The sequence below is a fragment of the Streptomyces cavernae genome, assembly GCF_004023625.1.
GTDB lineage: Bacteria > Actinomycetota > Actinomycetes > Streptomycetales > Streptomycetaceae > Streptomyces > Streptomyces cavernae.
Genome location: NZ_RPDJ01000033.1, coordinates 1 through 57671 on the forward strand (window position 1 = coordinate 1; position 57671 = coordinate 57671).

Annotated in this window: 25 protein-coding genes and 3 pseudogenes (1 of these 28 running past the window's edge); 12 read left to right on the forward strand and 16 right to left on the reverse strand. The window is 71.2% G+C overall.

Annotated features, from left to right (window positions below; genetic code table 11):
- Window positions 1-60 precede the first annotated feature (60 nt).
- On the forward strand, window positions 61-1293 hold the full coding sequence (locus EF387_RS35125; protein WP_128380650.1) for an MFS transporter: 1233 nt from the start codon (window positions 61-63) through the stop codon (window positions 1291-1293).
- Window positions 1294-1312: 19 nt separating this feature from the next.
- Here EF387_RS35125 and EF387_RS35130 read toward each other — a convergent pair whose 3' ends face one another.
- The 5 genes from EF387_RS35130 to EF387_RS35150 all read right to left on the reverse strand — a co-directional run bounded on the left by EF387_RS35130 (window position 1313) and on the right by EF387_RS35150 (window position 6466).
- Window positions 1313-2710 (reverse strand): aldehyde dehydrogenase family protein, encoded by a 1398-nt coding sequence (locus EF387_RS35130; protein ID WP_238431872.1) that lies wholly within the window; start codon window positions 2708-2710, stop codon window positions 1313-1315.
- A 186-nt stretch (window positions 2711-2896) separates the two neighbouring features.
- Window positions 2897-3838, reverse strand: coding sequence for a carbohydrate kinase family protein (locus tag EF387_RS35135; protein WP_128380652.1), 942 nt, complete (start codon window positions 3836-3838; stop codon window positions 2897-2899).
- Entirely contained in the window at window positions 3838-4515 is a 678-nt protein-coding gene (locus tag EF387_RS35140; protein ID WP_128380653.1) for a class II aldolase/adducin family protein, read from the reverse strand. The genes EF387_RS35135 and EF387_RS35140 overlap by 1 nt, the downstream gene beginning before the upstream one ends.
- Window position 4516: 1 nt before the next feature.
- The gene (locus EF387_RS35145; protein WP_238431873.1) at window positions 4517-5053 is read right to left on the reverse strand and encodes an SRPBCC family protein; all 537 of its coding nucleotides are present in this window, start codon (window positions 5051-5053) and stop codon (window positions 4517-4519) included.
- Window positions 5054-5059: 6 nt separating this feature from the next.
- Window positions 5060-6466: a flavin monoamine oxidase family protein gene (locus EF387_RS35150; protein ID WP_128380654.1), complete on the reverse strand. Its 1407-nt coding sequence runs from the start codon at window positions 6464-6466 to the stop codon at window positions 5060-5062.
- Between the two features lie 681 nt (window positions 6467-7147).
- On the opposite strand from EF387_RS35150, the gene EF387_RS35160 reads away from it, so the two are divergent.
- Entirely contained in the window at window positions 7148-7417 is a 270-nt protein-coding gene (locus EF387_RS35160) for an HAD hydrolase-like protein (RefSeq protein ID WP_128380655.1), read from the forward strand.
- Between the two features lie 272 nt (window positions 7418-7689).
- On the opposite strand, the gene EF387_RS35165 is transcribed toward EF387_RS35160, so the two are convergent.
- Window positions 7690-8625 carry a quinone oxidoreductase family protein gene (locus tag EF387_RS35165; RefSeq protein WP_128380656.1) on the reverse strand — a complete coding sequence of 312 codons (936 nt, stop codon included), beginning with the start codon at window positions 8623-8625 and terminating at the stop codon, window positions 7690-7692.
- A gap of 591 nt (window positions 8626-9216) precedes the next feature.
- Between EF387_RS35165 and EF387_RS35170 the strand changes: the two genes are divergently transcribed.
- Window positions 9217-9930 (forward strand): thioesterase II family protein, encoded by a 714-nt coding sequence (locus EF387_RS35170; protein ID WP_238431874.1) that lies wholly within the window; start codon window positions 9217-9219, stop codon window positions 9928-9930.
- A gap of 978 nt (window positions 9931-10908) precedes the next feature.
- Window positions 10909-13140, forward strand: coding sequence for an ATP-binding protein (locus tag EF387_RS35175; RefSeq protein WP_128380657.1), 2232 nt, complete (start codon window positions 10909-10911; stop codon window positions 13138-13140).
- Window positions 13141-13938: 798 nt separating this feature from the next.
- Here EF387_RS35175 and EF387_RS35180 read toward each other — a convergent pair.
- Together EF387_RS35180 and EF387_RS35185 are read right to left on the reverse strand one after the other, a co-directional pair.
- A pseudogene (locus tag EF387_RS35180) lies at window positions 13939-30771 on the reverse strand (SDR family NAD(P)-dependent oxidoreductase); the annotation flags it as partial.
- A gap of 98 nt (window positions 30772-30869) precedes the next feature.
- Window positions 30870-32480, reverse strand: coding sequence for an aspartate aminotransferase family protein (locus EF387_RS35185; protein WP_128380659.1), 1611 nt, complete (start codon window positions 32478-32480; stop codon window positions 30870-30872).
- A 291-nt stretch (window positions 32481-32771) separates the two neighbouring features.
- On the opposite strand from EF387_RS35185, the pseudogene EF387_RS48745 reads away from it, so the two are divergent.
- The 3 genes and pseudogenes from EF387_RS48745 to EF387_RS35205 all read left to right on the forward strand — a co-directional run.
- Window positions 32772-37490, forward strand: a pseudogene (locus EF387_RS48745) (type I polyketide synthase); the annotation flags it as partial.
- A 36-nt stretch (window positions 37491-37526) separates the two neighbouring features.
- Window positions 37527-43163, forward strand: a complete 5637-nt coding sequence (locus EF387_RS35195; protein WP_420802657.1) for a thioester reductase domain-containing protein — start codon at window positions 37527-37529, stop codon at window positions 43161-43163.
- A gap of 625 nt (window positions 43164-43788) precedes the next feature.
- Window positions 43789-44145, forward strand: a complete 357-nt coding sequence (locus EF387_RS35205) for a nuclear transport factor 2 family protein (protein WP_128380663.1) — start codon at window positions 43789-43791, stop codon at window positions 44143-44145.
- Window positions 44146-44474: 329 nt separating this feature from the next.
- On the opposite strand, the gene EF387_RS35210 is transcribed toward EF387_RS35205, so the two are convergent.
- The 5 genes from EF387_RS35210 to EF387_RS35230 form a co-directional block, all read right to left on the reverse strand.
- Window positions 44475-45395, reverse strand: coding sequence for a hypothetical protein (locus EF387_RS35210; RefSeq protein ID WP_238431882.1), 921 nt, complete (start codon window positions 45393-45395; stop codon window positions 44475-44477).
- 225 nt (window positions 45396-45620) lie between these two features.
- Window positions 45621-46787 carry a cytochrome P450 gene (locus tag EF387_RS35215; RefSeq protein ID WP_238431875.1) on the reverse strand — a complete coding sequence of 389 codons (1167 nt, stop codon included), beginning with the start codon at window positions 46785-46787 and terminating at the stop codon, window positions 45621-45623.
- A 56-nt stretch (window positions 46788-46843) separates the two neighbouring features.
- Window positions 46844-48310 carry a flavin monoamine oxidase family protein gene (locus tag EF387_RS35220; RefSeq protein ID WP_238431876.1) on the reverse strand — a complete coding sequence of 489 codons (1467 nt, stop codon included), beginning with the start codon at window positions 48308-48310 and terminating at the stop codon, window positions 46844-46846.
- Between the two features lie 174 nt (window positions 48311-48484).
- On the reverse strand, window positions 48485-49378 hold the full coding sequence (locus tag EF387_RS35225) for an NAD(P)-dependent oxidoreductase (protein ID WP_274388970.1): 894 nt from the start codon (window positions 49376-49378) through the stop codon (window positions 48485-48487).
- A 399-nt stretch (window positions 49379-49777) separates the two neighbouring features.
- A complete protein-coding gene (locus EF387_RS35230; protein WP_128380667.1) occupies window positions 49778-50203 on the reverse strand; it encodes a YybH family protein in 426 nt (141 codons plus the stop codon).
- Between the two features lie 520 nt (window positions 50204-50723).
- Here EF387_RS35230 and EF387_RS35235 point away from each other — a divergent pair.
- Entirely contained in the window at window positions 50724-51305 is a 582-nt protein-coding gene (locus EF387_RS35235) for a hypothetical protein (RefSeq protein WP_202918465.1), read from the forward strand.
- Window positions 51295-52059 carry an SDR family NAD(P)-dependent oxidoreductase gene (locus EF387_RS35240; RefSeq protein WP_128380668.1) on the forward strand — a complete coding sequence of 255 codons (765 nt, stop codon included), beginning with the start codon at window positions 51295-51297 and terminating at the stop codon, window positions 52057-52059. Before EF387_RS35235 ends, EF387_RS35240 begins: the two co-directional genes overlap by 11 nt.
- 45 nt (window positions 52060-52104) lie before the next feature.
- On the opposite strand, the gene EF387_RS35245 is transcribed toward EF387_RS35240, so the two are convergent.
- The gene (locus EF387_RS35245) at window positions 52105-53028 is read right to left on the reverse strand and encodes a ScbA/BarX family gamma-butyrolactone biosynthesis protein (protein WP_128380669.1); all 924 of its coding nucleotides are present in this window, start codon (window positions 53026-53028) and stop codon (window positions 52105-52107) included.
- 129 nt (window positions 53029-53157) lie between these two features.
- Here EF387_RS35245 and EF387_RS35250 point away from each other — a divergent pair, with 129 nt between their 5' ends.
- From EF387_RS35250 to EF387_RS35260, 3 genes are all read left to right on the forward strand, one after another.
- Window positions 53158-53799, forward strand: coding sequence for a ScbR family autoregulator-binding transcription factor (locus tag EF387_RS35250; RefSeq protein ID WP_128380670.1), 642 nt, complete (start codon window positions 53158-53160; stop codon window positions 53797-53799).
- A 347-nt stretch (window positions 53800-54146) separates the two neighbouring features.
- A complete protein-coding gene (locus EF387_RS35255) occupies window positions 54147-55289 on the forward strand; it encodes an IS701 family transposase (protein WP_128380753.1) in 1143 nt (380 codons plus the stop codon).
- A 177-nt stretch (window positions 55290-55466) separates the two neighbouring features.
- Entirely contained in the window at window positions 55467-56309 is an 843-nt protein-coding gene (locus EF387_RS35260; protein ID WP_128380671.1) for an AfsR/SARP family transcriptional regulator, read from the forward strand.
- Between the two features lie 546 nt (window positions 56310-56855).
- Here the strand turns inward: EF387_RS35260 and EF387_RS50180 are convergent.
- Window positions 56856-57385: pseudogene (locus EF387_RS50180) on the reverse strand (transposase family protein); the annotation flags it as partial.
- A gap of 54 nt (window positions 57386-57439) precedes the next feature.
- Window positions 57440-57671: the 3' end of an ATP-binding protein gene (locus EF387_RS35270; protein WP_128380673.1), read on the reverse strand. Its footprint extends 263 nt past the window's final position; the window shows 232 of its 495 coding nt (coding positions 264-495); its start codon lies off the right edge, out of view — the gene reads right to left on this strand; the stop codon is at window positions 57440-57442.

The following is a 57671-nucleotide window of genomic DNA, read 5'->3' on the forward strand; positions in this document are numbered from 1 at the left end:
CCCGCGCGGACGACGGGAATTTGACGACAGGACCTAGAGCGCAAGAAACGAAGGCTCGCCATGACCGCACCTCTTCAGACCCCGGCTCCGCGACGATCCGTGCGCCGGAGCCCGCTCGCGCCGGCCCGACGGGTCGTGGCGACGGTGTTCGCCGCGCAGGGAGCCGCGGTGGCCGCGGTGGCCACCACGGTTCCCGCCGTCAACGAGCGTCTCGCGCTCTCTGCGCTGACGATGACCGTGCTCGTCGTGGCCGTCGCGTTGAGCGCGGGCGTCGGCAGCTTCGCCGGACTGGCCGTGATCCGACGTCTGGGGCTGGTCGCCGCCATGCGGGCCTCCGTCGTGGCGACCGCCGTGGCTCTGCTGCTGATCGGCTGGGCCCCCGGCCAGGCCACGGTCGCGGTGGCCTACGGGCTGTTCGGCCTGGCGCTGGGGTGCATCGACGTGTCGGCGAACACCCAGGCGGCGGCCGTCGAACACCACTATGGCCGGAGCATCTTCGCCTCTTTCTACGCCGCCTGGAGCACAGCCGGCGTTGCGGCCGCTCTGCTGACCGCGGGCACGGCTCACCTCGGCCGGCCAGTCGAACAGACCCTCACCGTGCAGGCCGCGCTCGTCCTGGCCCTCGCCCTGACCGTCCGCTCGCACGCGCTCCCCACCGATTCACCACTTGCCGTGTCCGGCCATGGGGAGTCCGTACCTGCCGTGTCCGAACGGGGGGAGTCCGCCGTGCCCGGCGGCCGACTGTGGGCCAGACTCGCCCCGTTCGGCTTCGTCCTGCTGGTCGCCTACGTCATCGACTCCACGGTCTCGTCGTGGTCGACGCTCTACCTGCACCAGACCCTGGACGCCGCACTGTCCGTCGCGCCCCTGGCTTATGCGGCCTACCAGGCGGGCACCGTCACCGGGCGGTCCTGCGCCGACCACCTCGTCCGCAGGATCGGCCCGGCTGCCGTGATCCGTGCCGCCACCCTGCTCACCGCCGCGGCCCTGGCCGGCTTGGCAGCCGCCCCCGCCTGGCCGTACGCGGTCCTGGCCGCCGCGTGCACCGGGCTCGGGGTCTCCGCGCTCGTCCCCCTGTGCCTCGCCTCCGCCGGACGTCTGCGACCGGGGGCGACCGAAGCGGTCCTGGCCCGTATGAACGTCTTCAACTACCTGGGCGTGCTCGCCGGCGGGGCCGCCAGCGGCGTCCTCGGATCCACCGGCCATTTCCGACTCGCCTACGCGATACCTGCCGCGCTCGTCCTCGCGCTCCTGGCGACCGCACGATCCTTCAGCCACCGGTCCGACCCGTAGGCCGCAGGTCCCGCGTCGTTCACAGCAGCCGGCGCAGCAGCCGCTCCTTGAGGTCGGTGAAGGGCGGGTAGGCGAGCCGAAGCACGTCCGGGAACAGCGGCTTGTCCAGGACCGCCTTGGCGTGGCTGAAGGTGTCGATGGAGTGCTCGCCGTGGTAGCGGCCGAAGCCGCTTTCGCCGACGCCACCGAACGGCAGGCCCGGGACGGTCAGATGGGCGTTGGGGACTCCGAACGACAGTGCGCCGGAGGAGGTCTCCGTCGCCAGTCGGCGCTTGCTGCCGGCGGAGGCGGTGAAGGCGTAGAGGGCCAGGGGCTTGTCCCGTTCGGTGATGAATGAGATGGCGCTGTCGAGGTCGGGGACGGCGACGACGGGCAGGACGGGCCCGAAGATCTCCTCGTTCATCACCGGGGCGGCGGGGTCCACGTCGGCGAGGACGGTGGGGGCGATGTAGCGGCTGTCGCGGTCGTGGGCGCCGCCGACGACCGTGCGGCCGTCCTTCAGGAAGCCGACGAGCCGGTCGAAGTGGCGGGTGCTGACGATGCGGCCGTAGTCGGGACTGGTGGCGGGGTCGTCGCCGTACATGTCGCGGACGGCCGCCGTGAGATGGGGTTCGAGCGCGGTCGCCGTCTCGCCGACGGCCAGGACGTAGTCCGGGGCGACGCAGGTCTGGCCGGCGTTCATGAACTTCCCCCAGACGACGCGGCGGGCGGCGGTTGCCAGGTCGGTGCCCGGTTCCACCACGGCCGGGCTCTTGCCGCCCAGTTCCAGGGTCAGCGGGGTGAGGTGGCGGGCGGCGGCGGTCATGACGATCCGCCCGACGGTGCCGTTGCCGGTGTAGAAGATGTGGTCGAAACGCTGCTCCAGCAGGACCGTCGTTTCGGGGACACCGCCCTCGACGACGGCCACGGCCTGCTGGTCGAGATGGAGCGGCAGCAGCCGGGCGAGGGCGGCGGAGGTGGCGGGGGCGAGTTCGCTGGGCTTGACGACGGCGCAGTTGCCCGCGGCCAGCGCGCCGACGAGTGGTGCCAGGGCCAGCTGGACCGGGTAGTTCCACGGGCTGATGATCAGCACCGTTCCCAGTGGCTCCCGGACGATCCGGGCGCGGGCGGGCGCGAGCGCCAGGGGTACGCGGGTGCGGCGCGGGCGCAGCCATGAGTTCAGGTGGGCGAGCGCGTGATCGATCTCGTTGACGGTGAAACCGATCTCGGTGGTGAACGCCTCCACGGGGCCCTTGCCGAGATCGGCCCGCAGCGCGTTCTGAAGTTCGTCCGCGTGCTCGGTCAAGAGACTCCGCAGGGCTTTCAGCTGGGCGCGACGCCAGGCCACGGGTTTGGTCCGCCCGGTCGTGAAGGTGGCGCGCAGGCGGGACACGGTCGTCGGGACAGCGGTCGCGGGGGACTCGGCGAGATGCGGCACGGGACATACCTTCTTTTCAGCGTCCGCTCGGTCCGGCCCGAGCGTGAAACGGGACATGTCCCGTGCGCCGTCGTCGGGACGCCGCACGGGACCGGGCACTACTGGACCACCGTCATGGGCCTGACCGAGCAGGGGAGACGGTGCTTCGACTCGACGCCGGCCCGAGGCCGGTCCGCCACCACGCCGTCAGCAGAACTCCAATACCGGCGCCGTGGCGGTGAGGGCGTCCGCGGCGGCGAGGTCGAACTCCCCGTGGTCACTGCCCAACCCCTGTGCCACCAGCGCCGCCGCCGCACAGCCGAGCACCGCGCACTCCCGCAGGGTGCGGCCCAGACCGAGTCCGCGCAGGAAGCCGGCCGAGAACGCGTCGCCGCAGCCCGTGGTGTCCACCACGTCGACCGCGAAGGCCGGGACCTCGAACACCTCCTCCGCGGTGACCACCAGAGCACCGCGCGGGCCCCGGGTGGTGGCGACGCAGCCGACCCCTTCCGCGAGGAACCTGCGCGCGCCGTCCTCCAGCGTGGCCGCGCCGGTGAGCCCGAGCACCTGCTCCTCGTTGGGCAGCAGATGGTCCAGATACGGCAGGGCGGGCGCGATCCAGTCGAACAAGCCGCTGTCGCCGGAGGCGAGCAGGTCGGCGGAGGTGACCACACCCGCGGCCTGCGCGGGACCGAGGATCTTCGCGGCGGCGTCCCCGCCCATCAACTCGGGCGCGCCCAGGTGCAGATGGGTGGAGCCGGCGATCTCGCTGTGCGGGGCGTCGTCCGGACCGTAGGCGATGTTCGCTCCCAGGACGTGGAAGGCCGGGCGGCTGCCGTCGGCGCGGATGGGCAGCACCGACGCCGAGGTCTGGGTGTCGTCGCGGCGCAGGACCAGAGAGGTGTCCACGCCGTGCGCTGCCAGCATGTTCAGCAGCAGGTCACCGATCGGGTCGGTGCCCACCGCCCCGGCCGTGCGCACCGCCGCGCCCAGCTTGGCCAGCGTCAGCGCGGTACCGGCCGCCGCACCCGCCGGGCTGAACCGGATCTGGTCGACCAGCACCGCACCCTGCCCCTCCGGGATGGCCTGGACGGGCCGGACCTGCACGTCGAACACGTGGGCGCCGAGGGCTATGACTGTCTGGCTCATCAGGGGCTCTTTTCCTCGATGGGATGGGTGGTGCCGTAGCCGCGTCGTATCGCGGCGGCGATGACGGCGGCCTGCTGGTCCTCGTCCAGGACCCGTGGTGTGCCGAGGGAGGCGGCGCGCAGGTAGAGACCGCACGCCCACTCCAGCAACAGCGCGTTCTCGACGGCCTTCTCGAGCGTCGGGCCGTACACGACGGCGCCGTGGTTGGCCATCAGCGCCGCCGACCTGCCGTCCAGCGCGGCCAGGACCTGTTCGGCGAGTTCCGGGCTGCCGAAGGTGGTGAAGGGGGCGACCCGTACGGGGCCACCGAGCGCGAGCTGCTGGTAGTGCACGCACGGGAGCTCGTCGAGAACCAGGGACAGGGCGGTGGCCTGCGGCGAGTGCGTGTGCACCACGGCGCCGGCGTCGTACCTCCGGTAGATCCCGAGATGCAGTCCGAGTTCGGAGGTCGGCTGGAGGTCGCCGTCGACCACGGCGCCGTCCGAGCCGGTCACGGTGACCTGTTCGGGGGTGGCCTGTCCGAGGACGACGCCGGTCGCGGTGACCGCGACCCGGTCGCCCGTCCGCACGCTCACGTTGCCCGCCGTGCCGATCAGCAGGCCCGCTTCGGCGAGGCGGTGACACGCCGCCGCCACGGAACGCCGCTGCTCTTCGAGGAAGTGGTGCGCCTGCGCCATGTCAACGCGCTGTCGTCGAGTTCTCGGAACGGAGCAGTGTCTCGAGGTTGGCCATCGAGGTCCGCATACCGGCGCGCATCGCGGGCTGCTGGATGCAGTCCAGCAGGAGCCCGAGGGGGCCGAGGCCCATGGTGTACTCGACCTGGTAGGTCATCTCCGTGGCGTCCTGGCCGTCCGGGCCCTTCACGGCCTGGAACTCGAAGATGTTGGTCAGAGCCCGCAGAGGGGCGAAACCGGTGCCGGTGTCGACACGGCGCTTCATGGGCTCGATCTCCCGCACGGTCCACACCGAGTGGGTCCGCAGCGGGCCGAGGGTGCGATTGTGCTCGGCGTAGGTCCTGCCCACGGTGGCGATGCCGTGGTGGTCGGTGACCTCGATGGCACCGGCGACCCATTCGGCGTACCGGTCGGTGCGGGAGACGACCTCCCAGACCCGTTCGACGGGGGCGTTGACGACAGCCTTCTCGGCGACGACGTACTTGTTCACGACCACGTTCTCTTTCTGCTCGCGTGTCTTGTACTCGGATGCACAGTTCACAGTTGCTCAGCCTTCGCGGAGCAGTTCGGTGGCGGCGTGCTTGCCGGAGCGGACCGCGCCGTCCATGAAGCCGTTCCAGTGCGGGGAGAACTCGGCGCCCGCCCAGTGCACCCGGCCGAACCGCCGGCCCATCCACTCCCCGTAGCCGGTGAGCACTCCGGGTGCGGCGACGGAGGTGGGGCCGCCCTGGGTCCACTGCTCGGCGGTCCAGTCCTGCTCGACGTAGTCGACCGTGTCGAACGCGCGCTCCCCGACGACCCGGGCGAAGCAGCGCAGCACCGCGCCGCGCCGCTCACGGGCCGGGCGGTGCGCCCACCTGCGCCATTCCTTGCCGCCGAGGAAGCCCATGAGCACGCCCGGTCCGCCGTCGGGCGGGCTGTTGTCGAACATCTCGCGGATGGGCGACCCATCGCGCAGCAGGCCCATCCCGGACAGGCCCTCCGCCCGCCAGAACGGCTTGTCGTAGACGGCCACGCACTTCATGAGCGTGCCGAACGGCAGCCGCTGGAAGAGCTGGTCCTGCTGCGGCGGCAACAGCGGATCCCAGACGATCCTGGAGGCCAGCAGCGGCGGAACGGCCACGACCACCCGGCCGGCCCGCCAGTCGCCGGCGTCGGAGATCACGGTGACTCCGTCGGCGTCCTGGCTGATGCGACGCACCGGCGCCGACAGCCGGACCCGGCCGTCGAGTTCCTCGGCCAGCCGCTGCGCGAGCAGTTGTGAGCCGCCGACGAACCGGCTGTCCTGGGCCCCGCCTTCCGTGCCCGTGCCGCGCTCCATCGTGCCCGGATGCGTCTCGTCACCGAACGTCGAGACGTACCAGAGGCTGAACAGCGCGGACGCGTCGCGCGCCTCACCGCCGTACGCGGAGTTCAGAAAGATGTTGACCAGGTCGACGCCGGCCCCGGTGACCTCCGCCTTGCGCAGCCATGTCTCGTAGGTCATGCCGTCCAGCTCACGTGCGTTCGGGGCCCGCCACGGTGCCGTCGGGTCCACCTTGCCCGCCGCCTTGGCGATGCGGGCCAGGGCGATGCCCATGTCGGGCAGGGCGAGGAGGTCCGGGGGAGTGCTGCCGGAGAACCGCTTGGCCCTGCCGTCGTGCACGTACACGTTCTCGCCGGGGACGGTCGCCCCGTACGTGGCCACGCCGAGCTCCTTGGCCAGCGTCAGGACGTGGTCCTGGGTGGGACCGACGAACTGTCCGCCGATCTCGGTCACCTGTCCATCGCCGAGGTCGTGGTTGAGCAGTCGGCCACCGACCCGGTCGCGAGCCTCCAGGACGGCGACGGACTTGCCGGCCGTGACGAGTTCGCGCGCCGCGGCGAGTCCCGCCAGACCCGCGCCGACCACGACGACGTCGGCCTCGTTCCTCCGGCGGCCGTTCGTGGGCGCACTGCTTTGTGAACCGGTCATGGTGACTCCTGGGTGATGTCCGGCACGCGCGTGGCGAGCGCCGCACATGAGCTCAAGTCGATCAACGCGAGCGGCAGTTGAGGCCCCTCTTCTTCCCTCTGATCGCGGCCCCGTTTCCGAAGGGCCGAAGGGAAACTACGCATTTGCCCAGGTGGCGCGAAACGCCCGTGGCGGTCACAGAGGGGGCTTCAGCGGCCATCCGCTTGGCCAAAGGGCAGGTGCGGTTCCCGCCGGCCCACTCGTCCTGCGCATGAAGACCTCGTTGCAGGCCGCCTCACCACCCTCCCGGGCGCTGATACTGGCCGGGCGTTCGAGGGTCTGGGGGCAGGGCAAGGGTGGGCTGGACGCTGCCGGGCGGGCGGGCTGACGGGGAGGGGCCAACGGCGGACTGGACAGTGCCGGGCGGGTTGAGGGGCGGGGGCGACGGTTGATTGGACGGTGCGGGGCGGGCTGACGGGGCGGGGCGACGGTTGATTGTGGAGTGCCGGGCAGGTTGAGAGGGCGGGGCAAGGGTGGACTGGACAGTGCCGGGCGGGCTCGCCGCCGGGCTGCTGATTGCGGCCGTGACCGGCGTCGGCGCCGCCGCGTACGCGGTGCTGTCGCTCGTGAGTTCCGCGGACGTCGCCCCCGACTGGTGGCTCGGGCTCACCTGCGGCACCGGCGGACTGCTCGGCGGCTACCGTGGCCGAGCAGGTAGTGGGCAAACGCTCGCTGCACGCCCTGCGCTGCGCCGCGCGCCACCTCCAGGTCGCACCCGAAGAGCTCGCCGTCGTCGGGGACGACCCGGAACTGGAGATGGCGATGGCCCGCCGCGGCGACGCCCTCGCCATCGCGGTGGCCACCGGCATCCACGCGACGGACCGCTTCACCGCACTGCCGCCGGAGCAGAGCCCGCACATCACCATCGACGGCGTCGGCAGGCTCCCCGACCTGCTCACGCGTCGAGGATGACCTCCTGAACTGGGATGCGGCCGGCCCGGCCACGCCTGGCCGGGGTGGGCTGGCATGTGCCGACTGCATCCCGGGCAAGGATGTCGACGGCGTGCCGACCGGCTCAAGGGCATCGAGTGCCGGCCGGACGCCGTCTCTTCCGCCTGCAGATCGTCGTGGCGTGGCCGAGCCGGGCTCAAGCGACGGCGAGGAAGTGTGTCACAAACACCCGGTCGCTTTGACCGCCCCTTGAGTGCGTCCCGGCGCGGTCTTCGGGCGTCGTGCTGGGGTGCCTATGCGGATGGTTGCCGCCCCGGCCGTCGGGGACGCAGGACGACTTTGCCGGTCGTGCGCCGGGCGAGCAGGTCCTCGTGCGCGCGGTGGGCCTGAGCCAGTGGGTAGCTGGTGGTGGCCACCGGGTTGAGCTTGCCCTGCGCCATCAGGCCGAAGAGTTCGTTGAGCGGTTCCTTGACCGCCCCGGGTGCCGCCAGTGTGGGCCGCAGCCAGAATCCGACGACTGAGGCGTTGAGCCGGCTCAGGCGGCCGGGGTCGAGGGGAGTGAAGCCGCTGCGGGAGGCGTTGCCATAGCTGACGAGTCGGCCCAAGGAGGCGAGGCTGTCCAGAGCCCGGTCGAAGAGTTCCCCGCCCACCGCGTCGAGGATCACATCGGCCTTCATGGTCAGCGGGTAGGTGGCGATGCCGTCCGCTCCCAGCTTCAGAGCCAGTTCCTCCTTGGCCGGTTCGGAGGCCTGTGCCAGGACGCGGCCCGCGCCGAACTGCTTGGCCAGTTGCACGGCGAGGCTGCCCACGCCACCGGCCGCCGAGTGGACGACCACGGTCTCACCGGGCTGCATCCGGGCCGCGGAGCGCAACAGGTGCCAGGCGGTCAGCCCTTGCGTCAGCAGGGCAAGGGCGTGCCCGGCGTCGAGGTCGTCGGGGATCTCCACGAGGGCGGACTCCTTGGCGAGTACCTGCTCCGCGTAGCCGCCCGACACCCGGGCAAGGACACGGCGGCCGTCCGGCGTGCGCCCCACGACCTCGCTTCCGGGCACATACGGCAGCATGTCGGCGTCGAGATAGGAGCCGTCGATCTGGTGGGTGTCCGCGAAGTTCACGCCGGCGGCCTCCACGGCGACCAGCATCTGGCCCGGTCCCGGCTCGGGAACGGGCACGTCGACGACGGTGAGCACTTCGGGACCGCCGAAACGGTCAAACTGAATGGCGAGCATGGTGCACGATTATCGCCGTGTCCGGTGACCTCGTGGTCGCGGTCTGGGCGACTGACGTCGAGAGATGGGCAGACACCCGAAAAGCAGCGGGTCCTGGCTGCCGTGGCCTGATCCGGTCAAAGGGGCAAAGGGCTGAAGCGTCGTCTCCGCAGGCCGCCACTTGTTCGATGGTCGCTGCACCCGGTGTGTGGACGAGGCGATCGCACGGCGCACCACGTGGGTGAAGGACGTGCCGGACACCGAGTGCTTCGACCCCTGCGGCGTCACAGTACCTGTGTCCCGAGGGGAGCTCGGCGGACGTGTGGTCCACCAGCGAGGGTTCTTCCGGCGACCGGGACGGGACGCGGACCTGCGGGGACGCCGCATGATGTGAACGTCCGGCTCGCCGTGACCTCCGCCGCCCGGCCCAACAGCGGCTTTGTGCGGCGTTTGCGCGCCCGTTGAGCCTCTCACCGGATGATGGCCGCAGGCCGGGCCCGAACGGTGGGCGACAGCGAGCGATGGAAACGGGTACGTGGCGTGGGCAGTGAGTGGCTTCGCAAGTTTGCTTCCTTCGACGGGGACCGTGCGTCCGCGGGCCGAGTCACCCTGGTGTGCTTCCCCCATGCGGGCGGCGCGGCCAGCACCTACGTGCCGCTGTCGCGCGCGCTGGCGCCCGACCTCGACGTGCTTGCCGTGCAGTACCCCGGCCGCCAGGACCGCAGGCTGGAGCCGCCTGTCGCCGACATCGGCGAGCTCGCAGACGTCCTGGCCACCGAGGTGCACCGCGAGCTGCAGGGCACCTACGCCTTTTTCGGTCACAGCATGGGAGCCGTGCTCGCCTACGAGACCGCCCGCCTGCTGAGGGACCGTCGAGCCGGCGGTCCGACGCGGTTGTTCCTGTCGGGCAGGCGGGCACCCACCATCGATCCCAGCCCGCATGACCGGATGTTCACGGACGCCGACGTGCTGGCGGCGGTGCGCCGCCTCGGCGGGACCATCCCGGCGGTCCTGGACGACCCGGACGTGCGGGACATGGTCATGCCCGCGCTGCGCGCCGACTACCGGGCGGTCGGGACGTACTCGTGGCGGCAGGGCAAGCCGCTGGACATACCGTTCAGCGTCTACGTCGGCGACAGCGACCCGGTGGCGACCGTCCAACAGGCCGCCGCCTGGCGCGACTTCACCACCGCGACCACCACCGTCGACGTCTTCACCGGTGGACACTTCTACCTCGATGCCCACCTGCCGGCGATCGCCAAGGCCGTCACCGACTGCCTGGCGGGCACCGCCTCGTCGACGGCATCCACTCTCTCCGCCCCGTAACCGGGCCGGGCACCGCCGGACACGACGGCCTCTCCTCGCAGTCGGCGATCAGCATGTGCGCTGCGAAGAGCAGTTCTGCGCGGGCGCGGACTCGCACCTCGGCCGGCTGAGCGGCCGCTTCACGCGCGTCGTGCGGGGCCGGGGCGACCAAGGTGGTGCCATCCGTTGCGGAGCAGCTGTTTCGGCTGGGCGACGCCACCGCTGGGCGCACTCGGTGCGCGTGCACCACGAGCCCAGCGATACTCCCCCCGGAACCTGTCGCGCGGGGACTGCCTGGCGGTCCGCTCGCCCACGCTTCCTGCGTACGAGTACGCCATCCGCGCGCCTGGTGCCCTTGGGGTCCTGCACTATGCCCGCCCGGGGCGCGTGGTCTGGCACCGCTCCCCCAAGCTCTCGGCTGCGCTCGAGCAGGGGGCACCCCCATCCAGGGCTCTCCGGCGCCTGGCGATGCTCCCCCACAGCCCGAAAGGCGTGGGAGGTGCCCCCAGCACCAGACCACGCGACCTGATCGGACGCTCATAGTGCAAGGACCCCTTACCCGCGCGCACGGCATGGCGTGCTGCCACCCGCGTCCGCCGCCCGCGCCGAGACCTCCGGCAACCGCAGACGGTCCCGGCTCAGCACCCCGCAGTGCCCCACCGGGGTGGGGCGGGCGGCAGCGACCCCTGCACGGGCCCGTGCCCCTCCTCCCGGCCCCGTCCCCGCGCACCGACATCTGCGCACCGCTCGTGCGCCTGCGGGGTGGCGGGCCCGGCTGCCTTGCGCTGTGGGTGCGCCGGCCCCGAGGTGCGCCGGGAATTCCTCGTGGTGAGTGCCATGGCAGTCGGCGCCGTGCACCGCCTTGTCCGAGGTTTGTGCGGGGTTGGACCGCCGTCCTGCACTCTGGGCACTGACTTGTGGTGGATGTGCGGCGCAGCAGGATCGCCGGGCATGTCGCCTTGGGGCCTGAACGTACGGGGGTACCAGGTGGGGGATGCGATGCAGTTTCGATTGCTCGGTCCGATGGAAGTACTCGACAACGACAGCACGGTCGGACTCGGCGGCATCAAGCAGCGTGCCACGCTCGGCTTCCTGCTCCTGCAGGCGAACAAGGTGGTGCCCACCAGCCGGCTCCTGAACGCGCTGTGGGATGTGGACGATGCCCCGGTGACGGCGCGCAAGATCCTGCAGAACGCGGTCTACGGGCTGCGCGGCGTGCTGTCGTCCGCACACGGCTCGAGCGGCGCCGCGGGCACGGCGCTGCTGACCCGACCGCCCGGCTACATGATGCGGGTCGATCCCGAGCGAGTGGATCTGCACCTGTTCCACACCTGGGTCGGCCAGGGCCGGGAGAAGCTGGCCGAGGGCTTGCCCGAGCAGGCCGCGGCGTTGCTGCGTGACGCGCTGGCGCTGTGGCGCGGGCCGGTACTGGCCGACCTGGTGGAGAAGGGTGTCGTGTGGCCCGAACTGGCCGCGGTGGAGAACACCCGCCTCGATGTCATGGAGGACTACGCCGAAGCGCAGCTGGCCTGCGGCCGGCACCACGAGATCCTCGCGGAACTGGAGACGATGGTGCGGGCCGAGCCGCTCAGGGAGCGCTCGTGCGGTCAGCTGATGCTCGCCCTGTACCGGTGCGGCCGGCAGGCGGACGCGCTCACCGTCTACAGCCGCGTACGGGCCGTTCTGGTCGACAGCCTGGGCCTCGAACCGGGCCGCGGTCTGCAGCGGTTGCAGCAGCGGGTCCTCGCCCAGGACCCGGAGCTCGCCGTGGACCGTGCGCCAGTCCGGCTGCTCGGCAGCGCTCCGGGCGGCGACGGCGCGGGTGAGCGCGTCAGGCTCACCGCTTCGTCCGGGGCCACCCCCGCGCACACGCCGCCGCCCGCCGTGGCGCAGACGAGCCGGCCCACGGGCGAGGCACCGGACGCCGGCGTCGCCGAGCGGCGGACGATCAGGGAGCGCTGCCAGGTCGGCGTCCTCGCCGTACGCACCTGTGTCGCGTCCGGCCGCGGCGAGGACGCCGACCGGGAACGCGACGACCTCCTCGACGGGGCCGCACTGCTCGTCAGGGAGCAGGTCGAGCGTTTCGGCGGCACCGTGACCGCTTCCGTCGGTTCTGTGTCCGTGGCCCTGTTCGGGCTCGACGACCCGCACGAGGACGATGCCCGTCAGGCTGTACTCGCGGCCCTCGCGATCCGCGACGCCCTCGACGCGGCGGCCGGAACCGGCGCGAAGACGGAACGATCGACGGCCCACGCCGCAGTGACCATGGGTGAGGTGCTGCTGCGCAGGAGGGGGTGGGGCGAGGCGCCGATCGTCGTCGGCGGGGCCCTCGACGAGTCCCAGAAACTGCTCGGCGACGAGCCCGCGGGCGAGGTGCGGGTCAGCGACGCCGTCCGCCGCGCCAGCGAACACGCCGTCCGCTACCGCCGCCGTGACACGCACAGCGGGAGCTGGCTCGCCCTGGGTGTGCGCACCGATGGCCACGACGGCGCCGAGTCCGCCGACCTCACGGTCGAACTCGACGTCCTGCGCGGCCTCCTGAAGCGCACGCAGCATCGCGCCGTACCCCATCTGGTCACCGTCCTCGGCGAGGCTGGCACCGGGAGGAGCCGGCTGCTCGGTGAGTTCGGGCAGTGGGCCGTCGAACAGGCCGACGCACCGCTCGTCCTGACGGCACGAGCCCTGGCGGACTGCGACCACTTATCGCTGAACGTGCCGGGCCACCTCCTGGCGTCCTATTGCGGCATCACACCCGAGGACGACGAGACCACCGCTTTGGCCGCTCTGGAGCGCGAAATACGCACCCTGTACCTCTCCGACCCGGCGGTGGAACAGCGACTGCCCCGGCTGTGGGCCCTCATCGCCCGCGGGGGCCTCGATGCCCGCCTCGGACCGCTGTACCCGCGCGACGTACTGGAAAGCTGGCGGGACTTCCTCCAGGAGGCCGCGCAGCGACGCCCCCTCGTGCTGTGCGTCGACGACCTCCACCACGCCTCGGACACGGTTCTGGACGCGGTGGAGGACCTCGCCGAGTCCGCCGGTGCCGGACCGCTCCTCGTGGTCGTCTCCGCCGGGCCGGATCTGCTGGCCCGCAGGCCCTCCTGGGCCGGCGGCCAGAGCCACACCACGACCGTCACCCTTGACCGGCCCGAGCGGCTCACCAACGAGCAACTGGTGGAGTTCCTGCTCTCGGCAACGCGCAGCGAAGGCTCGCAGAGCATGAGCGGCTGACGCGCCGTCGCCGCCCACCGGCATCTGGCGAAAGACGGTGCCGGGAACTCCTCACCCACACACTTCCGGTGAGTCTGACGCGGCCTTCCGCCCGGCCGACACCCCGCCGGACGTCTCCCTCGCGCCCGGGGCGGAGTAGTCCGGGGCCGTTGCAGGACTGCTGCTCCCCGCCGCGATGCCGCCATCAGGGCGAGCCCGGACGTACAAGTTCGACAATCGCGTCGGTGAACTGACGGGGTGGTCGTCGTTGCCGTTCCCGCGCCGGCCGGCGAAGTGCGGGCCGGGGTGCCGCAACCGGTCGAGGGCTGTCCGAGTAGCCGGTCATGAGGCGGCTTTCGTGTCCGCGTGTGACGCCGGGCGGCGATGTTACCGATCACCCTGCTGCTCGACCGCGGGCACCGGGCACGAGCGCGCCGTGATGTGCGCAGTGCACTCCGTCGGCGCCCGGATCGGGCGGAGCCCCGCCGCTCCGGGGCCCCCATCGAGGAGCTTCCGGCGCCTTGCGGTCGCACGCTCCTCCCAGCTCTCGGCTCCGCTCGAGCTGGGGCACCCCCATGACGCCCCAGCTGATCGGGCTCTCCTTTTTCGGAGCTCTTACTGCAGTTCATCCACGAGAGCGAACAACTCCTCGTCGGCTGCGTCGTCCAGATCCTTCTCGAACTGCTGTGCGTCCGGCCTTGCGGCGGGCACAGCGCCGCCGAGCAGGTGGTGCAGCCTGGCCAGCGCCTCCGCCTCGAGTCGCCCGTCGACGATCAGCGCCTCCAATTGGTCCAGGACAGGTGCGGCCTGCTTGGCTGCCAGGACACTGCGCAGGTTCTCCGCCAACGTGGACGGCGTCGGGTAGTCGAACACCAATGTGGTCGGCAGGCGTTCACCGGTGACCCCCGCGAGCCGGTTGCGCAATTCGACGGCTGTCAGCGAGTCGAAGCCCAACTCGGTGAACGACGCCTCGGACTCGATCGCGGACACGTCGCCGTGGCCCAGGGCCGCAGCGACCTCGCGACGGACCAGGTCGAGCACCGCACCCGGCTGTTCCCACTGGATGCCGGATGCCGCCTGGACAGGCTGGGGCCGGCCGCTGCGAGAGGCCGCGACCTGGCCGGAACGAGGCACGAGATCCCGCAACACCGCAGGCAGGTGCGCGGCGGCGGCACCAAGGGCGGCCCGGTCGGTGCCGGTCACGGCGACCACCGGGGGCAGGGCGTTGGTGGCCGCCGGACCGGCGGTCTGCGAGGTGGCGAGGTCGAAGGCGGCCAAGGCATCCGGCACCGCGATCGGGCGCAGCCCGAGCGTGAAGATCCGCCTCAGGTCCGCTTCCGACAGGTGGTCACCCATCCCGGTCTCCCACAGTCCCCACGCCAGCGAGATGGCGGGGAGACCGAGCGAGTGACGGTACTCGGCAAGGGCGTCCAGGAAGGTGTTGCCCGCCGCGTAGTTCGCCTGCCCCGCCGTCCCGAGGAGGCCGGCGATCGACGAGTACAGCACCAAGGGCGCATCCCCGGCCAGTTCGTGCAGATGCCAGGCGGCATCGATCTTGGGCCGGAGCACGGTGTCGACCTGCTCGGAGGTCAGCCCGTCCAAGGTGCCGTCGGACAGTGTGCCGGCGGCGTGGACGAAGGCAACGGGGCGGTGACGCTCGACGAGTCCGGTCAGCGCGTCGCGGTCGGCGGCGTCGCAGGCCACCGAGATGATCTCGACGTCGTCCCCCAGCTCCTTGAGCTGAGGAGCGATGCCGCTGCGGCTGACCAACAGCAGCGACCGAGCACCGTGGTGCTCTGTCAGGTGCCTGGCCAGCGCCGTGCCCAGCGCGCCGCGTGCGCCGGTGATCATCACGGTGCCTTCGCCCCATCGGATCGCGGCATCCTGCGGGCCGTGCGGACGTGGGGACCGGGAGCCTGCTGCCGGCCTGTGGCGGACCAGCCTCCGAACGAGAACCTCCCCTTCGCTGACACGTACCTGCGGCTCGTCACCGATGCCGGTCCCGGCCAGCAGTTCCTTGACGGCGGCCCGGACATCGGTGGCACCGTCCCAGTCCTGTTGGTCCACCAGGAGGAATCGGCCGGGATGTTCGGTCGCGGCACTGAGGACCAGGCCGCGGACTCCGGCGTGGGCGAGGTCGGCGCCGGCCACCACGGCGAGCTTCGCGGTGGTGTCGCGCCGGAGCCAATCACGCAGCACACCGAGGGTGTGGTGTACGGCGTGCCGGGCGCGTTGCGGCAGGTCGCCCTCACCGGCATTGACCTGCACCACCTCGTACGCGGTGTCGTCGACCGGCGTGCCGGCGGGCACTTCGGGCATCTCGAGGGCGCGCCAGACCGGGCCGTACATGAGGTTCCTGCCGGCTGCGGCACCGGTCGCCAGACCGGTGAGCGGGCGCAGCACCAGTTCGTCCACTTCCACCAGGACGTGGTCGTCGGCGTCGGTCACCAGCAGGCGCACCGATTCCGGACCCGTGGGGGTGATCCGGGCCCGCAGGACCGTCCCGCGCGTCGCCGCGGCTCCGGCGTGGAAACGCACCCCGGACCAGGCGAACGGCAGGGCGGCCCCCCGGGTTTCGTCGGCGACGCCGGGCAGCAGCGGGTGCAGGACCGCGTCCAGCAGCGCCGGGTGCACGGCGAATCCGTCGGCGGATCCGGTCAGTTCCTGCGGTGCCTCGAGCTCGGCGAACAGTTCCTCGTCGTGGCGCCGCAGGGACCGCAGCCCCCGGAAGGCGGGACCGTAGTCGTAGCCGTGGTCGGCGACCCGGTCGTACGTCCCGGTCAGATCGATCTCGGTCATGCCCTCCGGCCACGGCTCGGCCTGCGCGGCGGCCGCGTATGCTCCGGTGTCCAGGGTTCCGGCGGCATGCTCGGCCCACGGGAGGTCGGCGTCGGCGTCCTCCCGCCGGGAGAAGACCGTGACGCTGGTGCCGTCGACCACCATCTGGAGGCTGAGCGCGCCGGTGTCCGGTACGACCACCGGTTCGGTGATGGTGAACTGCGCAAGCGCACCCGCCGACGCGGCCAGTTCGATCAATGCGGCACCGGGCACGATCACGGCGCCCTGCACTCGGTGGTCGGCCAGCCACGGGTGGGTGGACAGGGACAGCCGGCCGGTAGAGACGGTGGTGCCGCCGTCGCCCGTACCCGTGGCGAGATCGACCGCCGCGGCGAGCAACGGGTGCTTCACCGAGCGCAGCCCGGCGCCGGTCACGTCGGCCTGTCGGGCCGGGATGAGCCAGAACCGCTTGCGCTGGAAAGCGTAGGTGGGCACATCGACGGGCCTGGCACCGGGGAACACCGCGCGCCAGTCGATCTCGACATCTCGGGTGAACAGGGTGCCCAGCGCCGCGACGACGGTGTCCACTTCCGGTTTGCCGTCCCGCCTCAGCGGCACGGCGGCCGGGCTGTCGGCCTCGTCCGCGGGGAAGCCGGCCGCGATCATGCCGGTGAGCACCGCGTCGGGCCCCACTTCGAGCACCGTGCGTACGCCTTCGTCCCGAGCGGTGTGCATGGCCTCGTGGAACCGGACGGTCGCCCGGACCTGGTTCACCCAGTACTCCGGATCGGTCCACTCCTCCGCGCCCGCCGCGGTGACCGTGGAGATCGCGGGGATCGCCGGGGCGCGGTAGGTGAGCTCCCGAGCGACCGCCCGGAAGTCGTCCAGCATCGGCTCCATCAGCGGGGAGTGGAAGGCGTGGCTGACCGAGAGCCGCTTGGTCCGGCGTTTGCGGCCGGTGAACTCCTGCTCCACGAAGGACAGCAGCGCAACCTCGGCACCGGACAACACGATCGAGGAGGGACCGTTGACCGCGGCGATCGTCACTCCGTCGGGCAGCTCTCGCCCGTCCAGTTCGGCAGCGCTCGCCTCGACGGCGACCATCGCGCCGCCGCGGGGCAGGGCCTGCATCAGGCCGCCGCGGGCGGCGACCAGCCGGGCCGCGTCGGACAGGGACAGCACCCCGGCGACATGCGCGGCGGTCACCTCGCCGACCGAATGACCGAGGACCAGGTCCGGCCGGATCCCCCAGGACTCCATCAGGCGGAACAAGGCCACCTCGACGGCGAACAGCGCGGGCTGCGCCGTGCCGGTCTCGTCCAGGCCCTCCCCGGTGGCGATCGCTTCGCGGATCACCGAGCGCAGCGGGGCGTCGAAGTGCGCGCAGGCCTCGTCGAAGGCCGCCGCGAACACCGGGTAGGTGGAGGCCAGTTCGAGCCCCATGCCGATGCGCTGTGCGCCCTGCCCGGTGAACGCGAAGGCCAGCTTGCCTTCCGCCGCCCGTACGGGGACCGCGTCGCGCAGGGCTCGCGGGCTCGTCGCCGCGATGCGGTACGGCATCGCCGAACGCGTGGCGAGAGTGAACGACGCGTCCGCGCCGGACAGTCCGGCGACGCGCTCCGCCTGGTCCGCGAGGGCCTGCGGGGTACGGGCGGTGAGCACCCACGGGATGATGGACGGCGTCGGCCCGGTGTCCTCCCCGAGGACCGGGGACGGCTCGGCGTCGGCCTCCTCGATGATCACGTGGGCGTTGGTGCCGCCGAACCCGAAGGAGGACACACCGGCCCGGCGCGGGTGCTCCCCGCGCGGCCACGGGCGGGACCGCGTGAGCAGTTCGACCTTGCCCTGCGACCAGTCGACGTGCTGCGACGGGGTGCCCACGTGCAGGGTGGCCGGGGCGATGCCGTGCCTCATGGCCTGGACGACCTTGATGATCCCGCCGACTCCCGCAGCCGCCTGGGCGTGCCCGATGTTCGACTTCAGGGAACCCATCAGCACCGGGCTTCGACGGTTACGTCCGTAGGTGGCGATGACTGCCTGTGCCTCGATCGGGTCACCGAGCTTCGTGCCGGTGCCGTGCGCCTCGACCAGGTCGACCTCGGCCGGTTCGAGTTCGGCCGAGTCCAGCGCGGCTTGGATCACCCGTTCCTGGGCGGGACCGTTGGGCGCGGTCAACCCGTTCGAGGCGCCGTCGGAGTTCACGGCCGAGCCCCGCAGGACGGCCAGTACCCGGTGTCCGTTGCGCCGGGCGTCCGACAGCTTCTCCAGCATCAGCATGCCGGCGCCCTCGGACCATCCGGTGCCGTCGGCGTCGTCGGAGAACGACTTGCACCGGCCGTCCTCGGACAGCCCGCGCAGGCGGGAGAACTCCACGAACGCCGTCGGCGTGGACATCACTGTCGCACCGCCCGCCACCGCCAGGTCGCACTCTCCGCGCCGCAGGGCGCTCGCGGCCAGGTGCACCGCGACCAGTGAGGACGAGCACGCGGTGTCGACCGTAAGGGTCGGCCCCTCGAACCCGAAGGTGTAGGCCAGCCTGCCGGAGGCGATGCTGCCCGCGCTGCCGCTGTAGAGGTATCCCTGCACCCCTTCCGAGGGCAGGTCCGGCCGGGACCCGTAGTCGCTGTACATGACGCCCACGAAGACCCCGGTCCGGCTGCCGCGCAAGGCCTGCGGTTCCAGGCCGGCATTCTCCACCGCCTCCCAGGTGGTTTCCAGGAGTTGGCGCTGCTGCGGGTCCAGAGCCGAAGCCTCTCGCGGCGACAACCCGAAGAACTCGGCGTCGAACAGGTCCGCGTCGTGCAGGAAGCCGCCCCGGCTGGTGGTGGAGGTGCCGGGGTGATCCGGGTCGGGGTGGTAGAGATCGCTCGGCCAGCCCCGGTTCACCGGGAACGGCGAGGTGGCGTCGCGGCCGTCGGCGACCAGCTGCCACAGATCCTGCGGCGAGGCGACGCCGCCCGGATACCGGCAGGCCATGCCGACGATCGCGATCGGTTCGTCGTGATCCTCGGCTGCCTCGGACCGTTTCCGGGACCGTGCCCTGTCGCCGGGCGACGGATCCGCGGCCGCCAGGAGGCTGCGCAGGTGCTCGGTCAGGGAGGCGGGGGTGGGGTGGTCGAACACCACGGTCGCGGACAGCCGTCGGCCGATCGCGGTGCCCAGCTGGTTGCGCAGCTCGACGGCGGTCAGCGAGTCGAATCCGAGCTCGCTGAACGAGCGGTTCTCGTCGACCTCGCCGACGTCGGCGTGGCCCAGGACCGCGGCGATCTGCCGGCGGATGATCCCCGCGAGGTCGGCGGGGTCGAGCGGGGAGGAGGACGGTGCGCCGTCCGCCGCCCGTCCCCGCGGATCACCGTCGCGCGCGGTGGCGGTCGCCGGGGCCGCGGCCGGCCGAGCCAGGTCGCGCAGCAGCCCGGGAAGCTCGGTGCGGCGGCGAAGGGCGGACCGGTCGAAGCGGGTCAGGGCCACCACCGGGGCACCGGTGCCGGTGGCCTGGTCGACGGCGGCGTCGAACAGGCCGAGCGCCTCCGCGGTGTCCAGGGGACGCAGACCCGTACGGGCCAGTCGAAGGAGGTCCACGTCGGTCAGATGGCCGGAGATGCCGCTGCTCTGCTCCCACAGGCCCCAGGCGAGGGAGACCGAGGGCAGGCCCAGCCGGCGGCGGTGCTCGGCCAGGGCGTCCAGGAACGTGTTGGCCGCCGCGTAGTTCGCCTGGCCCGCCGTACCCAGCAGCCCGGCGACCGAGGAGTACAGCACAACCGGCCTGTCACCGGCCAGCTCGTGCAGGTGCCATGCCGCGTCCACCTTCGGCAGCAGCACCGAGTCGATCTGCTCGGTGGTCAGGCCCGCCAGTGTGGCGTCGGCGTTCACGCCCGCCGTGTGTACCACCGCGGCCGGCTCGTGCTCGGCGAAGATCCGCTCCAGGGCCTGCCGGTCGGTCACGTCGGCTGCCGCCAGAGTGACGGCGGCCCCCAGGCCGACCAGCTCGCTCCGCAGTTTCTCCGCGCCGGGCGCGGCCTCGCCCCGGCGGCTGACCAGTACCAGGGTCCGCGCGCCATGGTTGACGACCAGGTGCCGGGCCAGGACCGCACCGAGGGTTCCGGTCGCCCCGGTGATCAGCACCGGGCCCGCGCTCCAGTCCACCGCGATGTCCGAGGCGGTCGCCGCGCCACCGGCCGTCCGGGCGAGGCGGGGCAGGAGGATCCTGCCGTCCCGGATCGCGACCTCCGGCTCCGGGGTGCGAAGAGCGCTGCGCACCTGCTCCTCGGTCGCCGACTCGTCGGCCTCGATCAGTACGAACCTGCCCGGGTTCTCCGCCTGGGCGCTGCGGACCAGTCCGCGGACCGTCGCGTGGGCGAGATCCGGGGTGATGACGAAGGCGTGCCTGCGCTCGTCCTCCTCGGCGAGGATCTGCCTGAGCTCACCGAGGACGCGGTGCACCGCGTCCCTCGCCGCCGCCGGGACGTCGCACCGGGCATCCGCCGCCACGCGGTGCAGCACGGCCTCCTCGGCCCGAGCGTCGGCTCCGGTGGCATCCCGCCAGACGACCGTGTGCATTCCCGTCGGGGTGTGGCTCCCCCCGAGGGGCAGCAGCGCCAGTTCGTCCACCGTCAGCACCGCCCTGCCGTCCTGGTCGTGGACCACCAGACGCGCCGTGGCGTCGCGCACCGTGACCGCGGCCTTCAGCGCCGTCGCATCGGCCGCGTGCCGGGTGACCCCGGTCCAGGAGAACGGCAGGACCGGTTGTGCCTCGGGGTCGACCACTGCAGGCAGCAGGACGTGCAGGACCGCGTCCAGCAGTGCCGGGTGCACCCCGAACCGGCTCGCCTCGGTCCGGTACCGCTGAGGGAGCTCCACCTCGACGAACCGGTCCTCGCCGTCGTGGCGCACCGCCCGCAGGTTACGGAAGGCAGGACCGTAGTCGTAGCCGTGCTCGGCCAACCGCTCGTACACCCCGGTCAGGTCGACCTCCCGCCCGGCCGGCTCGGGCTCTGCCGGGGGCGACTGCCCCCCGGGGACGAGGACACCGTGGGCGTGCTGCGTCCATGCGGCCCCCTCCTCGGCCCCGGAAGGAGCCGGCCGGGAGTGGATCACGACCGTACGGCCGCCATCGGCGTCGGGGGCGCCGACCCGGACGTGGATCGCAACGGTCCCGTCCTCGGGCAGGACCACCGGCGCGGTGAGGGTCAGTTCGCCGACGGTCGGGCAGTTCACTCCGGCCCCGGCGTGCAACGCCATGTCGAGCAGCGCAGTGCCGGGCAGGAGGACGTCACCGCGGACCCGGTGGTCACCGGCCCATCCGGTGGCGCCGATCTCGCCGGTCAGCAGGGTCGCGCCGTCGACGAGGTCCACCACGGTGGCCAGCACAGGGTGTGCGGAGGACGGGGCTTCCAGCCAGTACCGGCGGTGCTGGAACGGATACCGCGGCAGCGGGACCAGCCCGGTCGCCGGGAACACCGCCGCCCAGTCGACGGGTACGCCTCGCGTGTGCAGGGCGGCGAGCGCGGCGAACGCGGTCTCCGCATCGCCGCGTCCGGAGCGCAGCATCGGCACCGAGACGCCACCGGTCTCGCCGGCTTCCTCGTCGGCGACCGTCTGGGCGACCATCGCGGTCAGCACCGCGTTCGGGCCGAGTTCGACGAACTCGGTGACACCGTTGTGCCGCAGGGTCCGGACGCCGTCGAAGAAGCGGACGGCTTGCCGGACATGGGCCACCCAGTAGTCCGGCGAGGTCAGCTGGCCGGCGGCGGCGATCTGTCCCGTCACGTTCGAGACGACCGGGATGCCGGGCTCGTGGAAGGTGAGCGCATCCAGTTCGGCGCGGAAGCCGGCCAGCACCTCGTCCATGTGCGGCGAGTGGAAGGCGTGGCTGACGGCGAGCAGCCGGGTCCGCCTGCCGCGGCCCGCCCACTGCTCGGTCATCGCGGCCACCGCGGCGTCGTCGCCGGAGACCACGACGGCCCGAGGACCGTTCACGCCGGCGATCGACGCCCCGGTCACCAGCGAGTCGAGCACCTCCTTCTCGGTGGCCTCCAGTGCGGCCATCGCCCCGTCGTCGCGGGCGGACTGCATCGCGGCGCCCCGGGCGGCGACCAGCCGGCAGGCGTCGGGAAGGTCGAACACACCGGCCACGTGCGCCGCGGCCACCTCGCCGACCGAGTGCCCCAGCAGGTAGTCCGGGATGATGCCGTAGTGCGCGGCGAACCGGTAGAGCGCCACCTCGACGGCGAACAACGCGGCCTGGGTGTACGCGGTCTGGTCGAGCAGGGCGGAATCCGCGCTGTCGTGCTCGGCGAACACGACGGCGCGCAGTGGCCGGTCCAACAGCGGATCAAGGTGCGCGCTCACCTCGTCGAACGCGGCGCGGTAGACGGGGGAGCGTTCGTACAGCTCGCGTCCCATGTCGGGCCGTTGCGCGCCCTGTCCGGTGAACAGGAACGCCGTCGCACCACGCCCCGTCCCGGTTCCTTGGACCACGTGCGTCCCACCGGACGTTCCCGTGGCGACGGCGTCGAGCCCGCGCAGCAGGCTCTCCCGGTCGTCACCGAGTACGACGGCCCGGTGGTCCAGCACGGCGCGGTGCGTGGCGAGGGTGCCCGCGACGTCGGTCAACTCGGCGTCCTGGTGCTCGTCGAGGTGTGTTCGCAGCTGCGCGGCCCGCCGGCGCAGCGCCGGTTCGGTGCGCGCCGACAGCACCAGCGGCAGCACCGGGGGACGGGCGTCGGACCGCTCACCGGCACCGGAGCTACGGGTCGCCGTGCGGACGGGCCGCGCGGCCTGCTCGGCCTGTTCCAGGATCACGTGGGCGTTGGTGCCGCTGATGCCGAACGCGGAGACCGCCGCCCGGCGCGGCCGACCCAGCTCCGGCCAGTCCCGCTCCTCGGCGAGCAGCTCGACGGAACCCGACGACCAGTCCACGTGCGGCGACGGCTCGCCCAGGTGCAGGGTGCGTGGCTGGACGCCGTGGCGCAGCGCCTGGACCACCTTGATCACCCCGCCGACGCCGGCGGCGGCCTGGGCGTGCCCGAGGTTCGACTTCAGCGAACCCAGGCGGACGGGCTCCTCGCGGTCCTGGCCGTAGGTGGCCAGCAGCGCCTGCGCCTCGATCGGGTCACCGAGCCGGGTACCGGTGCCGTGCGCCTCGATCAGGTCGACGTCGCTGCCGGACAGACCGGCGTTGGCGAGGGCGGAGCGAATCACTCGTTCCTGGGACGGCCCGTTGGGTGCGGTCAGGCCGTTGGACGCACCGTCGGAGTTCACCGCCGAGCCACGCAGCACGGCAAGGACCTGGTGCCCGTTGCGGCGGGCGTCCTCGAGCCGTTCCACCAGCAGCAGGCCGACACCTTCCGACCAGCCCGTGCCGTCGGCGTCGGCCGAGAACGACTTGCACCGGCCGTCGGCGGACAGTCCGTTCTGGCGGGAGAACTCCACGAACGTACTCGGCCCCGACATCACGGTGACGCCGCCCGCCAGGGCCAGGTCCACCTCGCCCGAGCGCAGCGCGTTCGCGGCCAGGTGCAGCGCGACCAGCGACGACGAGCAGGCGGTGTCCACGGTGATCGCCGGGCCCTCGAGGCCGTAGATGTAGGCCAGCCGCCCGGAGATCACGCTGGAGGTGTTGCCGGCCAGGAGGAACCCCTCCACCTCCCGCGGGGTGGCCGGGAGCCGGGAGGCGTAGTCGTCGTACATCACGCCGGTGAACACGCCGGTTCGGCTACCGCGCAGGACCGCCGGGTCGATGCCGGCGTCCTCGAAGGTCTCCCACGCCGTTTCCAGCAGCAGACGCTGCTGCGGGTCGGTGGCCAGGGCTTCGCGCGGCGACATGTCGAAGAACGCCGCGTCGAACAGGTCTGCGTCGTGCAGGAAGCCGCCGTGTCGGGTGTAGCTGGTGCCGGGGTGGTCGGGGTCGGGGTGGTACAGGCTGTCCAGGTCCCATCCCCGGTTGGCCGGGAACTCGGAGATCGCGTCCCGCCCGTCGAGCACCAGCCGCCACAGGTCGTCGGCCGAGCGCACCCCGCCGGGAAAGCGGCACGCCATGCCGACGATCGCGACGGGCTCGTCGGCCCGGTGCCTGGACCTGCCGGAGCGCCGCGTTCCACCGGCCGGCTGCGTGACCGAGGCCGTTTCCGAGTCGGCGGCCAGGAACGTGACCAGCGCCTCGGGCGTGGGGTGGTCGAAGACCAGGGTGGTCGGCAGTTGCCGTCCGGTGGCCGCGATCAGCCGGTTGCGCAGGTCGACGCCGGCCAGCGAGTCGAATCCCAGCTCGCGGAACGCCTTGGTCAGGTCGAGCGCGTTCGGGTTCGGCAGCCCGAGTACGGCCGCCGTGGTCGCCCGGACGATGTCCCGGGCGTGCTTGTCGGTCAGTACCTCGCCCGCCCGCCCGGCGGACTCCGCCGCGGCCGGCTTGCGGCGCCGCCTGACCAGGCCGCTCAGGACGGCCGGCACGGGGCCGCCGGAGGAGAGCCCGGACAGTTGCAGCGCCGCGGGGACCGGGAGCGCTGCGTCACCGGACACCGCGCGGTCGAACAGGGCGAGCCCCTGCTCCGCGGTCAGCGGTGCCACCCCGGACCGCATCCAGCGCTGGGTGTCGGATGTGCCGAGGGACTGCCCCATGCCCTCCTGCCACAGCCCCCATGCCAGCGACGTCGCCGGTAATCCGAGGGCACGGCGATGCGCCGCCAGGGCGTCCAGGTAGGTGTTGGCGGCGGCGTAGTTGGCCTGTCCGGCCGTGCCGAGCAGACCGGAGATGGAGGAGAACAGGACGAAGGCGTCCAGGTCCCGGGCAGCGGTCAGTTCGTGCAGGTGCCGGGCGGCGTCCGCCTTGGCCGCCATCACCGTGCCGATGCGCTCCTCGGTCAGCGCCGTGATGGTGGCGTCGTCGAGCACTCCGGCGGTGTGGATCACCGCGGTCAGCGGCGCGTCGGCCGGTACGTCGTCGAGCAGGCGGGCCACTGCGGCCCGGTCGGTCACGTCCACGGCGGCCAAGCGCGCGCCATCCAGCTCCGCCATCAGTTCGGCGGCACCGGGCGCATCCGGGCCACGGCGGCTGACCAGCAGGAGGTTGCGCAGGCCGTGCCGGTGGTGGAGATGCCTGGCGATCAACGCGCCGAGGCCGCCCGTGCCGCCGGTGATCAGGACGGTGCCGTCGGGGCTCCATCCGAAACCGGGTTCGACGGCCTCGGTGCCGGGGGCCGGGGCGACCCTGGCCAGCCGGGGCACCAGGAGTACGCCGTCACGGACCGCGATCTGCGGCTCCCCGGTCCGCACGGCCGCGTCTATCGCGGCAGCCGCTTCCTGCTCGGCGGCGGGACCGGCGCTGTCGGTGATGTCCACTACGACGACCTGGTCCGGGTACTCGCTCTGGGCGGTCCGCACCAGGCCCCACACGGCGGCCGCGGCCGGACGGGCGATCGGCTCACCCGGTACGACGGCCATCGCGTTCCGGGTGACCAGAGCCAGCCGCTCGTCCCGGTCGTGTTCGCCGGCCACCCACTCCTGGATCCTGAGGAGGGCTTGGGCGACCGCGGTCGCCGGGTCGTCGCCCGGGGCGACCTCCACGACGGTGGGCCGCAGGGTGCCGTCGCCGTCGGCCGAGCCGTCGGCCGAACCGGCGTCCTTGCGCTGCCAGGTCAGTTCGTACATCGGGGCGGTGCCGGCGCTGTCCGGGGCCGAGGCCCGCAGGACCAGTGCGTCGATCGTGGCCACCGGGGCGCCCGTCGCATCGGCGAGCAGCAGTTCGTAGGTGCTGTCACCGCCGGCCGGGGCCAGCCGGGCTCGCAACTCCGTGCCGCCGACGACGCCGGAGTGCACGCGCACCCCGCTCCAGGCGAACGGCAGACGCATTCCCTGCGCACCGTCGACCAGCCCCAGTACGAGGGGATGCAGCACCGCGTCCGCCAGCGCCGGGTGCAGCAGGAACCCGGCTTCGGAGCCGAGGTGTTCGTCCGGGAGCCGGACCTGCGCGTAGACGGTGTCACCGTCGCGGTGCACCTCCCGCAGTCCGCGGAACGGGCCGCTGTAGTCGTACCCGCGCTCGGCGAGGAGCGCGTAGGCGTCCTCGACCGGCACCGGGTCGCCCGCGGGCGGCCACTCCAACCGGTCGGCGGAACCCGCCGTCAGGCCGGCTCCGGCGTCCAGCAGCAGCCCGGAGGCATGCCGGGTCCACTCCTGTTCCCCCTCGCGCCGTGAGTGGACCGCCAACTGCCGCTCGCGCACGGTGACCTGGATCTGGACGGAGCCGGTGGCGGGGAATTCCAGCGGGCTCTCCAGGGTCAGATCCGCCACCTCGGGCAGTCCCACCCGTTCGCCGGCGAACAGCGCCAGCTCCAGGAACGCCGTGGCGGGCAGCAGGGCGGAGCCGTTGATCACATGCCCGGAGAGCCACGGGTGCTCGGCGAGCGACACGGTGCCCGCCAGCACGACCTCGTCCCGGTCGACCAGTTCCACCACCGAGTCGAGCAGCGGATGCTCCGAGGTGCCGCGCACCGGCCGCGGCGGGAGCCAGTAGCGGTCCCGGCGGAAGGGATGGGTGGGCTCCTCACCGCGCGTCCTGGCGAGACCGGCGGCGAAGACGTCCGTCTCGGCTCCGGTGGACCTGCCGAGCGGGACGACCCGGGTTATCCCGGCGGAACGGATCAGCGGGGTCAGCGCGGCGGACGGACCGGCCTCGACGAACACGGCGGCGCCGGCCTCGCGCAGCGCGCGGACGGCGTCGTGGAACCGGACGGCGCCACGGATCTGGGTGACCCAGTGGTCGGCGTACCCGGACACGTCGTCGGGAAGCGGCCGTCCGGTCACCGTGGAGATCACCGGGATCCGCGGCGGGTGGTGCTCGATCGATTCGGCTACCACCCGGAACTCGTCGAGCACATCGTCCATGTGGGGGGAATGGAAGGCGTGGCTGACGGTCAGCCGGGTGACCCGGCGCCCGCGCTCCCGCCACGCGGCAGCCACGCTCTCGGCGGCGTCGGCGTCCCCGGCGACGACCACCGACGCCGGGCCGTTCACGGCGGCGACCACGACTCCGTCGACCAGGGTCGCGGTGATCTCGGCCTCGGTGGCCTCCACGGCGATCATCGCCCCGCCGGAGCGGGCCTGCTGCATCAGCCGGCCCCGGGCGGCCACCAGCCGGGCCGCGTCCGGCAGGGAGAACACCCCGGCCACGTAGGCGGCGGCCAGTTCACCGATGGAGTGCCCGGCGAGCAGATCGGCCTCCAGCCCCTGCTCGGCGGCCAGCTCGGCCAGCGCCACCTCGAAGGCGAACAGCGCCGGCTGGGTGTAGCGGGTCTGGTTGAGCTCCGGGCCGGCCTCGGCGTCGAACATCATCTCCTTCAGCGGCCGGTCGAGGTGAGGGCCGAACGCGGCGCACACCTCGTCCAGGGTGCGCGCGAACACCGGGAACAGGGCGTACAGTTCACGGCCCATGCCGGGACGCTGCGCGCCCTGGCCGGTGAAGACCAGCGCCGTCGGGCTCTTGTGGCCCTCCTCGAGGACGACGTGGGCGTTGGTGCCGCTGATCCCGAACGCGGACACACCGGCGCGCCGCGGCCGGCCGGCCCGCTCCCACTGCCTGGCCCGCGTCAGCAACTCGACCTGCCCGGACGTCCAGTCCACCCGGGAGGTCGGGACGTCGGCGTGCAGGCTGCGCGGCAGCACCTCGTGCCGCATGGCCTGCACCACCTTGATCACGCCGGCGACTCCGGCGGCCGCCTGGGTGTGGCCGAGGTTCGATTTCAGGGACCCCAGGTACAGCGGAACGTCCCGGTCCTGCCCGTAGGCGGCGAGGATCGCCTCGGCCTCGATCGGGTCGCCGAGCGAGGTTCCGGTGCCGTGTGCCTCCAGCAGGTCCACTTCGGCGGCAGTCAGGTCGGCGTCGGCCAGCGCGGTGTTGATGAGCCGCTGCTGGGACAGGCCGCTGGGTGCGGTCAGCCCGTTGGAGGCGCCGTCCGAGTTGATCGCGCTGCCCCGGATCACGGCGAGTACCGGGTGGCCGTCGCGCCGGGCGTCCGACAGCCGCTCCAGCACGAGCATGCCCACGCCTTCCGCCCATCCGGTGCCGTCGGCGTCGTCCGAGAACGGCTTGCACCGACCGTCGTCGGCCAGACCGTGCTGCTTGGAGAACTCCTCGAACATGCCGGGTGTGGCCATGACGGTCACGCCGCCGGCGAGTGCGGCCGACGCCTCACCGGCGCGCAGGGCCCGGACCGCCAAGTGCAGTGCGACCAGGGAGGACGAGCAGGCGGTGTCCACGGTGAGCGTCGGCCCGACGAACCCGAGCTGGTAGGCGATACGGCCGGACAGCACGCTCGTCGTGGTGCCGGTCAGCACGTAGCCCGCGACGTCGTCGCCCGCCTCGTGCATCCGGGGGCCGTAGTCGGAGGCGGTGCCGCCGACGAACACGCCGGTACGGCTGCCGCGCAGTGCCTTGGGGTCGATCCCGGCGCGTTCCAGGGCCTCCCACGAGGTCTGCAGCAGCAGTCGCTGCTGCGGGTCCATGGCGAGCGCTTCCCTGGGGGAGATCCCGAAGAAGCCCGGGTCGAACTCGGCGGCGGTTTCCAGGAAGCCGCCGACCCGGAAGTAGCCGTCACCGGGCTGCCAGCCGCGGTCGGTGGGGAACGAACCGATGACGTCCCGTTCCTCGGACACCACGCGCCACAGGTCCTCGGGCGACTCGATCCCGCCCGGGAACCGGCAGGCCATCCCGACGATCGCGATCGCGTCCTCGTCCTGGCCGGGGGAGGCGCCGGTCCGTCCGGCCGGCCCGGGCGTGTGCGGGTACCGGTCCGCGGCGCCCGGCTCGATCCCGGTCTCCGCGAAGTAGGTGATCAGCTCCTGGGGTGTCGGATGGTCGAACAGCAGGCCGCTGGGCAACTGCCGGCCGGTCGCGGCCGACAGGTTCTCGATCAGTTCGACGGTCGTCAGGGAGGAGAACCCGAGATCCCGGAAGTTCGAGTCCAGCTCGATCCCGTCCGGGTCGCCGGTGCCGAGCACCGCGGCCACCTGCGCCGTGACCAGGGCGGCCGGGTCCGTGCCGCCCGTCGGGGTACCGTCGGTGCTCCCGGTGCCCGGATCCGAGCCGCGGTGCTCACCTGTCCAGTACCGCTCGCGCTGGAACGGGTAGCCCGGCAGCCGGACCCGCTTGGCCCGGACGTCCGCGTAGGCCACCGTCCAGTCGACGTCCGCGCCGCGCACGAACTGGGTGGCGAGAGCGGTCAGTTCCACGAGCCGCTCATCCGTCGGGTCGGCGACGGGCCCCGGGTGGCGCTGATCGTCGTCCGGCTGCGCGATGACGTTCGCTGCGGACGTCCCGTTCGCGACCGCGTCCAGGCCGGTGCGCAGGTCCTCGGTGCCGGACGCGAGGACGACGGCACGGTAGCGGAACGCCGTCCTGGTCGTCGCCAGGGAGAATCCGAGGTCGTGCGGTGCCAGGCCGGTCTCGCGCAGCCGAGCGGCGTGGGCACGCAGCGCGGCAGCGGTCCTGCCCGAGACGGGAACGGCGACGATGGCGGTGCCCGGCTCGTCGCCGGAGTCGTCGCCGCTCGGCTGCTCGACGGCCGGCGGTTCGCTCAGCACCACGTGGGCGTTGGTGCCGCCCATGCCGAACGACGAGACGCCGGCGATCAGCGGCCGGTCCGGGTGCGGCCAGTCGGTCAGGTCCGTGTTGACCCGCAGCCCGAAGTCGTCGAGCGGGATGTCCGGGTTCGGGGTCTCGAAGTTGAGGCTCGCGGGCAGGCGCCGGTTCCTGATGCCAAGCACCGTCTTGAGCAGGCCGGTGATTCCGGCTGCGCCCTCCAGGTGCCCGACGTTGGTCTTGACCGACCCCACGAGCAGCGGGTCCGCTCCCCGGGCGGTCCCGTCGGCCTGCCGCCCCGCGAAGACCGCGCCCAGCGCGGCCGCCTCGACCGGGTCGCCGACCGGGGTGCCCGTGCCGTGCAGTTCCACGTACTGCACCCGGTCAGGGGTGATGTCGGCCCGCCGCAGCGCGGCCCGGATCACCCGCTCCTGCGCCTGGGGGCTGGGCACGGTCAGGCCGGGAGTGGCTCCGTCGTTGTTGACGGCGCTGCCGCGGATCACCGCGTAGACGTCGTCCCCGTCGGCCAGGGCGGCGGCCAGCGGCTTGAGCACCATGACCACGGCGCCCTCGCCCCGGACGTATCCGTTGGCCCTGGCGTCGAAGACGTAGCTGCGGCCGTCCGGCGACAGGCCGCCGAAGCGCTGCGCGCCCAGCGCTCCCTCCGCGAGGAGGTTGAGGTTCACCCCGGCCGCGATGGCGACGGGCGATTCGCCCGAGCGCACGCTCTGGGCCGCCAGGTGGACCGCGACCAGCGACGACGACTGCGCCGTGTCCACCACGACACTGGGCCCGCGCAGGTTGAGGGCGTACGAGACGCGGTTGGCGATGACCGCGCGGTGGGTGCCGGTGTTCGTGTGCTGGGTGATCGCGCCGTCGCCACCGCTCAGCACCAGACCGGCGTAGTCGTCGCGCAGAGATCCGACGAACACCGAGGCGGTCGTCCCTGCCAGGTAGGCGGGGACGATCCCGGCGTCCTCCAGCGCCGCCCAGGCCAGCTCCAGTACCAGTCGCTGCTGCGGGTCCATCGCCGCGGCCTCGCGTGCCGAGATGCCGAAGAAGCCGGCGTCGAAGTCCGCGACCGCGTCCAGGAACGCCCCGAACCGGGTGCCGCCGTCGAACCGGACCCGGTCCGAGATCCCGTGCCGACGCCCCTGCGGGATCTCGGTGATCGCAGTGCGGCCGTCACTCAGCAGCTTCCAGAGATCCGCTACTTCGGTCGCCCCGGGCAACCGGCAAGACACTCCGACGATCGCAACCGGCTCGTCGCGACCGTCCCCGTACCCGTCATGCCCTGTCGTCATGTGAATAGCTCTTCCTTTATGAGTTCAGACAGCCGCAATGCGGGCTCCCGGCGCACCTGTGTGCACCGGGAGCCCCGTCACCCGTTGCTCTGTGACGCCTACTGGCCGGCGTCCCCGGCAGCCTCCGCGGGTAGCAGGACGGCCCCGTCCTGGTCCCGCAGTGCGGCCAGCAGACCGCGCAGTCCGGACTCCAACCGGGCGATCTCGGCGTCCGTGATGTGGACGGACGGCTCCAGGCGCAGGGTGTTCGTGGCGCTGGCGGTCGGCAGGATCCGAAGGGCGTGCACGCGCAGCAGGTAGCCGGACAGCACATAGCCGAGCAGTCCCGCCCGGGACTGCTCGGCTATGACCGCCGAAGAGGAACCGGACTGGTCGTGGAACTCCAGGCCGATCATCAGGCCCTTGCCGCGTACGTCCTTGATGACGTCCCCGAACTCGGCCTGCAGCTTGCGCAGCATGTCGAGGATCCGGTTCCCGCGTTCCACCGCCGTGCGGTAGACCTTCCCGTCCTCCGCCTCGAGCAGGTCCACCGTCCGGCCGGCGATCAAGGTCGAGAAGGCGTCCTTCGCGAAGGTCGAACTGTGCACGAGCTCGAACTCCTTGCGGTAGCGGGAACCGCGCACCAGCGTCATCGCGGCCTTGGCGATGCCTCCGCCCAGGCTCTTGGCCAGCGTGTAGTAGTCACCCCGCAGGCCCAGGTGCGAGCCGGCGAAGAAGGCGCCGGTGCGGCCCATGCCGCTCTGTATCTCGTCGACGATGATCGGGCAGTCGGCCGCCGCGCACGCCTGCTGGATGCGCAGCGCGCCGTCCCGGTCGAACAGCCTGATCCCCGCCTCGCCCTGGACGGGCTCGAGGATGAACGCGGCGACGACCGGCATCTCGCGTTCGACGACGCGCACCGCACGGCCGTCGACGGTGAGGTCGAACAGCGTCCTGCGCTCCGACTCGAGGGTCTTGGCCAACGCGTCCGGCTCGTGCACCGGTACGAACCGGCACTGTGCCGCCAGCGCGCTGAACGGCGTGCGGAAACCGGCGTTGTGGGTGAGCTGGACACTGCCGACCAGCTTGCCGTGGAACGCTCCCTCCGGGGCGAGGAACACCGGTGGGGCCGACATGCGCTCGCCGTTGACGGCCCTGATCGCGGCGACCACCTCGTCCAGCGGGGCCTCGGCGGGCACCGCTGCCTCCGTGCCCAGTTGCCGGTGTACGTCGTCGACCACCACCTCCGCGCCGCCGCCGACGGCCGCACGAGTCTTCTCGATGTTCGCGTCGATGCGCTCGGCCAGTTCGGCCAGCTTCGCGACCCGGTCGAACTCGGCGTGCTTCATCGCTGTCTCGACCGCTTCGGCGCCACTGTTGGCGAAGATCGCGGCATAGTCGTCCGACGTCCCGAACTCGCGCTTGATGATGGCATTGACCTTCAGCGCGAGGTCGTTCGCGTACGGGTGCTTGGAGAACTGGGCGTGCACCGGAACCCCCTGGTCGAGGAGCTCTTTGGCGTAGGCGACGATGTCCGGGTTGTTGTGTCCGATGATCGTCGAACCGTATCCGCCGACGAGGTCGAGCACCGACACCTCACGACCCGTTCCATCACGGTAGAAAAGTGTGTCCTTTTCTGCTCTGGAATAGTGGACGCTCAGTCCGAGAGAAGCGAGCAGACCCCCGAGATAGGGTTCCGCGAGTTCGCGTTCGTCAATCTCCGGGCTCATTTTCGCTCCAGTTCCGTACTTCGATACCTACTTTTTCCGGACTGTACCTCCCGGTGCTAATGGGCCTGTAATCGGACGCTCACCGGTGCATCAGCCGACGGTCACCGCATGTCGCTTCGCGAGGAAAGAACGCGTAATTACTGGGCCGTGGCAGAGCTCGGGTGACAATGCGGAGGCTGTGATCTGCATAAAGAATTCTCCGGGAAAGGAAAAAACCGTGCACGGTACCGAGGAACCGGCTGGTGCCTCGCTTGAGGCGGTCCTGGGAGCTGAGGGCGCGTGAGCACTGACGAGAAGCAGCTCCGCCAGTACCTCAAGCGTGCCGTCGCCGAAGCCCACGCCAGCCGCAGGCGTCTGCGAGAGATCGAGGAGAAGGAACGCGAGCCCATCGCGATTGTCGGGATGGCGTGCCGCTACCCCGGCGGCGTGGACTCGCCGGAACGGCTGTGGCAGCTGGTGACCGACGGCGTGGACGCGGTGACCCCCTTCCCGGAGCACCGTGGCTGGCCCCTGGACCGGCTCTACCACCCCGACCCGGACACGGTCGGCAAGTCGTACACCGACCAGGGCGGGTTCCTGCACGACGCGGACCGGTTCGATCCGGAGTTCTTCGGAATGTCACCGAGGGAGGCCCTGGCCACCGATCCTCAGCAGCGGCTGCTGCTCGAGACGGCGTGGGAGAGCTTCGAACGGGCCGGGATCACCGCCGAGTCGGTCCGCGGCAGCAGAACGGGCGTGTTCATCGGATCGATGTACCACGACTACGGGGCGCGTCCGTATCTGCCGCCGGAGGAGTTCGAGGGCTACCTGTACAGCGGCAGCGCGGGCAGCGTGGCCTCGGGCAGGCTGGCGTACGTCTTCGGTCTGGAGGGACCAGCCGTCACCATCGACACGGCCTGCTCCTCGTCCCTGGTGGCCCTCCATCTCGCGGCCACCGCACTGCGCCGGGGCGAGTGCGACATGGCCCTGGCCGGCGGTGTCACAGTGATGTCCACGCCGCAGGCGTTCGTGGAGTTCTCCCGGCTGCGCGGTCTGTCGGCCGACGGACGGTGCAAGTCCTTCGCGGCCTCCGCCGACGGCACCGGCTGGGCCGAGGGCGTCGGCCTGCTGCTGGTGGAACGGCTCTCCGACGCCCGGCGCAACGGCCACCAGGTGCTCGCCGTGATATCCGGGTCGGCGATCAACCAGGACGGTGCCAGCAACGGGCTCAGCGCGCCCAATGGTCCCGCGCAGGAGCGGGTGATCCGCCAGGCGCTCGACCACGCCGGCCTGTCCGCGGACGACGTCGACGTCGTCGAGGCGCACGGCACCGGAACGCCCCTGGGCGACCCGATCGAGGCCAACGCCCTGCTCGCCACCTACGGCCGGGGCAGGCCGCAGGACCGGCCGCTGAGGCTGGGATCGCTCAAGTCCAACATCGGCCACACCCAGGCCGCCGCCGGAGTCGGCGGTGTCATCAAGATGGTCAAGGCCATCCAGCACGGCGTCATGCCCAGGACTCTGCACGCCGACGAACCGACGCCGCACGTCGACTGGGACACCGGTGCCCTGGCCCTGCTCACCGAGGCGCAGGACTGGCCGGCCCTCGACCGGCCGCGCCGCGCCGCCGTGTCCGCTTTCGGCTTCAGCGGGACCAACGCGCACGTCATCGTCGAAGAGCCGCCGCAGCCCGCCCCGCAGGAGCCCGCCGAGCCGCCGACGCCTTCGGTCCCGTCCCCGCCGCCGGTACTGCCGTACCTGCTGTCGGCCAGGTCCCCCGAGGCACTGCGCGCCCAGGCCGAACGCATCGGCGGACTCCTGGCCGAACGCACCGACCTCGACCTCACCGACCTGTCCTACTCGCTGGCCACCACCCGTTCGGCACTGCGGCACCGCGCCGTGGCGGTAGCGGCCGACCGGGAGGAGTTGCTCGACGGCCTCGCCTCGCTGGCGGACGAGGGCGGCGGCGCGATCCTCGGCACCAAGGACGAGGGCAGGCTCGCCTTCATGTTCACCGGCGGTGGTGCCCAGCGCATCGGCATGGCACGCGAACTGGCCTCGGCGTTCCCGGTGTTCGCCGCGGCCTTCGACGAGGTGTGCGCGGCGCTCGACGAGCACCTGCCCCGTCCGCTGCGCGAGGTGATCGAGACCGGCGACGAGCTGGACCAGATCGACTACACCCTCGCCGCCCTCTTCGCGGTCGGGGTCGCCCTGTTCCGCCTCCTGGAGACGTGGGGAGTGCGTCCGGACTACCTGGTGGGCCACTCGACCGGTGAGCTGATCGCCGCCCACCTCGCGGGTGTGCTGTCGCTGTCGGATGCCGCGGTCCTGGTGACCGCCCGCGGCCGCCTGATGCGGTCCCTGCCCGAAGGCGGCGCCATGATCGCCGTCGAGGCGACCGAGGAAGAGGTGCGCGAGACCCTCGACGCGGACGGCCGCGCGGTGATCGGCACGATCAACGGCCCGCGCGCGGTGGTGCTCTCGGGCGACGAGGACGCCGTTCACGCCGTCGCCGCGCTGTGGAAGGAACGGGGCCGGTCCATCAAGGTGCTGCCGATCCTCCGCGCGTCGCACTCGCACCGGATGGACCCGATGCTGGAGGAGTTCCGCACCATCGCCGAGAAACTGACCTTCCACCGGCCGAAGTTCGGGATCGTCTCCACGGTGAGCGGCCAGGTGGACTCCGGGGACGGATGGACCTCGGCCGACTACTGGGTGCAGCAAATCCGCAGGCCGGTCCGGTTCCTGGACGCGGTACGCACGCTGGAGGCAGAGGGCGTCACCACGCTGCTGGAGCTGGGTCCCGACGGAGTCCTGTCGGCGATGGCGGCCGCCAGTGTCCTCAACGAGGAGACGCTTGCGGTTCCCGCCATGCGCAAGAACAAGCCGGAGCCGCAGACGGTGGTCAACGCGCTCGGCGTGCTGCACGCCCGGGGCGTACCGGTCGACTGGCAGGCCTTCTTCGCCGGGACCGGTGCGCGGAAGGTCGACCTGCCGACCTACCCCTTCCAGTCCGAACGGTACTGGCTGGACCCGCTGGCGCCCGCCGGACGGGACGCGCAGCTCGACGGGCCGGGCCCCGTGCACGGGGCGCTGCACCAGGTCGGCTGGGTACCGGACGTCATCAGGCCGTCCGCCCGGGCGGCGGCCTGGGCGAAGCTCGGGCGGTCCGGCGGCGAGGCCATGGAGTTCCCCGCCTACGAGGACCTGGCGTCCTTCGGGAAAGCACTGGAATCCGGGACCTCGGTGCACGCCCTCGTCGTCCCGCTGGGACCGGACCCGGACACCGCTCCGGCAACGGGCCGGGACCCGCGGCCGGCCGACACCCTGCATCGGCTGACCCAGCACACCATGGCCCTGGTCCAGCAGTGGCTGACCGACGTCCGCTTCGCCGGCATCCGTCTGGTCGTCGTCACCAGCGGCGCCGTCGCCACGACGGACACCGAGGCACCCGACCCGGCGGCCGCGGCGCTGTGGGGCCTGGTCCGCTCCGCTCAGTCGGAGGCACCCGACCGGATCGTGCTGGTGGACACCGACGCCGGCATGGGCGCGGAGCCCGTCCCGGCGGCCCTGCTCTCCGCCCTGCTCTCCGCCGACGAGCCCCAGGCCGCCGTCCGGGCCGGTGAGGCCCTGGTCCCCCGGCTGAGGAGGATCCGCCCCTCCGCGGTGCGCACCGGGTCGGAGGGTCCGGTCTGGGACCCGGACGGCACCGTGCTGATCACCGGTGGCACCGGTGTGCTCGGCGCCACCGTAGCCCGCCACCTCGTCACCGAGCACGGCGTCACGCGTCTGCTCCTGGCGAGCCGCTCCGGCGCGCGGGCGGCGGGAGCCGACAGCCTGCGCACCGAACTGACCGGGCTCGGCGCCACCGTGGACATCGCCGCCTGCGATGTCGCGGACCGCGAGGCCCTCGCCGCGCTGCTCTCCGGGATTCCCGCCGACCGACCGCTGCGCGCCGTCGTACACGCGGCCGGAACGCTGGACAACAGTCTGCTGCCGGCCATGACCCCGCAGCAGCTGGACTCCGTCCTGCGTGCCAAGGCCGACTCCGCATGGCACCTGCACGACCTGACGCGCGAGGCGGACCTGTCGGCCTTCGTGCTGTTCTCCTCCACCGTCGGCCTGTTCGGAGGACCCGGTCAGGCCAATTACGCAGCCGCGAACGCGTTCCTCGACGGGCTCGCCCAGCACCGTCGTGCCCACGCGCTGCCCGCCACCTCGCTGGCCTGGGGCCCGTGGGACGTCGACGGCGGCATCAACGCGGGCCTGAGCGACATCGACCGCGCCCGGTTGGCCAGGGACGGCTTCGCCGCGATCGGGGCCGAGGACGGGACGGCGCTGTTCGACGCCGCGATCTCGACGGCCCTGCCCGCCGTGGTCACCACGCCGCTCGACCTGGACGCGCCGACGGCGCTCGACCGTGTGTCGCCGCTGCTGCGAGCGCTGCTGCCCGCCCAGAGCCGTCGGCCGGCGAGCGGCACCGAGGTGCCGATGGTGCAGCGGCTGTCCGGGCTGAGCGATGCCGAGCGCGCGGAGTTCGTCCTCGAGCTGGTCCGCGGCCGGGTGGCCGCGGTCCTGGGCCTGGGCGACCCTGCCGCGATCAACCCCGAGCAGCCGTTCCGGGAGCTGGGCTTCGACTCGCTCACCGCGGTGGAGATGCGCAACAGGCTGAACACGGTCACCGGTCTGCAACTGCCGGCCACAGCGGTGTTCGACCACCCCACTCCCGCGAGGATGGCAGAGTTCCTGCTCAGCCGACTCGCCGCCGACCCCGCGGCACGACCGCCATCGACCGTGCTCGCCACGCTGGACGAGCTGGAGGACGCGCTCACGGCAGGGGACGCCGGCGACATCGACGGTGACCGCGACGAGATCACCGTCCGGCTCCAGACCCTGCTGTCACGGTGGCTGGAGACCGGTGCGGAGCCGGGGGACGGAGCCGAGGCGACATCGGCCGACCCGCTCGAATCGGCATCGACCGCCGAACTGCTCGACTTCATCGACAACGAGCTCGGTCGCGCCAAGCACTGACTCCCGCCCGACTCCTGGAACAGGTAACCCACCATGGTGGATGAGAACAAGCTCGCGGAATATCTGAAATGGGTCACCGCCGACCTGCACAAGGCGCGCCGGCGCATCGCGGAACTGGAGTCCGGCCGGACGGAGCCGGTCGCGATCGTGGGTATGGCCTGCCGCTACCCGGGAGGCGTGCGCTCGGCGGACGACCTGTGGCGCCTCGTCGTGGACGGCCGGGACGGCATCACCGCATTCCCCACCGACCGCGGATGGGACATCGACGCGCTCTACGACCCCGACCCGGACGTGGCGGGCACCACCTACACACGCGAAGGCGGCTTCCTGGGCGGGGCGGGGGAGTTCGACGCCGGGTTCTTCGGCATCTCGCCGCGGGAGGCGCTGTCGATGGACCCCCAGCAGCGGGTGCTGCTGGAGACCGCCTGGGAGACCTTCGAGCACGCCAGGATCGACCCGACCGCGCTGAAAGGCACCGACGTCGGTGTTTTCGTCGGCGCCGTGGAGCAGTCCTACCTGGGGCTGGACGGCCCGCAGGAGTTCGAGGGCTACCTGCTGACGGGCAAGCTCGGCAGCGTCGTCTCCGGTCGGGTCTCCTACGCGTTCGGCTTCGAGGGCCCCTCCATGACCGTCGACACGGCGTGCTCGTCGTCCCTGGTCGCCATGCACCTGGCGGCGCAGTCGCTGCGCACCGGGGAATCAGCCCTCGCCCTCGCCGGTGGCGTGACGATCGCCGGAACCCCCGGTGGGTTCGTCGACTTCTCCCGGCAGCGGGGCCTGGCTCCCGACGGCCGGTGCAAGTCCTTCGCCGCCTCCGCCGACGGCACCAGCTGGTCCGAAGGCGTCGGGCTGGTCCTGCTCGAACGGCTCAGCGACGCCGTGCGCAACGGGCACCGGGTGCTGGCCGTCCTGCGTGGGTCGGCGGTCAACTCCGACGGCGCGTCCAACGGACTCACCGCCCCCAGCGGCCCCTCGCAGGAACGGGTCATCCGGACCGCGCTGACCAGCGCGCGTCTGGACGCCGCCGACGTGGACGTCGTCGAGGCGCACGGCACCGGTACCCGGCTCGGCGATCCCATCGAAGCCCAGGCTCTGCTGGCCACCTACGGCGCCGCCCACGCCGCCCAGCGTCCCCTGTTCCTGGGCTCGTTGAAGTCCAACATCGGGCACTCGGTGGCGGCCGCCGGCGTGGGCGGCGTGATCAAGATGGTCCAGGCGCTCCGGCACGGCGCGCTGCCGCGCACGCTGCATGTGGATGAACCGACACCGCTGGTCGACTGGTCCGCGGGAGCGGTCGAACTGCTCACCGAACAGCGACCGTGGCCGCAGACGGGCCGACCGCGCCGAGCGGCGGTCTCCTCGTTCGGCGTCAGCGGCACGAACGCGCACCTGATCCTTGAGCAGGCGCCGGAGGAACAGCAGACCAGGACCGCCGGGCCGGCACCCGCGTTCCTTCCCATCGCGCTGTCCGCCAGGAGCCAGTCGGCCCTGTCCGCCCAGGCCCGCAACCTGATCACGTTCCTCGGGGACCATCCGGGCCTGTCGCCGGTGGACGTGGCCTGCTCGCTGGCCACCACGCGCGCAGCCCTGCCGTACCGGGCCGTGGCGGTCGGTTCGGACACGGACTCGCTGCTCGCGGCACTGCGTCCGCTCGCCGAGGGCCGGGCCCGCACCGTGACCACCGAGTTGCCGGGCAAGAACAGGCTGGGATTCCTCTTCACCGGCCAGGGCGCTCAGCGGGTCGCCATGGGCAGGCGGCTCTACGAGGAGTTCCCGGTCTACGCCGAGGCGTTCGACGAGGTCTGCACCCACCTCGATCCCTACCTCGAACACCCGCTGCGCGACGTCCTTCAGGACGAGAGCCGGCTGACGGAGACGGGCAATGCCCAGCCGGCGCTGTTCGCGCTGGAGGTCGCCCTGTTCCGCCTGTTCGAGGCGTGGGGCGTCACCCCGGACTTCCTCGCCGGTCACTCGATCGGCGAGCTGTCCGCCGCGCATGTGGCCGGGGTGCTGTCCCTGCCGGACGCGGCGGCCGTGGTCTGCGCGCGGGGCCGGCTCATGCAGGCGCTGCCACCGGGCGGAGCGATGGTCGCCCTCCAGGCCACCGAGGACGAGGTCGCACGCCTGCTGCGAGGGCACCCGGCCGTGGCGATCGCCGCGGTCAACGGCCCTGTGTCGACGGTGGTCTCCGGCGACCGTGACGCGGTCGAGGAGATCAGCCGGACCGTACGGTCCTGGGGCCGCCGCACCAAGCAGCTGACGGTCAGTCACGCGTTCCACTCGCCGCTGATGGACCCGATGCTGGAAGAGTTCGGCCGGGTGCTGCGCAAGGTCACCCTGAACGCACCGGCCATTCCGCTGGTGTCCACACTCACCGGCGGTCTCGCCACGGAGGAGCAGCTCCGTTCCCCGGAGTACTGGGTCGACCAGGTCCGCCGGCCCGTCCGCTTCCACGACGCGATCCGCACCCTCGCCGAACGCAACGTCACCGCCACCCTGGAGCTGGGTCCGGCCGGAGTGCTGTCGGCCATGGTCGCCGAGAGCGCTCCGATCACCGCCGTGGCAGCGGTGCGCACCGGGCAGGACGAGGCACACGACGTGGTCGCGGCGCTGGGCGGGCTCTGGTCCGCCGGGGCCGCCGTCGACTGGTCCGCCTTCTTCGCCGGCAACGGAAGGCGGCCGGTGGATCTGCCGACCTACCCCTTCCAGCGGGAGCGTTACTGGCTGAGGCACACCCCTGCTGCGGCCGCTCCGGCGACGACCGAGCCCCGTGCGCAGGACTCGGTGCTCCACGTCGACTGGACCTCGTTCATTCCGGCCGCACCCTCCGAGCCGCCGGCCCTGGCCACGCTGCGACTGGCCGGAGTCGACCTGGCCGACCGGCCGGAGCTCACCGTCGGCGTGTCCTTCGACGATGTGACGTACGCGCTGACCGCGCTGGGTTCGCACGCCCCGTTCGACGCGCTCCTCGTGCCCGCGATGTTCTCCCCGGGCGGTGACGTGCCCGGGCGGGCCGAGGCAGCCGCGAGCGAGCTGATGACGGTGGTCCAGTCATGGCTGGCGGACGAGCGGACCACCGACACCCCGCTGGTCGTCCTGACCCGGGGAGCCGTGTCGACCGACCGGAGCGGCGCGGAGGTCTCGGACCTCGTCGCCGCACCGCTGTGGGGGCTGCTGCGTTCGGCGCAGTCGGAGGCGCCCGGCCGGATCGTGCTGGTCGACGTGGACGAGGACCCTGCCTCACCGGCGGCCGTGCCCTCGGTCCTGGCCTCCGGTCAGGCGCAGAGCGCGCTACGGTCCGGCCAGGCGTTCATACCCGGCCTGGCCGCGGTCCCGCCGGGCGACGAACCGCGCAGCGGCACCCGGTGGCGTCCCGACGGCACCGTGCTGATCACCGGGGGGACCGGCGCGCTCGGTGGGCTGTTCGCCCGCCACCTGGTCCGCACGCACGGCGTGACCCGGCTGCTGCTGGTGAGCCGCCGGGGACCGGCGGCGGCCGGCGCCGACGAGCTGGCCGCCGAACTCACCGAGCTCGGCGCCCAGGTGCGCGTCGCCGCCTGCGACCTCGCCGACCGGGAAGCGCTCGCCGCGCTCCTCGGGACCATCCCGCCCGAGCACCCCCTCACCGGCGTCGTGCACGCGGCCGGTGTGCTCGACGACGGCATGATCCAGGACCTGACGCCGGACCGGCTGGCCGCCGTACTGCGGCCCAAGGTGCACGCCGCGTGGAACCTGCACGAACTCACACTCGATCACGACCTCGACGCCTTCGTGCTGTTCTCGTCCGTCGCAGGCATCATCGGCGGCACCGGCCAGGCCAACTACGCCGCGGCCAACACCTTCCTCGACGCGCTGGCCTGCCACCGATCCGGACGGGGACTGCCGGCGACCTCGCTGGCCTGGGGGCTGTGGGCGCACGAGAACGGCATGAGCGGGCATCTCACCCGGTCCGAACTCGACCGGATCGCCCGCTCCGGCCTGCTCACCATCACCGAGGACACCGGACCGCGGCTGGCCGACCTCGCGCTCCAGGCCGGTCCGCCCGCGCTGGTGGTCACCCCGGTCGACCTGACCGCACTGCGGTCCAACGCCAGGCGGGCCCCGCTGCTGCTGCGTCGTCTGGTCCAGGACACCTCCGCGGGTTACGGCGGGGAGTCCCGGACCGAGGACGAGCTCCTGCCCGAACGGCTGGCGGGACTGGCTCCGGCGCGCCGGCGCGCAGTCGTGGCGGACTTCATCCTGCGGGAAGTGGCGTTGGTGCTCGGGCACTCCGCACCGGGCGCGATCGACGCGCACCAGCCCTTCGCCGCCGTCGGCTTCGACTCGCTCACCTCTGTGGAGCTGCGCAACCGGCTCGCGGACGCCACCGGCCTGCGACTGCCTCCGTCGCTGATCTTCGAGTACCCCACTCCCACGGAGCTGACGGAGTACCTGTGCACCCTCCTGGCCGCCGCGACCGGCGGGACACCTGAGGCCGCCGACGTCGATCTGGCCGCCGAGGTCCACCTCGACGAGGACATCCGGCCGGCCGACGAGATCCGCCGGGTGGCTGCCGACCCCGAGGAGATCCTGCTGACCGGCGCCACCGGCTTCCTCGGCGCCTTCCTGCTCCGCGACCTGATGCGGTCGACCACGGCCCAGGTGCACTGCCTGGTACGGGGGACCGACCAGGCCGAGGCGACACGCCGGTTGCACGAGAACCTCAAGTGGTACGAGGTCTGGAAGGACATCGACCCTGACCGGCTCACCGTCGCCGTCGGCGATCTGGAGGCCCCGCGCCTCGGCCTGACCGAGGCCGCGTTCGACGCACTCGCCCGCCGGGTCGACGTGGTCTACCACGCCGGCGCGACGGTCAGCTGGGTGCGGCCCTACACGGCCCTGGCGGCGGGCAACGTGGGCGGTACCCGGGAGGTGCTGCGCCTGGCCGCGGCACACCGGACTGTGCCGGTGCACTACGTGTCGACGACCGGGGTGTTCCCCGCACCCGGCCCCGATGCGGCACCGGCCGGCGTGACCGACCCGACCGGCCCCGGCCACCTGCTGCACAACGGGTACCTGCAGAGCAAGTGGGTGGCCGAACAGGTCATCGAGCTCGGCCGCAGCCGCGGCCTGCCCGTGTCGGTGTACCGCGTGGACGTCGTGTGCGGCGACCGGGTCACCGGAGCCTGCCAGACCAAGGACTTCGTCTGGCTGAGTCTCAAGGGACTGCTCGAGGCCGGGGCCGTACCCGACAGTCTCGCCGGCGTCCTGCACATGGTTCCGGTGGACTACGTCAGCTCCGCGATCGTGTCCCTCTCCACACGCGAGGAAACCGCGAGCCGGACCTTCCACCTGTACAACCGGCAGGACCAGACGTTCACGCAGTTCGTCGAGCACCTGCGGTCCTTCGGGTACGACCTGCCCGAGACGGACTGGGATGCGTGGTCGGCCCGGGTCCGGTCGGACCGCAAGAACGCCATGGTCCCGCTGCTGGACTCGTTCGAGGGCATGAACGCGGGCAGCGGCACGACCACCTACCCGCCGATCGACGTCTCGGACACCGAACACGCACTGCGCGGTACCGGCATCGAATGCCCGTCGATCGACCGTGAACTGTTCGCCACCTACGTGGACTTCTTCGTCCGCGCCGGCTACTTCCCGGCCACCGGGTTCCTCCATGACGCGGCGAAGTGATCCATCGCGGACTGACCGCCGGCCCTGTCGTCGATGTGATCGACCGCGCGTCCGGCTCCCCGCCCGGCTCGTGGCGGGAGCTCCCCGCAAGGGCACCGCGGGCCGACGCGACTTGGGCATCGTCAGAACGCATTGAGCTGCGAGTCCTGTGCTCGGTGTGCTGGGCGAGCCTGGGGTCGTCAGGGTGTCCGGGGGGTGTGCTGACTTTCTTCCTGGCGACCTGTGGGAGCGGGTGGCCCCGCTGCTGCCGCCCGCTCCCCAACTGCGCCGGCCCCACCACGGGCGGCTGCGTGTTCCCGACCTGAAGCCCCAGCGCGACAGTGAAACCGCGGCGACGACGAGCAGGCGGCGGGTTCGATGGATCGGGAAAACGAGATGCTGACCGTGATCGTCATCAGGCAGCCGGTGCGGCGAAGTACGCCTTGTCCAGGAGGGCCGTGGATACCGCTGCGGCCAGATTCCGGCGTGGGCGTCGCTTTGGCGTAGGCCCCGCGCCCGACTGGCGATCAGGCCGAGCGACCTGGCCCGCCGCACCCTCCTTCGAGCCTCGGGCTGAACTCAACCACCTTGGTCAACAGGCAAGTTGAAAAGATTTCGACCCGGGCCGGTGATATTGTTTGTTGCCATGGACAAGAAAGCCGTTACCAGGCTGGTCGAAAAGTACATCGCGATGTGGAATGAATCGGACAACCGGGTTCGACGGGCTTTGGTCGACGACGTCTTCACCCAGAATGCCTCCTATACCGATCCGACTGTCGACGCCCACGGCGTCGCGGCCATCGACGAGTACATCGACGCCGCGCAGAAGAACTTCACCGGAATGCTCTTCACTTACGGCACGGTGCTGACGCATCACGACGCCGTCCACTTCACGTGGCAGGTCGGCCCGACGGGTGGTGCGCCGGTGGTGAGCGGTTCCGACGTCGCGTGGCTCGAGGGAGACCGGATCGCCCGGCTGTACGGCTTCTTCAATGGGTTCTGAGAGGACGTCCCGCTTGTATGCGGGTAATGCCCGTTCGCCCGGTTCAACGGGATGCCACATGCTGGACGGTGGAGCGAACGGCATGCGATGACCGGCCATATGGCCCGCCCACCTCATCGGCGAGAACGCCCTCTCCCGGCGGCGGCCCCGCAGAGCCTCACCACGCGCAGATTCCGGAATGGAACAACGGGAGAAAGCGACCTCTGACACCCTTGGTTGACAGGCGACGACAGTGGTCCCGGAGTTCATGGGCGAACTCCGGGACCGCGCGCATTCTGGATGACCAATACCAGTACGGGCACCTGTGACGCCGTGAAGGCGTCACGAGGTCACTGCGTGAGCCTCTCGAAGTTGCCGGTGTCCTTCGTGTCGGGGGCGTTACCGGCCGGCGGTGGAGCCGGAACCCGCAAGACAACCCAGGTCCCGAGCACGGCCACCACCAGGATCACGCCGGCCGTCACCAGCGTCACACCGTCCGGGTGGATCAGCGGCTGGCCCCGCAGCGCCTGCCAGAAGACGAGAGCGAAGGCGGCGGCGTACACCCCCGAGGCGAGCAGCACCAGGCGCAGCCGTACCCGGTCGTTCCCGAGGCGGGTGAAGCGCGGTGCCAGAACGGCCAGCACCAGGACCAGCAGTGGCAGCAGCTGCAGCGCGTGCATGCCGAAGAAGTGCGGTATTCGCAGATCGCCGCCGGTGGTCGACCAGCCGGTCAGCGGCATCGAGGGACCGCCGTCGGGCACCCCCACGCTGTGTGCGCCGACCACGTCGGAGACGCCGCTCTGCTGCCCCGGCGCGGGCCGGTCCATCAGGAAGCCGACGGCGGTTCCGGCCAGCGCCAGGATGATGCCGCAGCGCATCGCCCAGGCGGACGCTCGGTCGGCCATCCGGGCCAGGAGCAGAAGCACGGCGAGGACGAGCGTGGCGAGCCACAGGAAAATGACCGTGCCGCCCATCACGTTGTACAACGCCTCGTCCAGAGGTGTTTCGTAGTTGAAGTGGCTGCGCTTCCCGCGCATCGCCTGTCCCGAGATGATCACGATCTCGATGGCGCTCGCCACGGCGACGACCGTCCCCGCCCACCAGGCCACGCGTCGGCCGCGGGGGAGGAGCGAGAGCATCCAGGACAGGGTGAGGCAGTACGCCGCGAACGAGAGCGTGAACTTGAACGGCTTGAGCCAGATCGGCGAGCCCACCAGAACACGGTCGTCGACGAGGAGTCCCACCGCGCACAGGACGGCGATCGGCACCATCGCCGCGGAGCTCAGCACCAGCGGCCGGTGCCACGACCGCCATGGAGCCGACGACCGCCACGTCGACGAAGACCCAACCGATGAAGAAGACATGACCCCCCTCACATACGGACGGCGGAGGTGTCCGCCGTCCGGTGGCACGCCGGCCTGATCGGCCGGCGTGCCACCTGCTCGTCGTATCCGGTACATCCGGCGTTGGTTCGGAGGCGGACTGCGGTTCAGGGGTCAGCCGGACACCCGTACCGGCAGCCGCCTGGGGCAGATGATCTGCATCGGGTCCTCGAACTCCACGCCGGCCGAGTGGTCGACGGTGATTCCGTCGTAACGGTCGAACAGCGCGTTCAGCGCGATCCTGGCCTCCAGCCGGGCCAGCGGGGCACCGAGGCAGAAGTGGACGCCCAGCCCGAAGGCGATGTGTCCGCTGGTGTCGCGGCGGATGTCGAAGCGGTCCGGGTCGGGGAACCGCAGCGGATCCCGATTGGCCGCGCCGGACCACAGGGTCACCAACTCACCCTCGCCGACGGGCTGCCCGCCGAGCTCGGTCTCGGTGGTCGTCACGCGCACGAGCCTGGAGAACGGCGGGTACAGCCGCATGAGCTCCTCGATGGCGTTGGGCAGCAGATCGCGGTCCGCGCGCACGGCGGCGAACGCCTCGGGGTGGCGGTCGAAGGTGAGGATCGCGTTGCCGAGCAGCGCCATGGAGGCGGCGTGGCCGGCGAACAGGGTCAGGCCGATCAAGCCGATCAGATCGCCGTCGCGCAGCGGCTTGTCGTCGATGGTCGCCCGGGCGAGCCCGGTGAGCAGGTCGTCGGCCGGGTTCTCCCGCCGCCTGCGCACGTGCTCGAGGATGTAGGCGTTCATCTCCCGGATGGCGGGGACGATCTCGGCCTCCATCACCTCCGGTGGCACGGTCGCCGCGTCGAGTGCGCCCAGTGCGTCGCCCCAGGCCCGGTACATCGGCACGTCCTCGGCCGGCAGGCCGAGCATCTCGGCTACCACGAGGATCGGCAGGGGATAGGCCACTTCGCCGATCAGGTCGAAGGCGTCCGATCCGGACACCTTGTCGAGCAGGGAGTCGGTGGTCCGCTCGATCCGCTCGGCGAGGCCAGAGACCGCGCGCGGGGTGAAGGCGTGGCTGATTGCCCGGCGCAGCTTCTTGTGATGTGGGCCATCGCTGGTGACCAGGTTGCCCATGAGGAACAGGTCGAAATCGGGCTGTGGTTCGTTGTACAGCCGCACCGTGTCCGAGGAGAACGTCTTCGGGTCGGTGAGCACGCGGGCGATGTCGGCGTGCCGGAACAGCTGCCACCCGTAGGTGTCGTCGTGATGGATCGGCTTCTTCTCGTGCATCTCGCGGAACCAGGTGAACAGCGAATCCACGGGTTCGGTCACGGATTTCTCTGTCGTCGGCATGGCCACCCTTGATTCGACTGCCACTGAGTTGCTGTTCACAGGCCGACCATGGACCGGTAGACCTTGCGGTCGATCTGCGGCAAGGCCAGGCCCAGGGTGTTCGGCGTGGTCGACGGAGTCGGCGACAGCGTTGGGGACCCGGCGACCCTGAGGCCCGATTCAATGGCGCCGTCCATGTAGCCGACCCAGCCGAGGGCGAGGTCGTCGCCGCAGAACTTGACCTTTCCGAAGGGCTGGTTGATCGCGCGGTGCAGTTTCGTCAGTTGGTGGGGCTGCCGGAACGCGGGCCCGCCGAGGGAGAACTCGTCCGCCTGCCAGTCGCACACGGTGTAGCTGCGCAGTGTCGCCGACGGCAGGATCTTGCGCACCGCGGCCTCGACCTGCCCCCGGTTGCGGAAGTCCAGTGCGGTGTCGATGGTGAAAGCCACGACGGGAGCGTTGTCGTTCAGCCGGCCCATGATGACGAAGGGGTGGTCCTCGGGCGCCTCGGCGATGAACCGGTCGGTGGGGGTGGCCAGGTCCAGCCACAACTTCTTCTGACGCGGTACGCCGTAGCCCTGGACGGTGGCGTCGCGGTACGCCTGCGGCAGCACCGGATTGAAGGTGATCTTCTTCCAGACGTTGACCGGCACCGCCATGACGACCTCGGCGGCGAAGTAGCTCGCCCCCGCCCGGGTGACCACCTTGACCTGGCCGGACTGCTGGGTGACCGAGGCGACCGGGGCGTTGAGCTTCAGGTCCGGCTTGCCCTCGGCCAGGATCGCGCCGGCCAGGGCGATGGTTCCGCGATCCATGCGGTAGGTGTTGACCCCGGAGAAGCCCTGGTAGTTCCAGCCCGCCAGAGCCCACCACTGCGACAGTTGGAGCAGTGAGCCCCGTGCAGTCGGCGCACCGTAGAGCCCGGTGGTGCTGGTCATCCGGATCTCGTCCTCGGGCGCGTAGGCCAGCTGGTCGAGCCGGTCGCGCAGGGACAGCCGGTCCAGCGGTGTGATCAGGTCCTCGCGGGTGAACGGCGCGTAGGGCTTGGGGAAGTAATCCTTCGAGCCGTCGAAGAACGGCGTGAACAGTTCGCCCTGCCGGGTGTAGGCCGTGACCGGGTCGGATTCCACGAATCCGGTCGTGGTGGGCATGAGTACGCGCTCGGGGCCGGCGTCGGCGACGATCTTGAGGTTGTAGCGCGATATCTCACGCCAGATGTGCGGCTGCAGCGGGTCGACCCAGGCGCCACCGCGCTCGATCTCGTAGCCGTTGAACGTGTCGGTCCACGTGCGGCCGCCGATGCGGTTGCGCGCCTCGAGGACGAGGACGCTGAGGCCCTTGGCCCGCAGTTCGCGGGCCGCGATGAGACCGGCCAGTCCGGCGCCGACGACGATCGTGTCGTAGGTCTGACGGGCGGTGACGTCTGTGTCGACGGCGGCTTCGGCGAGGGCGGGCACGCCCGCCCCGAGCGCCGTACCGGCTATGGCCAGGCCTGTCGCCTTGAGCGCGGTCCTTCTGGACATCGCAGAACGATGCGCGGCCTTCTTGCCACGGCTGGTGAACATGAACTCCCCCGTGTCGTTTCCGTGTAGCTTTCGAGAGTTTGACTTGCTGGATTTCAAACCGAGCCGGGAATCCGGGTCGCGGAATCCGCGACCCGGATTCCCGGCTCGGCTCTTGCCGGTGTCGGGAAGAAATCAGGCGGCTGGCTTGCGGAACTGCTTGATCAGCGCCGCGTAGCTGTTCTCGGCGTCGCCGTCCGCCACCGCGCGCTTGGCCAGTTCCAGGAAGAATCGCGGCAGTTCGGTGTTGACGCCGAGTGCCTGGCTCTCCTCCAGCAGGTGCGTCATGCCGCCCACGTGGACGTTGACGGTGGCGTCGGTGGCCGGGTACTCGCCCTCGTCGATCTGCTGCGCGTACGCGGAGGCATACTCGGCCGTCACGTTGATCGCGGTGGTGGCCAGCTCTGCGAACGTCGTCGCCTTGACGTTCGCTGTTTCCAGCAGCGCGGCAGCGTGCAGGAAGCTGTTCAGAACGCCCCACATGATGCTCAGCACGGACATGTCGTACAGGGCGGACAAGCCGTGGTCCTCGTCGAGGTAGATCGTCGCGGCCTCGCCCAGGACCTGGAGGGTGGCCTGGTGCTGCTCGAAGGCGACCTTCGGCCCGGAGTACAGCAGCGTGGCCTCGGCGCTGCCGATGGCCTGGGGAAGGGCGAGAATGGCACCGTCGAGGTAGGTGATGTCGAGCTTGGCCGCCCACTGGGCGGTCTCGCGCGCCTGGGTGGAGCTGGCCGTGGTCAGGTTGACCAGGGTGCGGCTCGCCAGCGACGAGCCGACCGGGTCCAGCAACCCGTGCACGGCGTCATAGTCCGAGACGCAGATGACGACGAGCGGGCTCGCCTCGACGGCGCTCTTGACCGAGTCGGCGAGGGTGGCGCCGTTGGCGACGAGCTCGTCGGACTTGCCGGCCGAGCGGTTCCAGACGGTGGTCGGGTGTCCCTTGGCCAGGAAGGCCGCGGCGAGTGCTTGGCCCATCAGGCCCAAGCCGACGACGGTGACCGGTGCTTGGGACGGGGGGAGGGTGGACACAGGTACTTCTCCGTACTTCGTGCGGCTTCCGCCGCGATGGGTGTGATCGATCATTCGTGGGCCCCGGGCAGCAGCACGAAGGCTGCGCTTGACTCCCGTGCTCGGGGGCCTTGGGGGTTCTTGCACCATGAGCGTCCGATGAGGTCGCGTGGTCTGGTGCCGGGGGCACCTCCCACGCCTTTCGGGCTGTGGGGGAGCATCGCCAGGCGCCGGAGAGCCCTGGACGGGGTGCCCCCGCTCGAGCGGAGCCGAGAGCTTGGGGGAGGAGCTATCTGGGCTTTTCGGCAACGCGGCGATGGGGGTGCCCCCTGCTCGAGCGCAGCCGAGAGCTTGGGGGAGCGGTGCCAGACCGCGCGACCCGGGCGGGCACAGTGCGAGGAACCCCAGACAGGCCCTGGGTCAGCCCTGGTTCGCGTCCTCGGCGGTCCACGGGCCGCTGACACCGAAGGGGTTGTCCACGACGTAGCGCCAGTAGCCGTCCTCGCCCCGGTGCAGTACGTCGATGGCCACGCCCTTCAGCAGCTCCGGCCTGCCGTTCTCGTCGAGCGCCGCCATCTGCCACTCGACCACGAGCTGAGCGGTGTCGCCGACCACGAGTTGCTGGCGCACCGTCGCGTCCACGGAGGGCTTGCGATTCTTCAGGAACTCGACCACGTAATCATGGCGGGCCTGGCCGTAGAGAGGGAATCCCGGCTCCCACATTCCGACCGCATTGTCGACGTACATGGCGTTGACCGCGTCCGCGTCGCCGGAGTTGAACGCTATTCCGAACGCCTCCTGGTGCTTGTCGATATCAGTCACCAGAGTGTAATTGCTGTCGGCCACGGCGCATTCGCTCCATTCATGTCTGCAGCACCTGCATGAATCTGCTCGCACGCTACCAGCGCGCTTCCCCGTCGCGGTCTCCTGCCGGTAATCGTCGCCCCGGCGTGCGGAGCGCCGCTTCGATTACCCTGGAATGACCATTGGGCTTGCGTTTTCCAGCGGGGCCGTATTGGACGGCGGGACCTCTTTCTGGGTAGGTGAGTTGATGGCCGCGCTGTTTGCGCCCGGCCGTACCCACCGGCGCGACGGTCGGTGAGGTGTGCGGCGCGCTCAGCGAGGTGTGGGGGACCTCGCACGTGCGTGCCCGCGAAGGCGCTGGGCGTCCGGTTACTCATGGGTGAGCGTGTCGGAGGACGGTCGGCCCTATCGTCTCCACGGGAGTCTTGGGGAGGGTGCGCCCGTGATACCGGTAACCGCACCAGTAACACGGAGCGAACCCTGCTCTCGATCGCCGGACGAACCGAGGGTGTTGCGCTGCGTCTGCGCCACCGGGTGACGAATGCGCGGGTGTGTACGAGAGATGCCTGGCGGAACAGGAAACGGCACGGACAACAACGGAATCTGGACGACCGCCATCGGACAGTGCTTCGTCGACGCGCTCAACGAGGGACTGACGAGGTCGGTGGCGTCCCGGGCCTATGCACTGCCCGGACAGCACGTGGGCGGTGTCGAGTTGCCCGATCCCTACGCGGCTGCGGTACTGCGGCGTTTCGAGGACGATCTGCAGACCGTCCTCGCGCCGGAGGACCGGCACGACGCCACGGTCCGGTCCGCGGTCAAGCGCCGAGCCCGGCAGTTACTGAGGGACGCCTTCGGGCTCGCTGAACCGCCGCGGCGGTCGCTTCCGTCCGATGCGGACACGGAACTGCCGACTCGGCATGAGGCGGTCGTAACCAGTCTGCTCCTGGAGTGCGCCGTGCTGGTGGTGCTGGAGCAGGGGACGTTCGAGGGATCCCGTCGCCGGCCGGCCGACCTCGTGCGCGCCCTGGGCCGGTCGGTGCGGCACCCCGCACCGACCGGCGAGCGCGACGGGTTGCCGGCACCCCGTAGTTCGCATGTGCTGGAGGCGAAGGGCCTGTCAGACTTCAGCCATGACCAATGATCTTCTTACGGGGAAAGTCGTTCTCATCACCGGGGCGAGCAGCGGCATAGGCGCCGCATCAGCGAAGGTGTTCGCGCGCGAGGGCGCGACGGTGGTGCTGACCGCCCGAAGACACGACCGGCTGGCCGCTCTCGTCGAGGAGTTGCGCGGGGAAGGAGCACAGGCCGCATTCGTGGTCGGTGACATGTCGGTACCGGAGGACGCCGCCAGGGCGGTGGACTTCACGGTGGGGGAATACGGGCGGCTGGACGCGGCTTTCAACAACGCGGGAATCGGCGGCGATCGCACCCCGCTTCACCTCATGCCGGACGGCGTGTACGACGGCATCATGGACATCAACGTCCGCGGCGTCTTCAACTGTCTGCGGTACGAGATCGCGGCGATGCTGCGCAACGGCGGCGGTTCCATCGTCAACAACAGCAGTGTGGGCGGCCTGGTGGCCATCCCCGCCGCCGCTCCCTACATAGCCTCCAAGCACGCCGTCGTCGGCTTCACCAGGGCGGCGGCCGACGAGTACGCCAAGCAGGGCATCCGCGTGAACGCTGTGGCCCCGGGAACCACGCGCAGCGAGATCACCACCGATTGGTTCGGACGCAACCCGGGCCTCGAAGAACTCGTCAACTCGCTGACTCCGCAGGGGCGTACGGCGGAGCCTGAGGAGATCGCCGCCGCGGCCGCGTGGCTGCTGAGCGATCGGTGCACCTTCCTGACCGGCACCGTGGTGCCGGTGGACGGAGGGTTCGTGAACCAGTGACCTCTGCGTCCGGGCGGGTGTGTGCCCTGCCCGGACGCGAGGTGGTCACTGCGTCGTGCCGTCGAGATCGACGGTGAACGCGGTCTTGTCCCCCTGGACTCCGCGGACGCGCAGGGCGTGCACGCCCGCGGCCGGCGCGGGCAGGCTCTCGGCCTCTATCCAGCAGGGCTGGTCGAACTCGACGTAGTGCGAGTAGCGGGTGGCGATGCGGGTGGGTGCAAAGACGTCCGGGGCGAGGAGGGCGTGTGCCGCCTGCTGCGCCGCCTCCAGCAGGACGAGGCCCGGCACGTGGTCGACCGCGTGGTCGAACAGCACGGTGTTGGCCACGACGTTGCGCAGCAGCCAGCGATTCGCCCGGTCGCCGGGTGACAGGACCACGTCGACGGCGTCGGGTCGTGCGACGAGTTCGGGGATGGTGGGAGGCGGAACCTGCCATCCGGCCCAGTCGGTGGCGGCGTACTCGCCGCGCAGGCGCCGGTAGACCGGCGGGGATATCCAGCCGAACCCGGATTCGACCTGGGCCACCGTGGTAGTGCCGTGCAGGATTCGCAGCGCCATGTGCAGGGCGTTGGGAGTGCGTCTGCCGAGCTGTGGTGCCGAGACGTCGACCTCGACGCGCAGGATCGAGGGTCTGCCGCGAGGAACCCTGAAGCCGGGTGCGACCGTGAAGTCCAAGGTCTTGAGGATGGTTTGGTGGTCGAGCGGCACGTCGTACTCGGCGTGGGCTATGACCAGCCCGCTCTGCCGGATGCTCTGGGCGAGGATGCGTGGGTCGTAGGGAAGATCGCCCTGGACGGCAGGCCACTTGAGGTCCAGCGTGAACGTGTGTGACCCGCGGCGCCGCCAGTTCGCGACGAGGACGGATTCCTGACGCTTGAGATGGGTGTACGGCCCTAACAGTGACGACTTGGCGTGTGGTGCCGGGTTGTAGCGGTTCGACGGGCGTGATGCGTACGCGGTTTCGGACAAGTCCCCCCCTTGTCTGAGTGGCTACGACGGGTTGAGAAGCGCTGTTAAAGTACCGGCTCACCGGTCGGTTTGGGGAACGGGTAACTGTGAAATCAAGCACGGGTAAAGGTGAAGTCATGGAGACGCGAGTTGGCTAGGCAGGAGCGTGCGGTCCGAACGCGCAGGGTGATCCTCGAGACCGCCGCGGAGATGTTCAACGAGTTTGGGTATGAAGCGACCACCATCGGCGGACTCATCGAGCGGATCCAGCTCACCCGAGGCGGCCTGTACTTCCACTTCACCTCGAAGGAGGAGCTGGCGCGCGCCGTGCTCGACGAGGCGGTGACCCTGAAAGGCCACGCACCGCAGACCTTCAAGCTGCAGGAGTGGGTGGACCTTTCACTGCTGCTCGCCCATCGCCTGCCCAAGGAGCCGGTGCTCAGCGCCTCCATCCGCCTGTCCGTCGACCCCAAGGCCCGCCGTCTGTTCGGCACCCGCTGGCCCGACTGGATCGAGGTGGGCACCGCATTGCTCGACGAGGCCAAGGAGCGCGGCGAGCTGCTGCCCCATGCCGATCCGGAGGAGACGGCGCGGCTGTTCGTCGGCGCGTGGACCGGCGTGCAGCTGATCACCGAGACCCTGCCGGGCCGCGTCCTGTCCGAGGAGATCTCCAGCCTGCTCGCACTGCTGCTTCCCAACCTCGCCAGCCCCGGGGTCCTGGCCAAGCTGGACACCTCCCCGTACCGCGCCGAGCGACTGCTCGAGGCCGTCGGCGTCCCGTTGGCCTCGTGACCGAGCGGCAGGCCGCGTCGCGGAGCCCGTCCGCGGCCGCGTGATCAGTCATGGACTCGAGCCGGGCCGGCGCTGTGGGCTGCGGCGTTCCTCTGATCACCTCTGCGTCCGCCGTCTGTCGTCAGCGGTGGTCCCCGATCTGCTGTCTCGTGGTGCACCGGCGTGGTCTCGCGTAACCTATGCCTTGACCGGTTTTTGTCACGTGTCGCGTGAATGAATGTTCGCCGCGCCGATAAGGAGCGAACCGCGAGCGTCCTCACGCACAAGAAGCCGGACGTCTGACCTCTTTCTGGGCTGAGGGCCGTTCACGGGGACAGCCGCGTGCTGTGTCAGATCACTGGGGGATGATGAACAGGAACGTCAGGGAGTTCGACGCCGCGCGAGGGGGGGTCCTGCCGTCCCCTGGGCTGAGTGCCGTTCTCGGGAACCGCTTGCTCGGCTCCCTCCAGCGGGCCGGTCAACGCGCCAAGGCCGAGCGGTACGTCAGTGGCCTCCTGGCGTTGCCGGGGCGCAAGACGCTGCGCAACATCGCGACCCAGTTCGACGGGGCGGCCGCCCAGCAGAGCGTGCATCACTTCATCAGCACGTCACCGTGGCAATGGATGCCGATACGTCATGCGCTTGCCCGTCATGTGCAGCAGGCGCTGGCGCCGCAGGCGTGGGTCATCGTATCCACCGTCATCCCCAAGGCCGGGCCGCACTCGATCGGTGTCGACCAGTTGTATCTGCCGCGCCGTGAGCAAAGCGTCAACGGCCAGCACGCGGTGGGCACCTGGCTGGCTTCCAGCCGCTTCGCCGTGCCCGTCGACTGGCGTCTGCGCCTGACCGGACGCTGGCTGGAGGACCCACTGCGGCGGCGCGCCGGTGTCCCGCACAGCGTCACGGGGGGCACTCTCGAGCAGTGCGTGCGCGATGCGGTGACCCATGTCGTGATCGCCGGTGACGCGCCGGTGGCACCCGTCGTGGTGGACGTCGACGGCATCGACGCGGTGATGCTCGCGCGGTCCTTGTCGGCGATGAAGCTGGCCTACCTCATACGGGTCGGGGCCGAAGCCCAACTGAGGCTGCACCGGGCGCACCTGCCCAAGTACGGTGACCGCGAGCGGACAGCGGGCGAACTCGCGGCGTCGCTCACCCGCCTGCGGCAGCGGGTGAATCCCGGTGACGGTCCCACGACAGCGGCGGCGATACCCGTGGTCGCGCCGCCCTCGGGCACGCGAGCGGGCGGGCTGACGCTCGTCGCGGAGTGGTCCGACGGACCGGTCGGCGCGCGCCTGTGGCTTACGGCGGCTGAGGTTCCGCCGCTGGCGACGCTGCTGCGCCTGACCCGTCTGACCTCGGTCGTGGACCGGGATTTCACGGACATCTCGGAGGGTGTCGGGATGACTGACTTCGCGGGACGGTCGTTCCCCGGCTGGCACCGCCACATCACCCTCTCCTCCGTCGCCCACCTCGTGGCCGCCACCCGCAGGCTCGGCGCCGCGGCGTAAGTGCGACGGTGGGCCGCCGTGGGTGAACTGGGCAACCAAAAAAGAACTACCTACCGTCCGGTAACGTGACATTCTCGAACTCGGATGTGGGGGTGGACACGCTTCCGCTCCTTATTGTCTGGACCACCACACCAGCACCGACACGGGCGCGGGAGCGCCGGAAAAGGAGCGTGCGTAGTGCAGTTCAACCTCGTCGGCCCTTTTGGAATCGTGACCGATGACGGCCGCACCTACGCTCCGCAGGGTCCGAAGATCTGTCAGATGCTCGCGGTGCTCGCGTTGCAGCCTCGCGAAGCGGTGGCCACCGAGACCCTGGTCAGGGAGCTGTGGGGCGACGACGCGCCGAGCAACGCCACCAAGACCCTGCAGACGCACGTCTACCACGCGCGCCGCATGCTCGACGAAGCACAAGAGGGCGCACCCGCACGCCGGTTACTCGTGACCCAGGCACCTGGCTACCGCCTTGACATCGCCGAGGAAGAGGCCGACGTGCACGTCTTCGAGCGGTGCGTGCGACAGGCTCAACGAGAGCTCGCTCAGGGCTTCGCCGAGAAGGCAGCAGACCATCTCGCAGAGGCCGACGCGCTGTGGCGCGGCCGGGTGCTGAGCAACGTACCGGTCGGCCCTTTTCTCACCGGACGCATCGCCCACCTGGAAGAACTCAGGATCCGCGCGCTGGAGTTGAAAGTGGAGACCGAGGACCGCCTCGGCCGCTACCGCGAGTTCCTTCCCGAGCTGCGCACGCTGGTCAACGACCACCCGCTGCACGAGTGGTTCCACGGCCGGCTCATCTCGGCCCTGCACCGGGCGGGCCGCCGTGGCGAAGCGCTGCAGGCCTATCAGAACCTCTACGACATCCTCCAGCGCGAGCTGGGCCTGGAACCCGCCGCGGAACTGAAGCGGCTGCAGGCCGACATACTGCACGCGACCGACCGGGAAAGGGTGCCGCGGCACTCGCGGATCAGCGCGGCACCGCAGCACGCCGTCGCCCCGTTGTGGGTGCCTGCCGTGGCCAGTTGAGGTGAGCACATCGGTCTGCGCCCTGCTCTCCCTCGCCCCCAGGCCTGATAGTGGTCACGCCAGAAACGGCGAAGCAGTGGATCGCGTACGCGCCCGCATACTCGGCAACGGTCGTACGTGGCCACGCCGAGTTCCTTGGGGGCCAGCGTCAGGATGTGGTCCTGGGCGGGGCCGACGAACTGTCCGTCGATCAACGCGAGCGGCAGTTGAGGCCCCTCTTCTTCCCCCTGATCGCGGCCCCGTTTCCGAAGGACCGAAGGGAAACTACGCATTTGCCCAGGTGGCGCGAAACGCCCGTGGCGGTCACAGAGGGGGCTTCAGCGGCCATCCGCTCGGACAAGGGGCAGGTGCGGTTCCCGCCGGCCCACTCGTCCTGCGCATGAAGACCTCGTTGCAGGCCGCCCCACCACCCTCCGGGGCGCTGGTACTGACCGGGCGTTCGTGGGTCTGGGGGGCGGGGGCAGGGGCGGGCTGGACGTTGTCGGGCGGGTCCGCCGGCGGAGTGGTGGGCGGCATCCACGGCATCGGCGGCGGCTCGCTCCTCCTCGCCGCGAGGACTTCACGTTCATCGATCTTCGGGTTCGCCAGGGCCCACAGGATCGGCATCCCAGTCGGGGCGCACACCAGGAACAACCGCAGCCCCCAGTAGAACCGTGAGTGGGACGAGCAGTAGCCGTAACTCGCCCACCCCGCCACTTCGGATCGCTTCACCGTGGGCCGCGACGTGCCACAGGGCACGGGTGTGGAGTCGCAGATCCACACGGGATCGTGCCAAAAGTCGGTGTCCTTGGCCAGGACTCGGATCAGGCGTTTGACCTGCGGCAGCGCGGCTCGTAGGCGCAGTTTGTAGCCGGCGTCCTGCGGGATGCAGAGGAACATGCCGCGGTAGTGGGCGCGTACGTGTCGCAGCCGGCGGGCCTCGCTGTGAAAGCCGAGCAGGGCCTGCATGACGGCCGGGCACAGCAACTCGAGTGGCTCAGTCTCGGGGGCCTGCCTGGCAGTCGGGAGATCCCGGCCCAGTCATCGTCGATCTTCACGTACAGCGCGGTCACGAGGGTGGTCAAGTTCCTCGTCACAAACGGATCTTGAGCACCCTCGCGTTGTGCACGCAGGCATTCGGAAAGACTCGTCTAGCGCGAGTACCGGAGCGAGTGTTGTGGGTTGGTGCAGGTCAGGTCTGCCCATTGAGTTGTTCGCTCGGCAGCGAGATGTGCACCGTGCCGGAGGGAGAGGGCGGCGACGATGCTCAGTCCGCGGCCGTTCTCATCGGGGTGCGGGCGGTCGGGGGATGAGGATGACCGAGGAACCGGGCCCGCGTCGCTGACCTCGATGCGGAGAATGCGACGACCGTCGACCTCCGGC

What these genes read in the sequence shown, in the direction of transcription:
- EF387_RS35240 (WP_128380668.1), top strand. Translation starts at nt 51,295, where the DNA reads ATGACCAATGATCTTCTTACGGGGAAAGTCGTTCTCATCACCGGGGCG.
- EF387_RS35210 (WP_238431882.1), bottom strand. Translation starts at nt 45,395, where the DNA reads ATGGTGCCGATCGCCGTCCTGTGCGCGGTGGGACTCCTCGTCGACGAC.
- EF387_RS35150 (WP_128380654.1), bottom strand. Translation starts at nt 6,466, where the DNA reads ATGACCGGTTCACAAAGCAGTGCGCCCACGAACGGCCGCCGGAGGAAC.
- EF387_RS35135 (WP_128380652.1), bottom strand. Translation starts at nt 3,838, where the DNA reads ATGAGCCAGACAGTCATAGCCCTCGGCGCCCACGTGTTCGACGTGCAG.
- EF387_RS35235 (WP_202918465.1), top strand. Translation starts at nt 50,724, where the DNA reads ATGCCTGGCGGAACAGGAAACGGCACGGACAACAACGGAATCTGGACG.
- EF387_RS35255 (WP_128380753.1), top strand. Translation starts at nt 54,147, where the DNA reads ATGAACAGGAACGTCAGGGAGTTCGACGCCGCGCGAGGGGGGGTCCTG.
- EF387_RS35125 (WP_128380650.1), top strand. Translation starts at nt 61, where the DNA reads ATGACCGCACCTCTTCAGACCCCGGCTCCGCGACGATCCGTGCGCCGG.
- EF387_RS35175 (WP_128380657.1), top strand. Translation starts at nt 10,909, where the DNA reads ATGCAGTTTCGATTGCTCGGTCCGATGGAAGTACTCGACAACGACAGC.
- EF387_RS35140 (WP_128380653.1), bottom strand. Translation starts at nt 4,515, where the DNA reads ATGGCGCAGGCGCACCACTTCCTCGAAGAGCAGCGGCGTTCCGTGGCG.
- EF387_RS35205 (WP_128380663.1), top strand. Translation starts at nt 43,789, where the DNA reads ATGGACAAGAAAGCCGTTACCAGGCTGGTCGAAAAGTACATCGCGATG.
- EF387_RS35220 (WP_238431876.1), bottom strand. Translation starts at nt 48,310, where the DNA reads ATGTCCAGAAGGACCGCGCTCAAGGCGACAGGCCTGGCCATAGCCGGT.
- EF387_RS35165 (WP_128380656.1), bottom strand. Translation starts at nt 8,625, where the DNA reads ATGCTCGCCATTCAGTTTGACCGTTTCGGCGGTCCCGAAGTGCTCACC.
- EF387_RS35185 (WP_128380659.1), bottom strand. Translation starts at nt 32,480, where the DNA reads ATGAGCCCGGAGATTGACGAACGCGAACTCGCGGAACCCTATCTCGGG.